General features: G+C 61.7%; 55 protein-coding genes (1 of these 55 only partly in view). 24 read left to right on the plus strand and 31 right to left on the minus strand.

Translation table 11 applies throughout. From position 1 onward, the window contains the following. The 3 genes in view from BS630_RS05560 to moaB are tightly spaced (at most 56 nt apart) and all read left to right on the plus strand, a layout consistent with a single transcriptional unit that may run on beyond the window. Positions 1 to 1,109: the 3' portion of a tetratricopeptide repeat protein gene (locus tag BS630_RS05560; RefSeq protein ID WP_077976592.1), read on the plus strand. The gene continues 724 nt to the left of window position 1, outside the view; 1,109 of the gene's 1,833 nt are visible here — the last part of the coding sequence; the start codon falls outside the window, past its left edge; its stop codon occupies positions 1,107 to 1,109. A 56-nt stretch (positions 1,110 to 1,165) separates the two neighbouring features. Beyond that, complete coding sequence (locus tag BS630_RS05565) at positions 1,166 to 2,077, plus strand: 4-(cytidine 5'-diphospho)-2-C-methyl-D-erythritol kinase (protein ID WP_077976593.1); 912 nt, start codon at positions 1,166 to 1,168, stop codon at positions 2,075 to 2,077. Beyond that, positions 2,077 to 2,628: a molybdenum cofactor biosynthesis protein B gene (gene moaB, locus BS630_RS05570; protein ID WP_077976698.1), complete on the plus strand. Its 552-nt coding sequence runs from the start codon at positions 2,077 to 2,079 to the stop codon at positions 2,626 to 2,628. Before BS630_RS05565 ends, moaB begins: the two co-directional genes overlap by 1 nt. Before the next feature lie 15 nt (positions 2,629 to 2,643). On the opposite strand, the gene BS630_RS05575 is transcribed toward moaB, so the two are convergent. Together BS630_RS05575 and BS630_RS05580 are read right to left on the minus strand one after the other, a co-directional pair. Next, a complete protein-coding gene (locus BS630_RS05575) occupies positions 2,644 to 2,979 on the minus strand; it encodes a hypothetical protein (RefSeq protein ID WP_077976594.1) in 336 nt (111 codons plus the stop codon). Between the two features lie 181 nt (positions 2,980 to 3,160). Continuing rightward, positions 3,161 to 3,679 (minus strand): glycosyltransferase family 2 protein, encoded by a 519-nt coding sequence (locus BS630_RS05580; protein ID WP_017959187.1) that lies wholly within the window; start codon positions 3,677 to 3,679, stop codon positions 3,161 to 3,163. A gap of 139 nt (positions 3,680 to 3,818) precedes the next feature. On the opposite strand from BS630_RS05580, the gene BS630_RS05585 reads away from it, so the two are divergent. Both BS630_RS05585 and BS630_RS05590 read left to right on the plus strand, forming a co-directional pair. Further along, positions 3,819 to 4,976: a PA0069 family radical SAM protein gene (locus tag BS630_RS05585; RefSeq protein ID WP_077976595.1), complete on the plus strand. Its 1,158-nt coding sequence runs from the start codon at positions 3,819 to 3,821 to the stop codon at positions 4,974 to 4,976. 304 nt (positions 4,977 to 5,280) lie between these two features. After that, positions 5,281 to 5,970, plus strand: coding sequence for a ribonuclease HII (locus BS630_RS05590; protein WP_077976596.1), 690 nt, complete (start codon positions 5,281 to 5,283; stop codon positions 5,968 to 5,970). A 92-nt stretch (positions 5,971 to 6,062) separates the two neighbouring features. Here the strand turns inward: BS630_RS05590 and BS630_RS05595 are convergent, their stop codons facing one another. The 11 genes from BS630_RS05595 to BS630_RS05650 all read right to left on the minus strand — a co-directional run bounded on the left by BS630_RS05595 (position 6,063) and on the right by BS630_RS05650 (position 17,496). Beyond that, entirely contained in the window at positions 6,063 to 6,554 is a 492-nt protein-coding gene (locus tag BS630_RS05595; RefSeq protein ID WP_012756242.1) for a F0F1 ATP synthase subunit B, read from the minus strand. Positions 6,555 to 6,557: 3 nt separating this feature from the next. After that, on the minus strand, positions 6,558 to 7,181 hold the full coding sequence (locus BS630_RS05600) for a F0F1 ATP synthase subunit B (RefSeq protein ID WP_077976597.1): 624 nt from the start codon (positions 7,179 to 7,181) through the stop codon (positions 6,558 to 6,560). A 77-nt stretch (positions 7,182 to 7,258) separates the two neighbouring features. Continuing rightward, entirely contained in the window at positions 7,259 to 7,486 is a 228-nt protein-coding gene (locus tag BS630_RS05605) for a F0F1 ATP synthase subunit C (RefSeq protein ID WP_003545854.1), read from the minus strand. Positions 7,487 to 7,553: 67 nt separating this feature from the next. Continuing rightward, positions 7,554 to 8,306 (minus strand): F0F1 ATP synthase subunit A, encoded by a 753-nt coding sequence (locus BS630_RS05610; protein WP_077976598.1) that lies wholly within the window; start codon positions 8,304 to 8,306, stop codon positions 7,554 to 7,556. 62 nt (positions 8,307 to 8,368) lie between these two features. Beyond that, a complete protein-coding gene (locus BS630_RS05615) occupies positions 8,369 to 8,707 on the minus strand; it encodes an AtpZ/AtpI family protein (RefSeq protein WP_077976599.1) in 339 nt (112 codons plus the stop codon). 271 nt (positions 8,708 to 8,978) lie between these two features. Then, entirely contained in the window at positions 8,979 to 10,172 is a 1,194-nt protein-coding gene (locus BS630_RS05620; RefSeq protein ID WP_077976600.1) for a cell wall hydrolase, read from the minus strand. A gap of 432 nt (positions 10,173 to 10,604) precedes the next feature. Further along, complete coding sequence (locus tag BS630_RS05625) at positions 10,605 to 12,503, minus strand: potassium transporter Kup (protein WP_077976601.1); 1,899 nt, start codon at positions 12,501 to 12,503, stop codon at positions 10,605 to 10,607. A gap of 18 nt (positions 12,504 to 12,521) precedes the next feature. Next, positions 12,522 to 13,499, minus strand: coding sequence for a magnesium transporter CorA family protein (locus BS630_RS05630; protein WP_077976602.1), 978 nt, complete (start codon positions 13,497 to 13,499; stop codon positions 12,522 to 12,524). Between the two features lie 387 nt (positions 13,500 to 13,886). Beyond that, a complete protein-coding gene (locus BS630_RS05640; RefSeq protein ID WP_077976603.1) occupies positions 13,887 to 15,065 on the minus strand; it encodes an Mrp/NBP35 family ATP-binding protein in 1,179 nt (392 codons plus the stop codon). 643 nt (positions 15,066 to 15,708) lie between these two features. Further along, positions 15,709 to 16,443: a LuxR family transcriptional regulator gene (locus tag BS630_RS05645; protein ID WP_077976604.1), complete on the minus strand. Its 735-nt coding sequence runs from the start codon at positions 16,441 to 16,443 to the stop codon at positions 15,709 to 15,711. A gap of 255 nt (positions 16,444 to 16,698) precedes the next feature. Beyond that, entirely contained in the window at positions 16,699 to 17,496 is a 798-nt protein-coding gene (locus BS630_RS05650; protein WP_077976699.1) for an IclR family transcriptional regulator, read from the minus strand. Between the two features lie 103 nt (positions 17,497 to 17,599). Here BS630_RS05650 and BS630_RS05655 point away from each other — a divergent pair, with 103 nt between their 5' ends. From BS630_RS05655 to BS630_RS05675, 5 genes are all read left to right on the plus strand, one after another. After that, a complete protein-coding gene (locus BS630_RS05655; RefSeq protein WP_376774619.1) occupies positions 17,600 to 18,364 on the plus strand; it encodes an SDR family NAD(P)-dependent oxidoreductase in 765 nt (254 codons plus the stop codon). Next, positions 18,364 to 19,281, plus strand: a complete 918-nt coding sequence (locus BS630_RS05660) for a 2-dehydro-3-deoxygalactonokinase (RefSeq protein ID WP_077976605.1) — start codon at positions 18,364 to 18,366, stop codon at positions 19,279 to 19,281. The genes BS630_RS05655 and BS630_RS05660 overlap by 1 nt, the downstream gene beginning before the upstream one ends. 13 nt (positions 19,282 to 19,294) lie before the next feature. Next, positions 19,295 to 19,936: a 2-dehydro-3-deoxy-6-phosphogalactonate aldolase gene (locus tag BS630_RS05665; RefSeq protein ID WP_077976606.1), complete on the plus strand. Its 642-nt coding sequence runs from the start codon at positions 19,295 to 19,297 to the stop codon at positions 19,934 to 19,936. Beyond that, positions 19,933 to 20,820 (plus strand): SMP-30/gluconolactonase/LRE family protein, encoded by an 888-nt coding sequence (locus BS630_RS05670; protein ID WP_077976607.1) that lies wholly within the window; start codon positions 19,933 to 19,935, stop codon positions 20,818 to 20,820. The genes BS630_RS05665 and BS630_RS05670 overlap by 4 nt, the downstream gene beginning before the upstream one ends. A 220-nt stretch (positions 20,821 to 21,040) precedes the next feature. Beyond that, positions 21,041 to 21,652, plus strand: a complete 612-nt coding sequence (locus BS630_RS05675) for a PRC-barrel domain-containing protein (RefSeq protein ID WP_077976608.1) — start codon at positions 21,041 to 21,043, stop codon at positions 21,650 to 21,652. A 53-nt stretch (positions 21,653 to 21,705) separates the two neighbouring features. Here BS630_RS05675 and BS630_RS05680 read toward each other — a convergent pair whose 3' ends face one another. Then, positions 21,706 to 23,070, minus strand: a complete 1,365-nt coding sequence (locus tag BS630_RS05680) for a putative bifunctional diguanylate cyclase/phosphodiesterase (RefSeq protein WP_072639516.1) — start codon at positions 23,068 to 23,070, stop codon at positions 21,706 to 21,708. Between the two features lie 153 nt (positions 23,071 to 23,223). Continuing rightward, positions 23,224 to 24,942 carry a response regulator gene (locus BS630_RS05685; protein ID WP_077976609.1) on the minus strand — a complete coding sequence of 573 codons (1,719 nt, stop codon included), beginning with the start codon at positions 24,940 to 24,942 and terminating at the stop codon, positions 23,224 to 23,226. A 183-nt stretch (positions 24,943 to 25,125) separates the two neighbouring features. Here BS630_RS05685 and mutL point away from each other — a divergent pair, with 183 nt between their 5' ends. Both mutL and BS630_RS05695 read left to right on the plus strand, forming a co-directional pair. Further along, positions 25,126 to 26,928 carry a DNA mismatch repair endonuclease MutL gene (gene mutL / locus BS630_RS05690; protein ID WP_077976610.1) on the plus strand — a complete coding sequence of 601 codons (1,803 nt, stop codon included), beginning with the start codon at positions 25,126 to 25,128 and terminating at the stop codon, positions 26,926 to 26,928. Positions 26,929 to 27,100: 172 nt separating this feature from the next. Continuing rightward, a complete protein-coding gene (locus tag BS630_RS05695) occupies positions 27,101 to 27,331 on the plus strand; it encodes a DUF2093 domain-containing protein (protein ID WP_003545832.1) in 231 nt (76 codons plus the stop codon). A gap of 134 nt (positions 27,332 to 27,465) precedes the next feature. On the opposite strand, the gene BS630_RS05700 is transcribed toward BS630_RS05695, so the two are convergent. The 3 genes from BS630_RS05700 to BS630_RS05710 all read right to left on the minus strand — a co-directional run bounded on the left by BS630_RS05700 (position 27,466) and on the right by BS630_RS05710 (position 30,282). Next, positions 27,466 to 28,383, minus strand: coding sequence for a sugar ABC transporter substrate-binding protein (locus tag BS630_RS05700; RefSeq protein WP_077976611.1), 918 nt, complete (start codon positions 28,381 to 28,383; stop codon positions 27,466 to 27,468). 79 nt (positions 28,384 to 28,462) lie between these two features. Then, a complete protein-coding gene (locus BS630_RS05705) occupies positions 28,463 to 29,227 on the minus strand; it encodes an ATP-binding cassette domain-containing protein (protein WP_077976612.1) in 765 nt (254 codons plus the stop codon). After that, entirely contained in the window at positions 29,224 to 30,282 is a 1,059-nt protein-coding gene (locus BS630_RS05710) for an ABC transporter permease (protein ID WP_170268251.1), read from the minus strand. The genes BS630_RS05705 and BS630_RS05710 overlap by 4 nt, the downstream gene beginning before the upstream one ends. A 99-nt stretch (positions 30,283 to 30,381) precedes the next feature. Here BS630_RS05710 and BS630_RS05715 point away from each other — a divergent pair, with 99 nt between their 5' ends. Next, positions 30,382 to 31,266 (plus strand): GntR family transcriptional regulator, encoded by an 885-nt coding sequence (locus BS630_RS05715; protein ID WP_077976614.1) that lies wholly within the window; start codon positions 30,382 to 30,384, stop codon positions 31,264 to 31,266. Positions 31,267 to 31,321: 55 nt separating this feature from the next. On the opposite strand, the gene lpxK is transcribed toward BS630_RS05715, so the two are convergent. From lpxK to BS630_RS05745, 6 genes are all read right to left on the minus strand, one after another. Then, the gene (gene lpxK / locus BS630_RS05720; protein ID WP_077976615.1) at positions 31,322 to 32,395 is read right to left on the minus strand and encodes a tetraacyldisaccharide 4'-kinase; all 1,074 of its coding nucleotides are present in this window, start codon (positions 32,393 to 32,395) and stop codon (positions 31,322 to 31,324) included. A gap of 90 nt (positions 32,396 to 32,485) precedes the next feature. Then, positions 32,486 to 33,208 (minus strand): HAD family hydrolase, encoded by a 723-nt coding sequence (locus tag BS630_RS05725; protein WP_077976616.1) that lies wholly within the window; start codon positions 33,206 to 33,208, stop codon positions 32,486 to 32,488. Positions 33,209 to 33,217: 9 nt separating this feature from the next. Beyond that, positions 33,218 to 34,537, minus strand: coding sequence for a lipid IV(A) 3-deoxy-D-manno-octulosonic acid transferase (gene waaA, locus BS630_RS05730; protein ID WP_020048653.1), 1,320 nt, complete (start codon positions 34,535 to 34,537; stop codon positions 33,218 to 33,220). Between the two features lie 172 nt (positions 34,538 to 34,709). Further along, the gene (locus tag BS630_RS05735) at positions 34,710 to 34,955 is read right to left on the minus strand and encodes a DUF4170 domain-containing protein (RefSeq protein WP_017993077.1); all 246 of its coding nucleotides are present in this window, start codon (positions 34,953 to 34,955) and stop codon (positions 34,710 to 34,712) included. Positions 34,956 to 35,016: 61 nt separating this feature from the next. Next, positions 35,017 to 35,826, minus strand: a complete 810-nt coding sequence (locus BS630_RS05740; protein ID WP_077976617.1) for a 3'(2'),5'-bisphosphate nucleotidase CysQ — start codon at positions 35,824 to 35,826, stop codon at positions 35,017 to 35,019. A gap of 77 nt (positions 35,827 to 35,903) precedes the next feature. Then, positions 35,904 to 37,250: a TldD/PmbA family protein gene (locus BS630_RS05745; RefSeq protein ID WP_077976618.1), complete on the minus strand. Its 1,347-nt coding sequence runs from the start codon at positions 37,248 to 37,250 to the stop codon at positions 35,904 to 35,906. Positions 37,251 to 37,369: 119 nt separating this feature from the next. Between BS630_RS05745 and BS630_RS05750 the strand changes: the two genes are divergently transcribed. The 4 genes from BS630_RS05750 to BS630_RS05765 all read left to right on the plus strand — a co-directional run bounded on the left by BS630_RS05750 (position 37,370) and on the right by BS630_RS05765 (position 41,626). After that, positions 37,370 to 39,184 (plus strand): monovalent cation:proton antiporter-2 (CPA2) family protein, encoded by a 1,815-nt coding sequence (locus BS630_RS05750; protein WP_077976619.1) that lies wholly within the window; start codon positions 37,370 to 37,372, stop codon positions 39,182 to 39,184. Positions 39,185 to 39,275: 91 nt separating this feature from the next. Continuing rightward, positions 39,276 to 39,680 (plus strand): hypothetical protein, encoded by a 405-nt coding sequence (locus tag BS630_RS05755; RefSeq protein ID WP_077976701.1) that lies wholly within the window; start codon positions 39,276 to 39,278, stop codon positions 39,678 to 39,680. Between the two features lie 89 nt (positions 39,681 to 39,769). Then, on the plus strand, positions 39,770 to 41,143 hold the full coding sequence (locus BS630_RS05760) for a PepSY-associated TM helix domain-containing protein (protein WP_077976620.1): 1,374 nt from the start codon (positions 39,770 to 39,772) through the stop codon (positions 41,141 to 41,143). 30 nt (positions 41,144 to 41,173) lie between these two features. Then, the gene (locus BS630_RS05765) at positions 41,174 to 41,626 is read left to right on the plus strand and encodes a copper uptake system-associated protein (protein WP_077976621.1); all 453 of its coding nucleotides are present in this window, start codon (positions 41,174 to 41,176) and stop codon (positions 41,624 to 41,626) included. A gap of 117 nt (positions 41,627 to 41,743) precedes the next feature. Here the strand turns inward: BS630_RS05765 and BS630_RS05770 are convergent, their stop codons facing one another. The 3 genes from BS630_RS05770 to BS630_RS05780 are packed head-to-tail and all read right to left on the minus strand — an operon-like array spanning position 41,744 to position 45,287. Continuing rightward, a complete protein-coding gene (locus BS630_RS05770; protein ID WP_003556842.1) occupies positions 41,744 to 42,625 on the minus strand; it encodes a patatin-like phospholipase family protein in 882 nt (293 codons plus the stop codon). 12 nt (positions 42,626 to 42,637) lie between these two features. Beyond that, a complete protein-coding gene (gene rsmD / locus BS630_RS05775) occupies positions 42,638 to 43,198 on the minus strand; it encodes a 16S rRNA (guanine(966)-N(2))-methyltransferase RsmD (protein WP_011650636.1) in 561 nt (186 codons plus the stop codon). After that, positions 43,179 to 45,287, minus strand: coding sequence for a pseudouridine synthase (locus BS630_RS05780; RefSeq protein ID WP_077976622.1), 2,109 nt, complete (start codon positions 45,285 to 45,287; stop codon positions 43,179 to 43,181). The genes rsmD and BS630_RS05780 overlap by 20 nt, the downstream gene beginning before the upstream one ends. A gap of 90 nt (positions 45,288 to 45,377) precedes the next feature. Between BS630_RS05780 and BS630_RS05785 the strand changes: the two genes are divergently transcribed. After that, positions 45,378 to 45,815, plus strand: coding sequence for a nucleoside deaminase (locus tag BS630_RS05785; protein ID WP_032995618.1), 438 nt, complete (start codon positions 45,378 to 45,380; stop codon positions 45,813 to 45,815). A 52-nt stretch (positions 45,816 to 45,867) separates the two neighbouring features. Here BS630_RS05785 and BS630_RS05790 read toward each other — a convergent pair whose 3' ends face one another. Next, positions 45,868 to 46,497 (minus strand): hypothetical protein, encoded by a 630-nt coding sequence (locus tag BS630_RS05790; protein WP_020048640.1) that lies wholly within the window; start codon positions 46,495 to 46,497, stop codon positions 45,868 to 45,870. Between the two features lie 133 nt (positions 46,498 to 46,630). Next, entirely contained in the window at positions 46,631 to 49,522 is a 2,892-nt protein-coding gene (ileS, locus tag BS630_RS05795; RefSeq protein ID WP_077976702.1) for an isoleucine--tRNA ligase, read from the minus strand. Between the two features lie 352 nt (positions 49,523 to 49,874). Here ileS and BS630_RS05805 point away from each other — a divergent pair, with 352 nt between their 5' ends. The 4 genes from BS630_RS05805 to BS630_RS05820 all read left to right on the plus strand — a co-directional run bounded on the left by BS630_RS05805 (position 49,875) and on the right by BS630_RS05820 (position 51,776). After that, positions 49,875 to 50,138, plus strand: a complete 264-nt coding sequence (locus BS630_RS05805; RefSeq protein WP_077976623.1) for a type II toxin-antitoxin system Phd/YefM family antitoxin — start codon at positions 49,875 to 49,877, stop codon at positions 50,136 to 50,138. After that, on the plus strand, positions 50,135 to 50,593 hold the full coding sequence (locus BS630_RS05810; protein ID WP_077976624.1) for a type II toxin-antitoxin system VapC family toxin: 459 nt from the start codon (positions 50,135 to 50,137) through the stop codon (positions 50,591 to 50,593). The genes BS630_RS05805 and BS630_RS05810 overlap by 4 nt, the downstream gene beginning before the upstream one ends. A gap of 211 nt (positions 50,594 to 50,804) precedes the next feature. Continuing rightward, a complete protein-coding gene (locus BS630_RS05815; protein ID WP_077976703.1) occupies positions 50,805 to 51,215 on the plus strand; it encodes an antitoxin Xre/MbcA/ParS toxin-binding domain-containing protein in 411 nt (136 codons plus the stop codon). 126 nt (positions 51,216 to 51,341) lie between these two features. Next, complete coding sequence (locus BS630_RS05820) at positions 51,342 to 51,776, plus strand: RES family NAD+ phosphorylase (protein WP_077976625.1); 435 nt, start codon at positions 51,342 to 51,344, stop codon at positions 51,774 to 51,776. Here BS630_RS05820 and BS630_RS05825 read toward each other — a convergent pair. Then, entirely contained in the window at positions 51,765 to 52,757 is a 993-nt protein-coding gene (locus BS630_RS05825) for a bifunctional riboflavin kinase/FAD synthetase (protein ID WP_077976704.1), read from the minus strand. The two genes, BS630_RS05820 and BS630_RS05825, sit on opposite strands and share 12 nt — an antisense overlap. Positions 52,758 to 52,788: 31 nt before the next feature. Continuing rightward, positions 52,789 to 53,637, minus strand: a complete 849-nt coding sequence (locus tag BS630_RS05830; protein ID WP_077976626.1) for a TIGR01459 family HAD-type hydrolase — start codon at positions 53,635 to 53,637, stop codon at positions 52,789 to 52,791. Positions 53,638 to 54,024: 387 nt separating this feature from the next. Here BS630_RS05830 and groES point away from each other — a divergent pair, with 387 nt between their 5' ends. Both groES and groL read left to right on the plus strand, forming a co-directional pair. Next, positions 54,025 to 54,321, plus strand: coding sequence for a co-chaperone GroES (gene groES, locus BS630_RS05835; protein ID WP_003545797.1), 297 nt, complete (start codon positions 54,025 to 54,027; stop codon positions 54,319 to 54,321). Positions 54,322 to 54,393: 72 nt separating this feature from the next. Next, complete coding sequence (groL, locus tag BS630_RS05840) at positions 54,394 to 56,037, plus strand: chaperonin GroEL (protein WP_003545786.1); 1,644 nt, start codon at positions 54,394 to 54,396, stop codon at positions 56,035 to 56,037. Positions 56,038 to 56,478: the final 441 nt, after the last annotated feature.

A 56,478-nucleotide genomic window follows, 5' to 3' on the forward strand; every position in this document is an offset into this window, starting at 1 on the left:
AAGGCAATAAACAGAAGGCGCTCGACGCCGTTTCCGTCGGCGACAACCTATTGCCGAACTATGCGCCGCTGAACGCGCTGCGCGACAGTATCGAAAAGAACGAGAAGCAGGAGCAGCAGGTCAAGACGGCCGAAGAAGGTGCCGCCGGCGTGCTCTTCTCGGTCGGCGGCGCGCTAAACCGCGACGGCGCCGAGGACATCGTCTCGCTTTACCTGCAGACGGCCAAGGCCCTCGACCCGAACAGCGCCGATACGCTGGTGCTGCTCGGCGGCATTGCCGAGAAGCAGAACCAGATGGACCGCGCCATCACGCTCTACAAGAAAGTGCCGGAGAATTCGCCGATGCGGCGTATCTCCGAGCTGCAGCTCGGCCTGGCCCTTGCCCAAGGCGGTAAGGTCGACGAGGCCCGCAAGCACCTGCAGGCGCTGATCGCCTCCGATCCGAAGGACATCCGCAGTTACCTGGCCTATGGCAGCGTGCTCTCCGACGCCAAGGACTACCAGGCGATGGCCGCCAATTATGACAAGGCCGTCGAAGTCATCGGCCCCATCCCCGGCCGGGCCAACTGGAGCGTCTTCTTCCAGCGCGGCATTGCCTATGAGCGTCTGAAGAAGTGGGACCAGGCGGAACCGAACTTCCGCAAGGCGCTGGAGCTCAATCCCGACCAGCCGCAGGTGTTGAACTATCTCGGCTATTCCTGGATCGACATGAACCGGAACCTCGACGAAGGTCTCGGCATGATCAAGAAGGCCGTCGATCTTCGCCCTGACGACGGCTACATCATCGATTCGCTTGGCTGGGCCTATTTCCGCCTCAACCGCTTCGAAGATGCCGTCGACGAGTTGGAGCGGGCGGCACAGATCAAGGCCGGCGACGCAACGATCAACGACCATCTCGGCGATGCCTACTGGCGCGTCGGGCGTAAGCTCGAGGCCGTCTACCAGTGGAACCGGGCGCTCGCCTCCGAGCCCGAAGCTGCCGAGATCCCGAAGATCAAGGACAAGGTCGCCAACGGCCTGCCTCCCGTCAGCGACGATGCCAAGGCAGCCGACAAGAAGCAGCCGGATCCGGCGCCCGTCATCCCGCCGCCGGTCGACAAAAAATCCTGACGGGCAGGAGGCATGCCTGAAAGGACTTGGCCGGATACAGGTCAAAGAAATAGAGCATGATGTCGTCCGAAAACCGCTCACACTTTTCGGCATCATGCACTAGCGTTTCCGAGGAGGCGCGCGCGAAAATCAACCTGGCCCTGCATGTGACGGGCCAGCGGCCGGACGGCTATCATCTGCTCGATATGCTGGTGACCTTCGCAGATCATGGCGACCGGCTGGACTTCATGCGGTCGCCGGCCGATGCATTCACCCTGTCGGGCCGTTTCGGCGAGATACTTGCCGGCGACAGCGGCACCAACCTGGTGCTGAAGGCCCGCGACCTCCTGCGCGAGGCGATCGGTCCCCTCGCCTTTCCCGTCCGCATTCATCTCGAAAAGAACCTGCCGGTTGCCTCCGGCATCGGCGGCGGCTCGGCCGATGCAGCCGCGACGCTGCGCGGGCTGATGCGGCTCTGGGGCACGACATTATCGGCGGAGACGCTTGCCGCGCTGGCGCTGAAGCTCGGCGCCGACGTGCCGATGTGCCTGGAGAGCCGGCCGCTGATTGCCCGCGGCATCGGCGAAAAGATCGAAGCTGTGCCTGATCTGCCGGCCTTTGCCATGGTGCTCGCCAATCCGCTGAAGGGCGTCTCGACGCCTGAGGTTTTCCGCCGGCTGGCGACAAAGAACAATCCGGCCCTGAGCCTGGCACCGAGCCCGCCTCAGACTGCCGACTGGCTCGCGGCAATTGCTGCTGCCCGCAACGACCTGGAGCCGCCGGCGCGCGAACTCGTGCCCGAGATTTCGGAGATCTCGGCGATGCTGCAAGCTCACGGCGCCCTTTTGACCCGCATGTCCGGTTCCGGCGCCACCTGTTTCGGCATCTTTGCGAGCATGACTGTTGCCGAAGATGCGGCGGCAGCTCTTCACGACGAGTGCCCTGGCTGGTATTTCCAGGCGACGGAAACGGGTTCGGGAGGCGCATGATGGCAGGTCTGGACGAAAAGCGGCCCTTCATCGCGGTCGGCATTGCGGTTCTCACGATCTCGGATACCCGCACGCCGGAGACGGACAAGTCAGGCGACACGCTGGCGGCGCGGATCACCAAGGCAGGTCACAGGCTGGTCGACCGGGGGATCGTGCCCGATGATCGCCAAAAGATTGCCGCACGGGTGAAGGCCTGGACTGAGAGAGAAGACATAGACGTCGTCATCACCACGGGCGGCACCGGCTTTACCGGTCGCGATGTGACGCCCGAAGCGCTGGAACCTTTGTTCGAAAAGCGGATGGACGGCTTTTCCGCCATCTTCCACCGGATCTCCTACGAGAAGATCGGCACGGCGACGATCCAGTCGCGCGCCACGGCAGGTGTTGCCAACGCCACCTTCATCTTCGTGCTGCCGGGTTCGCCCGGCGCCTGCCGGGATGCCTGGGACGGCATTTTGAAAGGACAGCTCGACTATCGCAGCGTGCCGTGCAATTTCGTCGAGATCATGCCGCGTCTGGACGAGCACCTGAAACGCGGCGCGACCAAATAGACCGATGTGCCTGCGCTATGTCGCAAGGCCTGGCAGGACGGGCATCGTGTCCCAGCTGTCACCCGACAGCAGGACGCAGCTTATGCCGTGAACATCCGTGACGATGAGTGTCCAGGTGCCGCTTTCGGCGGCATAGACCTCAAGAACGGCGTTCTGGTTGATCAGTCCGACTGCCGTGAGCTTTTCGGCGAAATTCTTGTCCAGGAAATTGACGATTTCGGGTCGGCCTGCGCAACTGCGCATCATCTGCGATGCTGCCGAATGCGGATGCGCGATCACCAATGTCGGCAATATGACGGCCATGAGGCCGTAGATCATACCGCGTACGCCGTAGATCCTACCGCGCGCCATGACGCACCTCCTTTCGCCGGGAACCCGGCAGAAGAGGAGATTGTCGCTGACCTGTTCTGCCGTTCACCGGCATTCCATGGCCATTCCGTTGCGAAGCGAGGCGCTTCGACGGCGCCATGTTTAAATTATAGCGCGAAATCCTATTGGGCGCCATCTTTTGCTCATCGAGAGCGTTGCGGCCCTATCGCGCAGCGCGGGCGACCCAGGACGGAATCAGTTCGCTCGCGAGCTTGCGCGGCTTCTGCCCCTTGACGAATTCGGTCAGCCGCATGCCGCTTTTGGCAATGGCGAGTGCCTGCTTCTTCGGCAGGAGAAAGCCCAGTTCCAGCGGCGGCACGGCTCGGCCGACACGCTGGAAAAACGGGCGCCGGTAGCCGCGCGACGCGGTGAAGCGCGCCGGCAGCTTGTTCAGCGCGACATATTCGGCGATCTCATCGATCCAGCCGGCCTGGGGTCTGGCGCCCGGCTCGACGAAGAGCAGCCATTCGCCGCGCGCTGCGCGGACGATGTCCTTGATATCCCATTGCGAATGGAAGCGGCAGCCGGCGGCGTCGGCCACCCGCGAGGTGCCGTCGCGCGAGCCGTGATCGAGCACGACCACATCGCTCACCAGCCCCTCCACCGCGCCTGCCACCAGTACCGATAAAGTCTGTGCCAGCTCAGATTCCTGATCCTGACATTCGAGAACAACCGTCAACATTGACTATTTATAATGCGCCGCACAAATTTTTGCCAGCGCCGTTTTCCTCATTTTGTTCTTGCATTGTTCTCATTTTGCGGATAGGAATTTAATCAGCAAAACGGGCGAAGGCGATGGCTTTCCGCCGCGGGAGAATCCGATGAGAGAGCAGTCCCTGGCAGGGCAGGCCGCATTCGCGCCTGCCAATACGGCAGATATTGCCGATGCGATGATCGTGTCCTCCGGCCTGAGAGTCGAGGTCGACCGGCGGCGTGGACGTGGGGCGGGACTGAACCCGACGGGTCGGTTCGAGCCATTGCAGCGGGAGACCGTCGACGATGGCTGGCAGACCTGGGAAGAGCTGCCGCCATTCAAGACGGAAGTGCAGGTCGAGAAGCCGCGCACGGCCATCACCCGCAACGAATCGCCGGACCTTTCCTTCGACCGCTCGATCAATCCCTATCGCGGCTGCGAGCACGGATGCATCTATTGTTTCGCCCGGCCGACACACGCCTATATGGGGCTTTCCGCAGGGCTCGATTTCGAGACGAAGCTCTTTGCCAAGCCCGATGCGGTAAAACTGCTGGAGCGGGAGCTCGCCAAGCCGGGCTACAAGGTGCGGGTGATCGCAATCGGCACCAATACCGATCCCTATCAGCCGATCGAGAAGGAATGGCGCATCATGCGCGGCATTCTGGAGGTGTTGAACAAGGCGAACCATCCGGTATCGATCGTCACCAAGTCGGCGATGATCCTGCGTGATCTCGACATTCTGCAGGAGATGGCAGCTAAGAACCTGGTGCGCGTCGGCATCTCGGTGACCACGCTGGATCGCAAGCTTGCCCGGACGATGGAGCCGCGTGCCGCCACACCGCCGCGGCGGCTGGAGACGATCCGCACCCTTGCCGAAGCAGGCATCCAGACGGCAGTCATGGCCGCCCCGCTCATCCCGGCGCTGAACGACCACGAGCTGGAGCGCATCCTCGAATCGGCAAAGGCTGCGGGCGCTGCCGAGGCGAGTTATGTCATCCTCAGACTGCCGCTCGAGGTCAGCCCGCTGTTTCGAGACTGGCTGCTGCAGCATTATCCCGATCGCTACCGGCATGTGATGTCGCTGGTACGCTCGATGCGCGGCGGCAAGGATTACGATGCCGAATTCGGCAAGCGCATGAAGGGCGCCGGTCCCTATGCCTGGCAGATCGCCCGGCGCTTTGAAATGGCCGCCAGACGTTTCGAGCTGACGCGCCGCAGCGTGCCGTTGCGCGACGATCTGTTCGTACCGCCCGATGGCAGCGGCGTGCAGCTATCGCTGCTCTAACAATTTATTTTTTACGCAATTCGGGCAAAATCGCTTCGCGCTTTGCCTGGGGAAAACCGCTTCACACTTTTTCTGGAATTTCCTCTAACCCTTACGCAATTCCGGACGGAAAACCGCTTCGCACTTTTCCTGGAATTGCTTCTAGCTTGCGCATCGGCATCTCGATAAAACCGCCCTGTTTTCGAGCCCCGAGCGCAATTCCCGCGGATGGCCCTGACCGCCACCATCCGCCGGACCGGTCCCCGGCCGCCGCCCTGATCCGGGGACTTGCGGGCAATCGGGTTGGCGTGCGAGGTTCAGCCGCATGAAACCTCGCACGCCACCCGATTCTCCCCTGCTTTTCGACACGGTTCCGCTCGTGCCGGATTTCCGACTGGAACTCAAAGCCCGCAAGGCCGGCCACTGGCCGGTCGCCGGCGCCGATGAGGCAGGCCGCGGGCCGCTGGCGGGACCCGTCGTGGCGGCCGCCGTCATTCTCGATCCGAAGCGCATCCCTGAGGGGCTGAACGATTCCAAGCAGCTTTCGGCGCAACGGCGCGAGGAACTGTTCGTGCAGATTCTGGCGACTGCGACCGTCTCCATCGCCTCCTCCAGTTCGACGCGCATCGACGAGACGGATATCCGCAAGGCAAGCCTCGACGCCATGCGCCGGGCCATCTGCAGCCTCGCCATTCCGGCCAGCTACGTGCTGACCGACGGGCTCGACGTGCCGCCCGGCCTCGACTGCCCCGGACAGGCTGTGGTCAAGGGCGATGCCCGCTCGGTCTCGATCGCCGCCGCCTCGATCGTCGCCAAGGTGACGCGCGACCGGATGATGGCGCGGGCACATCATGTGTTTCCGGATTACGGTTTTGCCGCGCATGTGGGCTACGGCACGGCGCAACACCGCGCCGGCATCGAAAGGCACGGCCCCTGTTCGCTGCACCGGATGAGCTTCAGGCCGCTGCGCAAGACCGAGGACGGACCCGAGACGGACGAGCTGCTTTCGGAATAAGTCATTCAACAGAAAAGCCGGGCAAAAAAAGACTGCCAAAAGAAAAGGCCGGGACATGCCCGGCCTTCCCTCTCAATCCTTTTCGAAGCTGCTCAGTTCAGCCGCGTCTTGACCTGGCCGACGGCATTGCCGAAGAGCTCGGACTGGATTTTGGTGTCGGCCCGCTTGGCAAGCACGGTTTCAGCGGCCGCGATTGCGAGATCGACAGCAGCGGAACGCACCGCCTTCATCGCCTCAACCTCGGCCTGCTTGATCTTCTGCTCGGATAGCGCCGTGCGGTTGGCGACGAATTCTTCCGTCTTCTTCTTCGCTTCGGCGGTCAGCATTTCGGCTTCGCGCTCAGCGGCGGCAACGATGTGGGCCGCTTCGGCTTCTGCTTCCTTGCGCTTGCGCTGGTATTCGGCGAGCAGGTGTTGGGCCTCCTCGCGCAGACGCTTGGCTTCAGCCAACTCGTTGCGGATCTGGTCGGCGCGGTCGTCGAGCGACCGTGCCATCATGCCCGGAACCTTCAGGTAAACGACCAGCGCCAGGAACAGGACGAGGCCGACAAAGGCGAAGAAAGTCGCGTCAAAGGCAAATTCCATCGATCAAGCCTCCTTCTTGGCAGCCGCGACGGCGGCAGCGACATCGGCCTTGGCGACGGTACCGCCGATCAGCTGATCGACCACGGCAGCCGCCGTTTCCTCGGCAATGGTGCCGACGTCGGCGAAGGCCTTGGCCTTGATCTCGCCGATACGGAGCTCGGCAGCCTTGATCTTTTCCGAAAGGCTCGCCTCGACAGCGCGGCGTTCCTCTTCGGCCTTGGCCTTGGCGGCGTCGCGTGCGGCGGAGCCGATCGCGTTGGATTTGGCGCGGGCGGCGGCCAGTTCACCTTCATAGGTCTGGACGGCGGCGTCGGCTTCGGCCTTCAGGCGGCCGGCCTCTTCCAGATCCTGGGAAATGCGCGTGTGACGCTGATCGAGGATGGCGCCGATGCGCGGCGCGATGACCTTTTGCATGAGCAAATAGAAGACGCCGAACGTGATCACCAGCCAAAGCAGCTGGGACGCGTAGGTCGTCGAATCGAAAGGCGGGAAAGGGCCGCGGGCGTGTTCGCCTTCGGCAACACCAGTCTCGGTATGGACCTCGCCTGCGGCCGGAGCGGCATGCGCATCCGTACCCGTCGCTGCCGCCGGTGCTTCCTCAGCGTAAGCCGGGGTCACAAAAAACATGCTCACCTCCAGGTGGACTGCAAATGCAAAGGATCACGGCTTGCGGTCGCAGGCCGTGATCCATCTATTCGCCGATATCAGACGGCGAAGAGGAGGAGGAGAGCGACGAGCAGCGAGAAGATGCCCAGAGCTTCCGTAACGGCGAAGCCGAATACCAGACGGCCGAACTGGCTGTCAGCGGCAGACGGATTGCGCAGTGCGCCGGAGAGGTAGCTGCCGAAAATATTGCCGAGGCCGAGAGCCGTACCGGCCATACCAAAGCAAGCCAGGCCTGCACCGATGTACTTTGCTGCTTCCGCTTCCATGTTGAACTCCTTTGAAATGGTTGTTGCGGCGAATGACTGACGCCCTTTGACGTCGATGTCGTTATCCTTAGTGCCCGCCCGGATGGATTGCATCGTTGAGGTACATGCAAGTCAGCACCGCAAAGACGTAAGCCTGAAGGAAGGCGACGAGGAACTCGAGACCGGTCAGGGCGACGGTCATGATGAGGGGAAGAACGGCGCCGCCGATACCCAGAGCACCCATGGTTCCGAGCGAGGCGACGAAGCCTGCGAACACTTTGAGCGTGATGTGACCGGCGAGCATGTTGGCGAAAAGACGAACCGAGAGCGAAATCGGTCGCGACAGGAAGGAGATGATTTCGATCGTGACGACCAGCGGCAGCAGAATGCCCGGCACGCCCGAAGGCACGAAGACATTCAGGAAGTGGAAGCCGTGCTTATAGAAACCGTAGACGAGAACCGTACCGATAACCAGAATCGCGAGCGCGAAGGTGACGATGATCTGGCTCGTCACCGTGAAGAAATACGGGAACATGCCAAGCAGGTTGGCCGTCAGGACGAACATGAAGAGCGAAAAGACTAGCGGGAAGAACTTCATTCCCTGCTTGCCGGCGCCTTCCTTCAGCATGTTGGCGATGAACTCATAGGACATTTCGGCGACCGACTGCGAACGGCCCGGCACGATGGCGCGGTTCGAGGTCGAGAAATAGAGGAAGCCTGCGGCAGCGGCAGCCGAAACGGCCATGAAGAGCGATGCATTGGTAAACGAAAAATCAACTCCGCCGATTTCGATCGGCACAATCTTCTGGATCAGGAACTGATGAGTCGGATCGTTAGACACCGCTTGTTCTCTCTCTTTAGCCCGCAGGACGCGGGGTCATTGCACTGGACCGGAACCGGTCCTTATTTCTTGTCGTCCTTGTCGTCCAGGGGATGGGCCACCACCCCCGCAGAACGCAGCACGTTCAGAACGCCGGCACAAAATCCGAGAAGCAGAAGAACAATCAAACCCCAAGGCGCCGTGCCAACAAAACGGTCGAGGAGATAGCCAAGGAGAGCACCGACGACGATTGCGGAAATGAACTCGCTGGAAAGCTTCATCGCCTGGGCATAACCTTTGCGGCTTACCTCGGCGCGGGCTTCCCTAGCCTCGTCCTGTCCCGTCTCGACACGCTTGGTCGCGAGTTTCGCTCCCAATTGCGCACGGCGCTTTTCAAGACTTTCCTCGCGGTCATCCGCCATGGATCTCTCCTCACCTGTCCGTCGCCCGCACTCCCGCTACCCCGGTCATTCGGACCCCGGACGCGAAGGTTGAGACCCTTCCGGCCCGTTCTGAAGTCGCGCGCAACATAGTTTTAGGGATTAGCATAGTCAAGGCGTAGACAGCTTCTGTCCAGCGAGAAAATAATTCCATCAAATCAAAGAGATAAATCGACTCCGGGTCGATCGCGCAAATTCGACGGAAAGAATCCGCTTTTGCGGGCCGGAAATCGGCTTGCCCCAGCGATTTATCTCAGCTCCAGCCGCCGCCATAGGTGCGATAGAAGACGTGAAGACCGATGCGGCCGACCTTTTCCATGGTCCTTGCCCATTTTGGTCTGACATAGACGGCATGGTAATGCGTCGCCGAACCCACCTGCGGCAGCCAGATCTTGCCTGATGTCACAGCCATCGCTACGTCGCGGGCGACTCGCCAGTGATATTCCGAGTTCACCCTGTCCTTGATGCTGTCGCAGGCGAAGGAAAACTGGCAGCGGTTGCGCCAATCCTCGTTCTGATAGACGACGCCGCAGATGGTCTTCGGATAGGAAGGGTTGCGGACGCGGTTGAGGATGACCTGGGCGACGGCCGCCTGTCCCTTCACCGATTCTCCACGCGCCTCGAAATAGATGCCGGAGGCAAGGCACTGCTGTTCTCGGGCGGAAAAGACGCTCGGCGCCAGCACGCTTGCGGCCCAGGCGTGATCGCGCGGGCCGATCTCCGGAACGAAGCGGCCGCTGTCCTGTTCGGTCAGGATGGAATCGAAGGGCGATTGGCGGGCATAGTCGGGTGTGGCCGGTGCATAGGCGGTGGCCAGAACATCGGCCTTGTTGCTGGTGACGAGGCCTGCGAGCATTGCCGGCACGCCATTATCGGTCACCGCAGGCTGCGTCTTATAGAAAGATGTGGCGATCTCGATTTCCTTGCCCTGGATCTTCGGCTTGACGAAAGCCGACCGGTCCTTGAGATCGAAGCTCGGGGTGAAGAGCATCTTGGTGCGCTCGAGGATCGAGCCGGCGGAAAAATCCTTCGGCGGCTGCATCTTCTCCACGGCGACGACGCGGCCTTTCTTGCTGCCACGGTTGACGCGATCCTCGTCCGGCGTGTCCTCGTGGCCCCTATCCTTGGCAGTGCCCTTGTCCTTGGTATTGAAGGCGACCTTGCGGCCATCGGGCAGCACCATGCCGGCACCGGCGGAGATCGCACCGGTCACCATCGGCTCGGCGAAGGCGAGTTCGGCCTGGTGGATGGAGCCGGCTGGCGAATTGGTCAGCACCATGCGCCAGTTCTCCCCCTCATGATCGAGGCCGGCGAGCATGGCGGCGAGATCGGCATGAGATGCGGCGCTCGGGAAAATCAGCCAGCCGGCGAGACCGAAGATTACGGGCGACACCCAATTCTCGGGAATGAGACGCAGCTTGCTACGGGAAGGGCTCTTTCGACGCAACACGGACTCCGGGCATGGAACGCGGGAACATTCCGTTGAAAGTCTCGCATTAACCTTGATGTCCGGTTAACAGGCCGTGCCGAAATGTGACCGTGAGAAGTTTAGGATGTTCTAATGTGAGGGGTAATCTCGTGTGTTTGGGAACAGCAGTGCAGCACCTCCGGCCTCGATCTCAAGGGATGTCAATGATGAAGCAACAGCAACTTGGTCCAATCTCTCTTGCTCCGGCTACGGAGAAAAGGGACCAAGGCGCCACGACCGTCCTCTTCTCCCCAGCGGGGAGAAGTGCCGGAGCGATAGCGAGGCGATGAGGGGGTGAGCGGCAAAGCCGCGAATGCGCTGAGCGCAAGCGAAGGGCAATGAATGATGTACCGTGTGGCCCCTCATCCGACCCTGCGGGCCACCTTCTCCCCGCTGGGGAGAAGAGGGAGCTCAAATAATAACGTGCGAGCCCAGTTCAACCACACGGTTTGCCGGCAAGCGGAAGTAATCCGAGGGGTTGGCGGCGGCGTTGGCGAGAGCGATGTAAAGCCGGTCCTGCCAGTAGGGCATGCCCGACTTGGCGTCCGGCACCAGCTTGCGTCGACCGAGATAGAAGGAGGTCGACATGATGTCGAACTTCAGTCCGGTCTTGCGCAGTGTCGCCAAGGCCTGCGAGACGTTTTGCGATTCCATGAAGCCGAACAGCAGTTCGACGCGGGAGAAACGCTCGGAAATCTGCTCGACCCTGTAACGGTCATGGCTTGGAACGCGCGGTTTGTTGACCGTGCGGATCGTCAGGATGACGTTGCGGTCGTGAAGCACGTGGTTATGCTTGAGATTGTGCAGCAAGGCGGCGGGGGCGGATTCCGGATCGCTGGTCAGGAAGATCGCGGTGCCCGGAACCTGGGCCGGCGAATGTTCGCTCTTGCGCTCGATCGAGCTGACGAAGGAGGCGAGCGGAATATCGGTATGGCGGGTCTTTTCCATCAGGATCGCGGTGCCGCGACGCCAGGTCCACATAACGACGGTAAAGGCCGTAGCGATCAGAATCGGGATATAGCCGCCGTCGTGGATCTTCAAAAGGTTGGCGCCGAGGAAGATCAATTCGAGCACGACCAGCGGCACGAGCGCGATCACCGCAACCGGCAGCGACCAGTTCCAGCGGGCGCGGACGAATTCGAAGGCCATGATCGAGGTGACGACCATGGCGCCGGTGACGGAGATGCCGTAGGCGGTCGCCAGTGCGTCCGATGTCTTGAAACTCAGAACCAGGAAGATGACGCCGATGAACAGCACGGCATTGACCGAAGGCACGAAGATCTGCCCGGTATTGGTTTCCGAGGTGAAAAGGATTTCCATGCGCGGCAGGAAGCCGAGGTTGATGCCCTGGCGCACCATCGAGAAGGCGCCGGTGATGACCGCCTGGCTGGCGATGATCGTCGCTGCGGTCGCCAGGATGACGACCGGCAGCAGCGCCCATTTCGGATACATCAGATAGAAGGGATCGGACATCGTCGCCGGATTGCCGAGAACGAGAGCGCCCTGCCCGAGATAGTTCAGCGTCAGCGCCGGGAAAACCAACAGGAACCAGGCCCACTGGATCGGGCGGCGGCCGAAATGGCCGAGATCGGCATAGAGCGCCTCAGCGCCCGTCACCGTCAGGAAGACGGCGCCGAGCACGACGACGCCGTAAAAGCCCTCATGCAGCAGGAAACTGACGGCGTAATAGGGATTGAATGCGGCTAGGATGCCGTAATCGTCGGAGATATGGGAAATGCCGGCGGCCGCCATGACGAGGAACCAGACGGCGGTGATCGGGCCGAAAAACCTCGCGACGGCGCCGGTGCCGCGCGACTGCACCACAAAGAGCAGCGCCAAGATCATCACCGAGATCGGCACTATGTAATCCGCGAGGCGGGGTGTGACGAGCTTCAGGCCCTCGACGGCCGACAACACGGATAGAGCCGGCGTGATCATCGCATCGCCGAGGAAGAGGGCCGCACCCATCAGGCCAAGCAACATCAGCATGGCGGTATGGCCGTTAGCGGTCTTCATCAGAAGGGCAAGCAGCGACAGCGTGCCGCCCTCGCCGTCGTTGTCGGCGCGCAGCAGGAAGAGCACATATTTAATGGTGACGATAATCGTCAGCGCCCAGATCATCAGCGAGATCAGGCTGATGACTTCGAAACGTGTGAGGCCGTCATGGGCCACCGGTTTCAGCGCTTCGCGAAAGGCGTAGAGCGGGCTGGTACCGATATCGCCGTAGACGACACCGACGGAACCCAGCCCGAGATAGAACAGCTTTTTCGGCGTCATATGGCGTTCGTTCGGATGGCTATCTTCGGACATGAAGGTTTAACAGGCTCCTCAGAGCCAGCCTTTCCAGCGGAAAAAGAAAAAGGGGATGACGGCGGAGATCACCATCAGGGCCAGCGAATAGGGATAACCCGCGGCCCAGGTCAGCTCCGGCATGACCTGAAAGTTCATACCATAGACGGAAGCGACCAATGTCGGCGGCAAGAACACCACCGAGGCAATCGAGAAAATCTTGATGATCGAGTTCTGCTCGATGTTGATCAGCCCGAGCGAAGCATCGAGCAGGAAAGTGATGTTGGCGGCGACGAAGGAAGCATGCTCCGACAGCGACTGGATATCGCGCGAAACGGTGCGGCAGAGCTCCTTCGCCTCGCGGTCCTGCTGGATCGCCGGGATCGTGTGAAAGAACGTCAGCAGGCGGGCAAGCGAACCGAGACTGTCACGCACCTTGCTGATCATCCGGTGGTGGCCGGCAATATCGCGCAGCTTCTCCTCAAGATAGTTCGAGGGCTTGCGCACCTTCTTTGCCCGGTCGCCGAAGACATGCGTCGACAAGATGTCGATGCGCGAGACGGAGATCTCGAGGATCTCGGCGGTGCGGTCGACGATCGTCTCCAAGAGCTTGGCGAGAAGGGCAGCGCCGCTGCGCCAGTTTTCCGGCAAACGGTGGAGGGCGGCGATAAACAGTGCAAAGGACTTGGGATGGGCGTAGCGAATGGTGACCAGGCGGTTTCCAGCCAGGATGAAGGCGACATCGGTCAGCGTCGGCACGTCGGTGTCAGCCTTCCAGAGCAGCGAGGCGGTCATGAAAACGGCGTCGTTTTCGACATAGAGACGGGCGGAAGGCTCTATATCTTTGAGGTCGTCGCGGGTCGGGACCTCTATGCCGAGAATCTTCTCGACATAGAGTTCCTCATCGCGGGTCGGCTCGACCATGTCGATCCAGACGACATCCTCGGGAAAGGACGCGGCATGCGACAGATCGCGAATCTCGACCGACCTGCAATTGGAACAGTAAGCGGTAATCACCGGTCGTCTCTCCGCCTGCATCCAACCTTAAAGGCCGGCATGCGCGTTGTGCTCAACCGCATCGCAGTTCCCAATCCTTCGATCGACAAGATAACTCCGAACTTGCAGGCGGGCCGGCCTCTTCGAAACGAAGACCGCCGTCACTGAGCATCTGCAGCAAAACGCCATCATGGCGCCGCGGCATATGAAGCAAAGCCGTGAAATAATCAAGACATCTTCCGTGAAGCGCGGCTTTTCACCACGTTTCCCCCATAATTTGGGGTATCCGCTGCGGTGATTCGGGCCTGTTAGCGCCTGGCAGCGTACGTGATTCATACGGCGGGCTTAGCCCTTTGTTCCAATCATGCCGTTATCCCGGAACCGCTTCACACTTCCGGGCGGCATGCATTATTCGAAGACGATCGCCGGCGCCGGGCGCTGGGACTGACCGGCGACCTGCTCCCAGACCTTGGCGGCGATGCCGCGATAGATGCCGGCGACGACGCCGTTCGGCTCGGAGGCGACGAGCGGCGTGCCGGCGTCGGAGGTTTCGCGGATGTTCATCGTCAGCGGCACTTCGCCGAGGAAGGGCACGCCGAGGCGCTCGGCCTCCTTGCGGGCGCCGCCATGGCCGAAGATGTCGTAGCGGGTGCCGGTATCCGGGGCGATGAAATAGCTCATATTCTCGACAATGCCGAGCACCGGCACCTCGACCTTGCGGAACATGTTGAGGCCCTTGCGGGCATCGATCAGAGCGAGATCCTGCGGCGTCGAGACGATGACGGCGCCGGCAAGCGGCACCTGCTGGGCCATGGTCAATTGGGCGTCGCCGGTGCCGGGCGGCATGTCGACAACGAGGACGTCAAGTTCGCCCCAGGCGACTTCGCGCAGCATCTGCAGCAGCGCCGACTGGACCATCGGCCCGCGCCAGATCATCGCCGTCTCCTCGTCGACGAGGAAGCCCATCGACATGACCTTGAGGCCATAATTCTCCATCGGATTGATGATGCGGCCGTCGATCTGCGTCGGGCGGCCGGATATCTTCAGCAGTCGCGGCATCGAGGGGCCATAAATATCGGCGTCGAGAATGCCGACCCGAAGACCGTTGGCGAGCAGGCCGAGTGCGAGATTGACGGCGGTGGTCGACTTGCCGACCCCACCCTTGCCCGAGGCGACGGCGATGATGGCGCCGATGCCGGGCACACCGATCTTGCCGGCGCGCGGCGGCTGTTGAGGAGCGTGGGCGCGGCCCGCATGATCATGTTGGTGATCGTGGCCGGCATGGCCGTGAGGCGGGTTCGGCGCAGGGCGGGCAGCCGGAGCGGCGGCGGCCGCCTTCTTGTCGGCGGTCAATGTGACGAGGGCACCTTTGACGCCTGGCATTTCCTTGATGACGCGCTCGGCGGCAAGCCGCATCGGCTCCAGCTCCCTGGCGCGATCGGCCGGGACGGTGATGGAGAAATAAACCTTGCCGTCGGAGATGAAGACGTCGGAGACCATGCCGAGCTCGACGATATCGTGCTCGAGATCGGGCCCACGCACGGTCTTCAGCGTTTCGAGAACCTGTTCCTTGGTGACGTCGGCCATTCCACCCTCACTGCTTCTTCTTGCAGACTGCAGCGCCGCGCGTCTCTCAAGACGCGCAAAGGACGCTGTAGCACTTTGAATTGCTGCATGATTTTAGCCTGATCGACTCCGATCAGGCTAAAATCATGCAGTAGAAATAGTGGAGACGGAAGCCTTCGCCAAACAAAATCATCGGGAGGAAATCGATTGCCGGCGCTCAAAAAGGCGCCGGGGAGAATTGGCGATCCGTTGCGGCCATCAAGTCCGCCAGGCTTTCGCCCTGATGGCCGCAACGGTCTCCCCGAGAACCGGCGCAATCCGGGGCGAACTAGAGCAAGCCGAAGAAAAGACCAGCGAAAAGTGAACAGGGAAGATGAAATCGCAGACAGCCGGGTAAGAAGCGGTGCCAAAACGCAACAACCGCCGCCAACACCGAAGAGCCGGGAGAAAAGCGGCATCGGCGTCGGACAGCGGTGTGTCGGCCGCGCCATTTCCTGGCGCTGGTCTCAAAGCCCCTCTGGACCTCTCGCATCAAGAGATGCAGAAAGCGTGCCAGATAGAAAATCAGGGAAAAGACCGCAAAAGCGCTTGCGGCAGTACCTCAACGGGAAAGACTTGCCTACGCGCTGGGCGGCTTCAAAAGCAGTCGGTTGTTTTCTGCAACTTATTTGATCAGGCCGATGCGCAGCGCCTTGGCGACCGCCTGGGTGCGGTTGACCGTATCGAGCTTCTTGGTGGCGCGGTTGAGGTAGTGATTGACCGTGTGCTCGGACAGGGTGAGGATTTCGGCGATTTCAGCACTGGTCTTGCCGGCCGCCGTCCAGTTGAGGCAATCGATCTCGCGGTCGGTCAGCGTGTCCGTCATGCGCGTATCGAGGTTGCGGATCTCGGCAAGCCTGTCGAAGACGTGGATGGCGATGTAGGAGAGTTCGCGCATCTCTGCCGGGCTGAAGGGTTCGCGGTCGCCGGCAAAAGAGACGGCGCCGCGCAGGCCGGAGGGGTCATGTGTCGGGAAGTAGGCGCAGCGCATCATCTTAAAACGTTCGAACAGGGAGGCAACGAGAATGGACTTGCCGTCGTCCCGCGACCAATTCTGCCGCGACATATCGTAGAAGAAGGGCCGCGCGGATGTTCTGAGCCGCCTGAGGACCGGGCTGTTCACCATCAGGCCCTCCTGGTCGTAGAGGGCCAGAAGCTCGGCCGGCCAGCTGGTGATGACAGTGCTGCCCTGAAGATCGAAGGAAGTGATCGGCGGCAGGTTGAGAACCATGAAGGCACGGCTGCGATAGGCTTCCGTCACCCGTTTCATGAAACGGAAAATATCGAACTGGGTCTTCAGGCCCGTTATTTCCTGAACATAATCGTCTTCGTCCGTGGATGTTTGCGACAAGGGTGCCATCACATTTTCTTCATCTTCGGCACAGCGGCCGGCAAACCGTTTGCGAAACCTGCCCGCCGCGGCCGGCTCGATTGCATCGGGAAACGACGATCGCTGGTTGGAATCGGCTTCAGCGTTGAGCGTTCTGCCGGTGAATGGTTGTAGATTTCGCGGACCGTTCTAGTTGTGGTGATTCGTCGGCAAATCTCAATATCGCACTCATCATAAGCATGCTCTGCGATTGCGTCCAGCAGGGGGCCGATTGCAATTTTTCCGTCAGCGGCGCGGACCGAGACGGACGCGCATGCCTTCCATGATGCTCGCAGCCGCCAGTTGCACCGGAACGGACCATTGGTGCAGAAGTTCCATCGACAAGCGATAGGCCGGGCCGGTAATCGAAATGCCACCCATAAAGGTCCGATCCTCCGACCAGACCGGTGCGGCAACGCAGCGGATGCCGGCCTCATGCTCTTCGCGGTCGAAGGCATAGCCCTGATCGGCAATCTCGCGGATTTCGGCAAGCAGCGTTTCGGCAGAGACATGGGTCGAGGCGGTAAAGCTGGTGAAGCTCAGGCCGGCAAGCAGATCGACGAGGCTTTCGGCCGGCAGCAGCGAAAGGGCGGCCTTGCCGACGCCGGTGCAATAACAGGGCGAGGCATTGCCGATCTGCGAATACATGCGCACCGGCTGGCGGCCTTCGACCTTATCGAGATAGATGATCGACAGCCCTCTCAGAACGCCGAGATGCACCGTCTCGCCGGTCGCCTGCTGCAGATCTCTAAGGTGCGGTTCGGCAATCAGGCGGAACTCGTTGCGCGCCCAGCTGCGCGCGGCGAAATCGAGCAGGCGCAGGCCAGGCGCATAACGGCCGTCGCCATCGAGCTCGAGCAGCCCCTCCTCGACCAGATGGGTGAGCTGGCGATGCAGCGTGCCGCGCGGCTGGCCGGCAAGGGCCAGGATATCGGTGAAACGCAGCGGCGCATCGGCATGGGTGACGAGATCGAGCAGAACCATCAGTTTACCGAGCGTGCCGGTCTCGCGTGCCTGTGCCGTGCTTCCGCCGTTTGAATTCATCACCTTGTCCGCCCTTGACAGAAAGGGCAGTGTAATTCGATAATTCCATATAGTCAAATTAAGTTCCAAATAATGGAACAGCAGAAGTGGGAGGACGGTGACCATGATGGCAGCACAATTTCCCGAATTCAAAGACCGAGCCGTGCTGGTGACCGGCGGCGGATCGGGCATCGGTGCTGCGATCGTCGAAGGTTTCGCGCGCCAGGGCGCCAAGGTCTCGTTCATCGATATCGCCGAGATCGCGGGCCGCGAGCTTGCCGAAAGGCTGTCGCGGGAGACTGCGCATCCGGTCTCCTTTCACCATGCCGACCTGCGCGACATCGAGGCGATCCGGCGCACGGTCGATACCGTCATTGCCGATTCAGGGCCGATCCGCGTGCTGGTCAACAATGCCGCCTGGGACGACCGCCATGAATTCGACGCGGTGACCGAGGCCTATTGGGACAACAACCAGGCGGTCAACCTCAAGCATGTGTTCTTCACGTCGCAGGCAGCCGTGCCGTCGATGCGGGTGGCTGGCGGCGGGGCGATCATCAATATGTCGTCGATCGCCTTCAAGCTGAACATGGGCGGTTTTCCCGCCTACGCGGCGGCCAAGGCGGCGGTCGTCGGGCTGACGAAGAGCCTGGCGGGCAGGCTCGGGCCGGAGAACATCCGGGTCAACTGCATCCTGCCCGGCATGGTGGTCACCGAGCGGCAGATGCAGCACTGGCTCACCGAGGAAAGCATTGCGCGCTCGGTCGAGGATCAGTGCCTGAAGGTTGCGCTCAAACCCGATGCGATCGTCGGTCCCTGCCTGTTTCTTGCATCCGACTGTGCGGCGGCGATGACCGCCCAGTCCCTGATTGTCGATGGAGGCGTTCTGTAATGACAAATCCCGCTTATGTCGCGGTGGACTGGGGCACCAGCAGTTTCCGGCTCTGGCTGATCGGCAGGGACGGCACCGTGCTTGCCGAACGCCGCAGCGGCGAAGGCATGACGAGCGCGGCAAAGACCGGCTTTTCCGCGGTGCTTGCCGGCCATCTCGCCGCCATCGAGGCGCCGGAAAACCTGCCGGTGATCGTCTGCGGCATGGCCGGCGCCAGGCAGGGCTGGGTCGAGGCCGGTTATATCGATGTGCCGGCGCCGCTCGCCTCGATCCTGACCGGGGCGGTCTCCGTGCCCGGCGAAAGCCGCGACATCCGCATCCTGCCGGGCCTTGCCCAGCGGGACATGGCGAGGCCCGACGTCATGCGTGGCGAGGAAACCCAGCTTCTCGGTGCGCTCGGCCGCGCAAGCTCAGGCGCGCAGGCGGTCTGCATGCCCGGCACGCATTCGAAATGGGTGCATGTGACGGAGAGCAAGGTGACCGGCTTTTCGACCTTCATGACCGGCGAGCTTTTCGACGTCATCAGCAAACACACGATCCTTTCGCATGCCGTGGCCGGTGCGGAAGAGCAGCCGGCGGATGCGGCGGCTTTCGCGGCCGCGGTCTCGGCCGCTTTCGCACGCCCGGCCCTTGCCTCCAACCTGCTCTTTGCCGCCCGTTCCGGCCAGCTCCTGCACGGGATTTCTGCCGCTGCCGCACAAGCCCGGCTTTCCGGTACGCTGATCGGCCTCGAAATCGCCGGGGCGCTGCAGGATACGGCAAACGGCACCACCATCACCCTCGTCGCCTCCGGGCGCCTGCAGGCGCTTTACGAACAGGCCTTCAGAACCCTCTCCCTTGCCTTCACCGCCATCGACGCCGACGCTGCCGTGCGCCGCGGGCTTTCGGCTGCCGCCGAAGCCATCTGGCCGAACTGAGAAAGCTGACACGATGAACCGCATCCCCTTCCCCGACATGAAGCGCCCGCTGATCGCCATCCTTCGCGGCATCCGGCCCGACGAGACCGAAAGCGTCGTCGGCGCTCTGATCGACAATGGCCTGACGGCGATCGAGATCCCGCTCAACTCGCCGGAACCGTTCAAATCCATCGAGCTCGCCGCGAAGATGGCGCCGGCCGAAGTGCTGATCGGCGCCGGCACGGTGCTGACCGTCGAGGCGGTCGACAGCCTGCATGCGGCCGGCGGCAAGCTGCTGGTCACCCCGAATGTCGAACCCGAGGTGATCATCCGGGCGCGCGAATACGGCATGGTGACGATGCCGGGCGTCTTTACGCCGACCGAGGCGCTGGCAGCTGCGCGCGCCGGCGCCACCGGTCTCAAATTCTTTCCGGCCAGCGTGCTTGGCCCTTCCGGCATCACGGCGATCCGGGCAATCCTGCCGCCGGAGCTGACGATTGCCGCCGTCGGCGGTGTGTCGGACAAGAATTTCGGCGATTACACCAAGGCCGGCATCTTCGCCTTCGGCCTCGGCACCAGCATTTACAAGCCGGGAATGACCGCATCAGAGGTTGCCGAGCGCGCCAAGGCGACCATTTACGCCTATGATGCAGCCATTGGGAGCGTGAACGTATGACCGATATTTATGAGTTCGAGGGCAAAACACTTTGCAATACCAATTCCGTCCTCGGCGAAGGTCCGACCTATGATCCGGACAGCAACACCGTCTGGTGGTTCAACATTCTCGGCAAGGAACTGCACGAGCTCAATCTTTCGACGAGCGAGAAAAAGGTGCACCCGCTGCCTGTGATGGCGAGCGTGCTGGCCCGCATCGACGCCGGACGTCAGCTGATCGCGACGGAGGAGGGACTCTTCGTGCGCGATGTGGCAAACGGCAACCTCACCTTCTACGCCGCGCTTGAAAACGACAGGCCCGAAAACCGTTCGAACGACGGCCGCACCCATCCTTCCGGTGCGCTCTGGATCGGCACGATGAGCAAACGGGCGGAAAACCAGGCCGGCGCTATCTATCATGTCGCCAGCGGCAAGGTGACGAAGATCTTCAATGGCATCAGCATTCCGAATTCGATCTGCTTTTCGCCTGACGGCACGGTCGGCTATTATACGGATTCCCGCATCAACCGGCTGATGCGCGTCATGGTCGATCCGTTGACCGGCCTCCCCTCGGGCGAGCCGATCGTGCTGGTCGACAGCATGGACGAGCCCGGCAGCATCGACGGCTCTGTGGTCGATGCCGACGGCTATCTGTGGAATGCGCGCTGGGGCGCCGGCGTCGTCGACCGCTATAGTCCGGACGGTCTGCGCATCTCGCGCTATATGGTTCCTGCCGTCCAGCCCTCCTGCCCCGCCTTCATCGGCGTCAATGCCGACCGCCTGGCGGTAACGACCGCCTGGGAAGGGCTCGACGAGGATGCCCGTTCGGCGCAGCCGAGCGCCGGCGCGCTGCTGGAACTCGGTATCGACGTCAAGGGCGTGTTCGATCCGGTCTATGTGATCTGAACACCGGATGTCCGAGGCCATCTGAGGCGCTCCCCGACCGGGCGCCTTTTCTGGTTTTGGTGGCAGCTCTTCGATAAATGTTCCGTGAGAATCGAGAAATTTTCCGTGTTTTCAACCGGAACCAATCGGCCCACCACTCATTTTCCTTTCGAACCGGCGCGGCAATCAAACAGGCGTTGCCGGGTCAGCGATTACTCCAGGAAATGAAAGTAGGTTCGAAATGACACGCAAACTCTTGACGACCGTTGCCGCTGGCGCACTGTTTGCCACGGCTTTCGCACCGGCGGCATTTTCGCAGACGGCGCCGCAGCCGGCGGATCCCGCCGCTCCGGCCCAGACGGCTCCCGCCGATCCGGCAGCACCGAAGCCGATGACGCCTGATGTCACCAAACCCGCAGGCGATGCCGCACAGGCTCCGGCCCCGGCACCGACGGCAGATACGGCTCAGGCCGCCTATCTGACGGAGCAGGCTCCGGACCAGATCAGCGCCAACACCTATATCGGCCAGTCGGTCTATAACGGCAACAATGAAAGCATCGGCAGCGTCAACGACCTGATCCTCAAGAAGGATGGCGGCATGGTTGCCGCAATCGTTGGCGTCGGCGGATTCCTCGGGATCGGCGAAAAGAACGTCGCCGTGCCGATGGAAAAGATCACCGTCGCGCAGAATACCCAGGACGGCAGCGTCAAGCTGACGACCAGCGAAACGGCTGAATCGCTGAAGGCCGCACCTGAGTTCAAGACGCTGGCAATGCTGGCGGCCGAAAAGGCTCCGGCTCCGGCTGCGACCGGTACCGATACCACGGCGACTGGCTCGACCACGCCTAAATAATCCGTGCGCGGTAGTATAGCGTAGGCGATGGCGCTCCCAGGGGCGCCATCGTTTTATGCGCTGACACGCTCCGCCATGGTTGGATCGTAATAGTTTTCGTGCAGGAAGCGCAGCGTGGCGATACCGTCGGCCGGACGGCCGAAGTGATAGCCCTGGCCCATGCCGCAGCCGAGTGCGCGCAATTTCACCGCCTCGGCATAATCCTCGATGCCTTCCGCTACGACTTCCAGCTCCAGGCCCTCGCACATGGTCAGGATCGCCTTGATGATGTGTTCGGAGGCGCGATCGGAATTGATCCGCGAGACGAAGGCGCGGTCGATCTTGATCTTGTCGAAGATGAAGTCGCGCAGGCGCCCGAGGCTCGATTGGCCGGTGCCGAAATCGTCGAGCGAGATGCGTACACCGGCGGCGCGCAGATCGGCGATGATGCGGTGAGCGGTATCGGCCGAACTCATCACCGCCGTCTCGGTGATCTCCAGCTCCAGGCGATGCGGATCGAAGCCGACGCGCCCGAGGATCGACAGGACGCTGCTGCTCGTGCCCGGATCCATCAGCTGAGCCGAGGAAAGATTGAACGACAGGAAGAGTTCGCGGGGCCAAGAGAGCGCTGCCTCGGCGGCTTTGCGCAGCAGCGCCTCCGACAGCGCGTCGATGAAGCCGCGCTCCTCGGCGAGCGGCACGAAGACGCCGGGCGAGACGAAGCCGAGATCGGGATCGTTCCAGCGGGCGAGCGCCTCGAAGCCGACGACCTGATTGTTGGACAGCGAGACGATCGGCTGGAAATGCACGTCGATCGCGTCGGAGATGATGGCGTTTCTGAGCGCCTGCTCCAGCTGTGTCGCGCGCTTCATCTCCTGGGCGATCTCGCGCGAATAGACGGTGATCTGGCCGCGGCCGCGGCGCTTGGAACGGTAGAGGGCGGTTTCGGCGCTCTTCAGCAGCTCCTCGCAATCCTCTCCGGCAAAGGGATAGATGGAAAAGCCGAGGGAGGCGGAAAGACGGACGTTGCGGTCGCCGAGGTCATAAGGCGCCGACAACACCTCGCGGATCATCTGGCCGAATTTCTCGGCACTCGCCCGCTCGAAGATCAACGGCAGCACGAAGGCGAATTCATCGCCATCGTGGCGGGTGACCAGCGCGCCATCAGGAATGCAGGCTCTGAGACGATGGGCGACCTGGCAGAGGATTTCATCGCCGGCTGTCGAGCCGAACAGATCGTTGATCGGCTTGAAACTGTCGAGGTTGACGATGCCGATGGTGAAGGGGGCCGGATCGCTGGCGCGCTCAGCGGAGATCTGCAAGACCTTGTCTCGCATGCGATTGCGGTTGCCCAATCCGGTCAGCGGATCGGTATAGGCCATCGCCTGAAGCTCATTCTGACCGACGGTCAAGAAAGCTATGTCCGCCGATTTCATCATCCAAACCCGAGCTTTCCTCCGGAGCCATGCAGAAGAATGACCGGCAGGTCTTAACAATTCGATAGTAAATCAGCGGGATAACCACTTGAACCCGCCCAAAATCTAGGGCGTTGACGGGTATTTTGGCGCCTGCACACTTTTGCGCGACATGCTTCAGTTTTGGGCCCGCATGGCCTCATTCATTAGATATTTCTGAAATACAGTCTCCAGCATGTCAGGGCTGACGGGTTTCATGATGACGTCGTCCATGCCTGATTTGACGCATTCGGCGCGATCACGCTCGAATGCCTGGGTGAGCACGCCGATGATCGGGGTACGGGTGCCGCCGGTTTCCTCCATCTGCCGGATGAGCCGCGCGGCCTCGAAGCCGTTGAAGCCCGGCAGGGAAATATCCATCAGCACGATCTGCGGCCGGTGCTCGGCCCAGAGGCGCACGGCCTCGTCGCCGGTCGCCGCAAGCATGTGGCGATAGCCGAGACCTTCGAGGATCTGTGAAAAGACGATCTGGTTGATATCATTGTCTTCGGCGACGAGAACCTGCAGGCCGACCGGATCGTCGGAAATGGTGATTTCCCAATCCGCATCCGAACCGGCGGCGCTGCGGCTGCTGCGATTGAAATGGCGGGCAATCTGGAAGGTGAGTTCGTTGGCGATCTGGAAACCGTCCATGACGAGCGCCGGGATGCCGTATTGCTCGGCAAGCTCGAGGCAGCGCATGCCCATCTGGTTGTCGATGATCAGAAGATCGAGCGAGATGCCGGAGGAGGTGGCGATTTCCAGGAACCGCTCCTCTTCGTCCTCGCCGCGGACCGAGCAGGATTCGAAGCCGTATTTCGTCAGCGTCCGCAGCGCGGCGGTCTCGGCGGCGAGGTCGGCCGTGACGACGAGGACCTTGCGGCCGGAGAAATTCTCCGGAACGATCGCTTCCATCGCCGCCGGTTCGCGCCGTGCGATGCCGGTTGGTACCGGCACATAGGCCCGTCGATAGCTTTGATTGCTGGAGGCGGTAATCACGGACGCTTGGCCGAACTCGTCGAGATCGGCGCCGTCGCGCGGCAGGTCCTGCATGGTCGACACCAGGAAATAGCGGCCAGGCTTGCCGATGCGGTGCTTGCGGCTGACGATATCGCGCTCGATGCCGTCGCGGGAGATCTGCCGCTGGCGGGAGACGGACATCTCGCCGGTCTCCAGCACATGGCGGTCGCTTTCTTCGAAGCGCTTGGCGATCTCTTCTGAAAAAAGATCGCCGCTCTTGCGCCCAAGCACCTCGTCGGCGCTTGTCTGATATTTCTCGCAGAAGGCGAGATTCACTGCGACATAGGTGAGGTTGCGATCCTTGACGAAGAGCGGGAACGGCAGATTGTCGAGAATGTCCTCGGTGAGCTGCACCCGCTCCAGATCGGAGCGCCATTGCTCTTCACGCTTCTTGTTCTCGGAAATGTCGGAGATGATGGTGACGCCGTAACCGCCGGGCAGCCTGCGCTTGACGAAGCGGACCCAGCTATCGGCACCGTGGCGCTCGACGGCGTCGAAGCGCTCGCGCCAATGCGAGGCGATTTTCTGCGACAGCCAGTCTTCGCGGCTCAGCGAGCCACCCTGCCTGACATCATACTGCTGGCGAATGCCGGTGTCGTACATCGCGCCGAGGAAATCGCGAAGCCGCGTGCCCGGCTTCAGCATCTCGGCGGGCAGCGGAAAGAACTCGAGAGTCTGGCGGCTTGCAAAGATCAGATGATCGTTCTTGTCGTAGATGATGAAAGCTGCGGAAAGGCTGTCGCACACCACATCGAAAAGCGCCGTCTGCAGATCGGTCTCAGCGGGAGCCCCATCGATTTCTGATGATGTGTCCGCCTTTTCGAAGCCGGCACTCATTCTGTTGCGTCCCACATCTGTTCGATTTCGCAGCTTCCGGAGGTATGTGATTAGAAATGCCATTTTTATGTTAAAACCGGCTTAACATTACCTATTCCCAAATTTGGGGGAGCCCCGGATCACGTTTCGGGAAAGCCTGTCGAAACCTCTTCCCTCCGGCCCGCGAATCCCCGAAAATAGCCCATGGCCATCAGACAGCTTTCCGAAACGCTCATCAACCAGATCGCCGCCGGCGAAGTCATCGAACGGCCGGCGAGCGCTGCCAAGGAACTGATCGAAAACGCGCTCGACGCGGGCGCGACGCGCATCGAAATCGCCACGTCAGGCGGCGGCAAGGCGCTACTGCGCGTCAGCGACAACGGCTCCGGAATGGACGCGGCCGATCTGGAACTGGCGGTCAGGCGCCACTGCACCTCGAAGATCTCAGAGACGCTCGAGGATATCCGCACGCTCGGCTTCCGCGGCGAGGCGCTGCCCTCGATCGGCTCGGTCGCGAGGCTCAGCATCGCAAGCCGCAGACGCGACAGCGCCGGCGGCCACGAGATCGCCGTTGCCGGAGGCAAGATCGCGCATCTGCGCCCAGCCGCCGCCAATCCCGGGACGATCGTCGAAGTGCGCGACCTGTTCTTCGCCACACCCGCCCGGCTCAAATTCCTGAAGACGGAGAAGGCCGAGGCCGGTGCCATTACCGAGATCGTCAAGCGCATGGCGATCGCCTTTCCTGCGGTACGCTTCGTGCTGTCGGGCTCAGACCGCACCACACTCGAATTTCCGGCGACCGGCGACGACCATCTGGCGCGCATGGCGCAGGTGCTCGGCAAGGAGTTCCGCGACAACGCCATTTCGCTCGACGCGGTGCGCGAAGAGATCGCGCTGACCGGCTTTGCCGGCGTGCCGACCTTCAATCGCGGCAACTCTGCCCATCAATACGCCTTCGTCAACGGCCGGCCGGTGCAGGACAAGCTGATCCTCTCGGCGATCCGCGGCGCCTATGCCGAGACGATCCCATCCGGACGCCATCCGGTGGCGGTGCTGTCGATCACGCTCGATCCCGCTCTCGTCGACGTCAACGTGCATCCGGCAAAATCCGACGTGCGGTTCCGCGACCCGGGCCTGGTGCGCGGCCTGATCGTCGGCGCCATCCGCGAGGCCTTGGCGCGCGACGGCAGCCGGGCGGCAACGACCGGCGCGAGCGACATGCTACGTTCCTTCCGCCCGGGCTTCCAGCCGAATAGCCAGCGACCGCAAACGGCATGGTCGGCCGAAACCTCGCCCTCCCGGCCCTATCAGCCAATAACGGGTTTCGGCGAGCGGCCCCAGGCATCCTTCGACGGACTTTCGATGCCGACGGCGCGAGCCGAGCCGCAGTTTTCGCCGCAGCCGGCAGCGCCCGAACCAATTGCGCGCTATCCGCTCGGCGCGGCACGGGCGCAGATCCACGCAAACTACATCGTCGCCCAGACCGAGGACGGGCTCGTCATCGTCGACCAGCATGCCGCACATGAGCGGCTGGTCTTCGAAGCGATGCGCAAGGCGCTACATTCGAAGCGGCTGGCCTCGCAGGTGCTGCTCATCCCTGAGATCATCGATATTCCGGAAGAGGACTGCGACCGGCTGATGCAGCACGCCACCGAGCTTTCCGAACTCGGCCTGGCGATCGAGCGTTTCGGCCCCGGGGCGATTGCCGTGCGCGAGACGCCGGCGATGCTCGGCGAGGTCGATGCGCATGGGCTGATCCGCCAGCTTGCCGACGAGATTGCCGAATGGGACACGGCGTCAGGCCTTTCGGCTAAGCTCGAATATGTGGCGGCGACCATGGCCTGCCACGGGTCAGTGCGCTCCGGACGACGGCTACGGCCGGAGGAAATGAACGCGCTGCTCCGGGCGATGGAAGTGACGCCCGGCTCCGGCCAATGCAATCACGGCCGGCCGACCTATATCGAATTGAAGCTCAGCGATATCGAACGGCTTTTCGGCAGAAGCTAAAAAAGCTGGAAAAGCAGCCCTTGCGGGAGTATGGCAGACTAAAGCGTGTCGCGATCTTTCAGATTCGCTTGGCCCACGCTTTAGGGCTTTGGCGTCCGCATGTCGTGATCGCAAAACCGCGGCACAGTTTTGCGCGACACGCTCTAATGACAGACTGCAGGGAACGGAGCGCATGAATTTGTTCGAAGGGCACGGAAACCGCGAGGCGAAGATCCGGTATCTCGATGGCGATTTCCAGATTCTCTCGCCCGGCTCCTATGTCGTCTGCGCGATGACGGGGAAACAGATCCCGCTCGACGAATTGCGCTATTGGAGCGTCGCCCGGCAGGAGCCCTATGCCGACGTGATCTCGGCCATCGATGCCGACAAACGCGCCGGCGTGCTGCCTAACCAGCGGCGCTAGAACAGGATGATTTTAGGCCGGGTCGGCCGTCCTGACAGAAGATTCAAATCTGGGCGCAACGAGAGGTGACACGTCCGACCCGCCCCACGAAGGACGGGCCGTTTGCGTGATCCGATCCCCACAGGGGCAACGGTTCACTTGAATTTCGCCATATTCTCTGGCGTCACGAGCGCAGCGCCGGAGTCAATCAAAGACTCAACCTTCTCTCCGCGAATCGATTTTACCAGCGCATCCACACCGAGTTCGGCCATCTTGGTGGGGAACTGCGCCACCGACGCATCCTCGACTCCACTCTTCAGCGCCTCCTCTTCGCCGCAACAGAAGTCGAAACCGACCAGCACAATCTTGTCATTGGCAGTGCCAGCGTTCTTGATTGCGCGCGCCGCGCCAGCAGCGGGCGGGCCGCAAGCGGCATAAATGGCCTTGAGGTCTGGGTTCTTCGTCAGCAGATCCTCGGCGACACTGATCCCGAGCTCCTCGGTGCAGTTTGTCGCGCCTTTCCCGACGATCTTGACGTCAAGTCCCTTCAGCCCTTCAAGCATTCCCGTCACACGGTCATCGAGCGCTGGCACCCCGGGCACGCCCTCAAGAATCCCAAGCGTATCGCCGGCTTTAAGAACAGTTTTGAGATATTCGCCGGCGATTTTTCCCGCGGCGAAGTTATCGGTTGTGGCAAGCGCCGTCCTGCCTTTCCAATCCGGAATATTGTTATCCATCAGCACGACCTTGATACCGGCCGCCACCGCCTTGTCCAGGGCAGTGGACACGGTGGGATCGACGGGTGTGATGGCAATACCCTGCACGCCTCGTGTCACCATGGACTCGATCTGTGCAATCTGGCCTTCTATGTCGGTTGCGGACGTACCCTGCCCGTAGATGATCTCGACGCCGGGATTTCTCTTTGCATAATCTTTGGCTGCGTTCTCCATTGTTGCGAAGAAAGGTACTGGGAATTTGGTTATAAAGCCGAGCTTCACCGGCTCCTGCGCCAAGGACGGGACTACAGCGACGGCGAGGAGCGCAAGGGCTCCCAGCAGGGATTGCGGTTTCATGATTACATCTCCCATGTTTCGACCGCCCTCCTCTAGAGCGATCTCGTTGTCCGCTGCCCCAAAGAAGCAGCGATCTCCCTTAAGCCTCGGCGCCGACAATCATCGCAACAAGGTCCTGCTTGTTGGCTTGCGTTGGCTTCAGTTCACCCACCTTGCGCCCCTGGCGCAGCACAACCGCCCGATCGGCGATTTCGACGACATGTTCCATATTGTGCGTGATGATGATCACGGCATTGCCGTCGGCTTTGAGCTGATGGATAAGGTCAAGAACCTGGCGAGACTCGCGAAGACCGAGGGCGGCCGTTGGTTCGTCAAGAATCACCAGCTTGCGCGCAAAAACAATGGCGCGCGCGACCGCGATCGCCTGTCGCTGTCCCCCGGACATCAGGGCGACCGGCGCATCGAATCTCGGCAGCTTAACCTTCAGGCGATCGATGACACTTGCTGCCTCCCGCTTCATCACGCCCGTGTTGAGGAAGCGGAGCGGACGCGGCAGCCAAGAGGGGAAAGAGATTTCTCGTCCGCAATAGAAATTCTGTACCGGGGTCAGGTTGTCGAAAAGCGCCAGATCCTGGTAGACGGTTTCAATACCGGCGCGGCGGGCGGCCGCCGTTGAATGGAGGGATACGGGCGCACCATCCACGAGGATCTCTCCTTCGTCGAGACTATGAAGCCCGCTGATGCATTTGACGAGCGTCGACTTGCCGGCGCCGTTGTCACCCAAGAGAGCGGTTACCTCACCCGAGTACGCATCAAAGCTTACTTTTTTCAGGGCATGTATGGCGCCAAAGCGCTTCTGGGCATTTCGAACCGAAAGTGCCGGTGTGGTAGATGCTGGGTTCATTGCACTCTCGCCGATTGAAGCACGCGTGCGCGCGCCTCGAGATGGTTACGAAGCACGTCGGCCTCTACGGCGATGACGATGACGAGCCCAATCGCGATCATTTGAAAGAACACGTCGACCCCGAGAAGGTTAAGGGCGTTGCGGATGACGCCGATCAGCACGGCGCCGATCAGGGCGTGTCCGAGATGGCCGCGTCCGCCAAGGAAGCTGGCGCCACCGATAATCACCGCAGCAATCGTGTCGAGTTCCAAAAGATTGCCGTAGATTGGCGAGGCGGCGGCGGTCCGTCCTGCGAGCAGCACCGCGCCGACACCTGCACAAAAGCCGCAAATAATGTAGGTTGCGAGCAGAACGCCCTTTACTGGGATACCCATGCTTCTGGCGGCATTCGGCGCCCCACCGACGGCATAGATCCATCGGCCAAAGACCATCGACTTCGTGAGGATCAGAAAAAGAAGCCCGAACATCGCAACGGCAAAGAAGGAATTGGGCACACCAAGCGTCGCACCGCCGCCGATCGCGGTCACTGCATCGGGCATCCCGCGCATGGTGGTGTGGCCGGGCGCCAATGCAAGTGCCAGGCCGCGGCAGATACTCAAGGTCGCAAGTGTAATGATAAAGGGGTGTGGCAGCCGACCGTAGACAAAGACCAAGCCGTTGACCGCACCGATAGCAGCACCGGCAAGCAGCATGGCCATTATGACGACGACTGAGGAATCAATCTGCTGATAGACAAGTCCGCCGATGACTGTTGCTAGCGCAAGATTCGAGCCTACAGACAGGTCGATGCCGCGCGTCAGGATAACGAGTTGCTGCCCCATTGCCACAACAGCAATCACTGCTGTCTGTGCCAGGATGTTCCCCAGGTTAACGGGCTTTAGAAAAGCCGGCGTGATCAAACTGACGACGGCGATGAGCATAATCAGGATCAATAGAGGGCCGAGGCTCAATAGCTTCAGCCCGAATGTGATGCCAGATTGTCTCGGCTGGAAGGTTGCATCTTGCGAACCACCAGGCCGGGACGAGTTCTGAGGCAGAATCCCGGAGTCTTCCAAATTCCCCTAGCCTCCCCCGTTTTTTATACATAAGAAACATATGATACACGTGCGTCAAACTGTTTTTTATGGATATCTAATCATACCTGGAGTTGCGCCATGAGAACGGATACGACTTTCAAGCGGGCATTCAATGATATGATCGATATCATTCGGACTTTCGATCTTGGGGCGGAATTGCCGTCCGAAAATGCACTGCGCACCCAGCTTGGCGTGAGCAGAACAACGGTGCGGAAGGTGCTGGCGGGGATGTCCGCACGTGGGATCATCATATCTGAAGCGCACAAGCGGATCATAGGTGAGCGGCCGCGGCAGCAAGAGCGCTATCCGAAGGAACAGACCCTAGCAATTTCGGAACAGGTCGAGACGAGTTTCATGGAATGGATGATGCGCGGTGATGCCTGTGCGGGCACAGAAATCAATGAGACGGAATTAGCTCGGAAATTCGGCGTCGCGACAACGATTATCCGTGAGTTTCTCAATCGATTTCAGAAATATGGGCTGATCGAGAAGCGTCAGAATGCAGGCTGGGTTTTTAAAGGGTTCACAGCCAGTTTCGCACTCGAACTGTTTGAGATCAGAGAGATGTTCGAAATGCGCTCCGCGCGGCTTTTCGCTGCCCTGCCCGACAGGTCGCCCGTCTGGAAACAGATCCAATCTATGCGGGCGGCACATTTGGAACTGCTCGCGGATATCGACGCTCGGTTTCAGGATTTCTCGGAGCTGGACAGCCGTTTCCACCGGCTGATTACCACAGTCGCGCCAAACCGCTTTATCGAAAGCTTCCAAGACGTGATAACCATGGTCTTCCACTATCACTATCAGTGGAACAAGCGTGATGAACGCGCGCGGAATGAGGTCGCCATCAGGGAACATCTCGCCCTGATCGAAGCCCTCGAAAGCCGCAATATCGTCTTGATCGATCGCGCATGCCGGTTGCATCTGACTTCCGCCCGCGAAACTTTGCTTCACTCGATCGCGTGATAGCGTTGCATGTGGAGATGTACGCAGGACGAGACGTTTTGCAGCAGCCTGCTAGCTAGAGCGGTTCAGCCTTTGCTGGAATCGCTTTAACCCCGGCCTTCATCTCCCGCAGCCGCCGCTCGCGGCAAGCGACGATCGCCCGGTCGATGATGAGGCTGGGGGCGAGGTGATCCTCGAAGACCATGTCGACCTCGATCACCCGGCTCTTTTCGACGAGCCGCGCCGCCTTGCCGTGATGGCCGGAAAGGCGGACGAAATCCTTGGAGGTGGTGACGATCAGGAGACCTTGACGCTCGGCGGTCGTCAGGATGTCGTCGATCTCCTCCTCCGTCAGGTGCTCGTGATCGCCGAAAGATTTGGCGACAACGATCTCGGCGCCGCGGGATTCAACCGTGCGAAAGAATTTGGCGGGATCGGCAATGCCGGCAAAGGCTAGCACCTTGGTGCCGGCCAGCGTATTGTCGCCGCGGACTTTCAGCGATGCGGTGAAATAGGGCTTTGCCGCGCGCGCCGCCATGCGGACGATCCTGTCGGCGGCATTGCCGCCACCGACCTTCAGCAAAGCGGTTGCGGACCGCAGCTGCTGGCGGATCGGCGCGCGGACCGGGCCACCCGGCACGATATGGCCGTTGCCGAGGCCGCGCGTCGCGTCGATGACGAGCAAGGCATAGTCGATCGCCAGCCGGGCACTTTGGAAACCGTCATCCATGATGATGAGATCGGCGCCCTCCGCCACCAGGCGCTGAGCCCCTTCGACGCGCCGGCGCGAAATCACCGTCAGCGCTTCCTGGGCAAGCAGCAACGGCTCGTCACCGACGGCAATCGCCCGGTGATGATCGGGGTCGACCACGGTCGTCACATCGAGCGAGCCGCCGTAACCCCTGCTGAGAAAGCCGGGCTTCAGCCCCTTCGCCTTGGCGGCGCGGGCAATCGTCAGCGCCGTCGGCGTCTTGCCGGCGCCGCCGACGGTGAAATTGCCGACACAGATAACCGGAACCGGAACCGAGGCGCGGCGCGCATGGGCCATGCGGTGGCCAGCGATACGGCCATAGAGAAAAGAAAGCGGCAGCAGCAGCCAGGCCCGCCAATCGGCTTTCCTCCACCAGAACGGTGGCGCTTCGGATATCATCTTGCCGTCCCGCTCCCTGCCCGGCCACAGAATTTTCGTTTCCCGGCCGGATTGAGAAGCCAAACCTGAAAAAATGCAAGCCCTTACCCGTCAGGCCGGCTGCAGATCCGGCAGCAGGGTCTCGATGGCAGTGATATCGTCGAGCACATGATCGGCCGCGGCGGCAAGCGTCTCCCGCGAACCGGTGCCGGTCAGCACCGCGATCCTCAGGCCTGTGCCGGCATTCAAACCCATGTGCAGATCGTGATTGTTGTCGCCGACCATGGCGACCTCTTCAGGCGAGAGACCGGTCGCAGCGCAGAAGCCGAGCAACATGCCCGGCTCTGGCTTGACGCCGAAACCGCTGTCATAGCCGGCGATGTAATCGATATAGCGGGCGAAACCGAAACGTTCCGCCGTCTGGCGGATCGACCGCTCATTGTCGCTGGAGGCGACACCGAGCTTGAAGCCGCGTCGATGCAGCCGAGCGAAGAAGCCGGCGAGGTCGGTCACCGGCACGGAAAATTCGGCGGCGTTGGAAAAAAGGGCGTCGAGGCGGATCGTCAGTTCGCCGACATCGACCATCGAGCCCGCCGCGACCAGACCCTCGGCGATCTGGCGGGTATTGCCGGCGGCAAGCAGGCTGTCGGGAACGATGTGGCCGGTCAGCGGATCCATGCCGCAGGCCGAAAGCAGCCGGTTGGCGAGAAGCTCATCCCCTCTGGCGGCGATGCGGGCAAGCTCGCGGTTTACCGGCAGCCAGCTCTCGTCATAATCGAGCAGCGTGCCGTCCTTGTCGAAGAGGATGCCTTTGATAGGGGACGCTGCCGACATCTTCGCTCCTCAGACCTGGGCCACGGCCTTGGGCAGCAGCCGCGCCTTGACCGTCAGCGGATTGATATAGGGTTCCAGCCCCTTTACCGTCGCCGTCAGCGCGCCGCGCATCTCGTGCACGGCGGTGATGCCGGCCTCGATCATGTTGCGGCGGGCGTCGTCGTTGATCAGCAGATAATGCACGCCCTTGGCCAGCATTTCAGTATCGCGCACCATGCGGGCGCTGCCGCTGCGGGCAAGCTTCTGATAGGCATCGCGGAAATTCTGCACATGGCCGCCGGAGAGAATGGCGCAGCCGAGCATGGCGGGCTCCAGCGGGTTCTGGCCGCCTTCGGCAAAGAGCGAACGGCCGACGAAGGCGATTTCCGTCAGGCGGAGATAGAGGCCCATTTCGCCGATCGTATCACCGAGGAAGATATCGACATCGGCGGACAGGACATCGTCGCGGGTGCGGCGGGCGACCTTCAGCCCCTGCTTGACGAGCGCTGCCTCGATCTCGTCGCTGCGCTCGGGATGGCGCGGCACGATGATGGTCAATTGATGGTCGCGCTCCCTGAGCGCCCGGTGAACGATGGCGGCGGCATTCTCCTCGCCGTCGAAGGTCGAAATCGCCGCCCAGGTCTTGCGCTCGCCGATCTGCTTCTTGTAGCGGGCGAAGACAGCGCTGTCATAAGGCGGCGCGTCAGTATCGACCTTCAGATTGCCCGAAGTGATGACGGGGACGGCGCCGAGATCGCGGAATCGTTCGGCATCGACATCCGACTGGGCGATGACGAGGGCAAGATTCTCGAACAAGGCTTCGGCGATCGCCGGGCGGCGGCGCCAGCGGGCAAAGGAGCGGTCCGACATGCGGGCATTGATTAGGATCTGCGGAATGCGGCGGCGGCCGAGCTCCAGCACCGTTGCCGGCCAGATCTCGGATTCGGCGATGATGGCGCAATCGGGCTGCCAATAATCGAGGAAGCGGCTGACGGAGGGCTTCAGGTCGAGCGGCACATATTGATGGATCGCTTCCTGGCCGAGGCGCTCGGCGGCGAGCTTGGCCGACGTGATGGTGCCGGTCGTCAGGATGACATGGATGTCACGGCGGCGGATTTCGCGGATCAGCGGGATGACGGCGTTGGTTTCACCGACGCTTGCGGCATGGAACCAGATAAGCGGGCCCTGCGGCCGGTTGGCGCTCGGATAACCGAAGCGCTCCAGGCGGCGGGCCCGGTCTTCCTTGCCCTTGGCCGTGCGGTAGGTGATATAGAGGCCGACGACAGGAGAGGCCACGGTTCCCGCCAGACGGTATGCGCTCAGACCGAACCGCGCCATCCGGGAACTCATCGCGCCAGCCTCCGATCAAAACCGATCGACATCAAACCCATTCCCTAATTATCGTTGCGGCCGCAATGGCCGATTAATTTGTTCAGAATGCGTCAAACAATCCGGATCGATGGGCGCGCCCGATGCAGCAAAGGCCGACCGAGGAGCGGCCGGCCGGCGGCACTTGCTAAGTTCAGCCCTTGGGCTTTTCCTGCGGATCGAGCAAACGATGCATGTGGACGATGAAGTAGCGCATATGCGCATTGTCGACCGTCTGCTGCGCCTTCGCCTTCCAGGCCGTCAGCGCCGCAGCATAATCCGGGAAAATGCCGACGATATCGAGACCCTGCAGGTCACGGAACTGGACGTCATCGAGGCTTTCCAGTTCGCCGCCAAAAACGAGATGCAGAAGCTGCTTCTTGTCACCGGAGTCAGTCATTTTTTCTTCTCTTTCTGCCTATTCTCCTCCGCCACCCATCTGCGGGATTTTGACGGAAACGTCAACTGTCTCGTCGCCCCGCAAAGGCCGCGAGGAATTCACTGATGCGGGGTGTTGGGGCCGCACAGAGGACCTTGTGGGTGACCTCAGTGCGGTTGTAGACGATCGGTTCGCCTTCGATGTCGACGAGGCCGCCGCCGGCGCAGACAAGGATCAGATCGGCAGCGGCAAGGTCCCAATCATGTGAATTGCCCTTGACGAAGGTGCCTTCGAGACGACCGTCCGCCACCATCGCGATGCGATAGGCGAGCGAGGGAATGTATTTCTCGCGCGTCACCCGGTCACGGAACGCCGGCGGAAAGGTCTTCAGCAGGTCTTCGCCGATCGCAAGGCGGCTCATCTCTTCCGGTCCGGCGGCCGAGACGGTGAAGGGGACGCCGTTCTTCAGCGCCACGCCGCCCTCGACCGCCTCATAGAGCTCTTCGAGCGCCGGGGCATAGAGCACGCCGGCGACCGGCCGGCCGCGATGAACCACCGCGACGCTGACGCACCAGACCTTCTGCCCGCCGAGGAAGGCGCGCGTGCCGTCGATCGGATCGATGATGAACAGCGTCTCGCGTGAGAGACGGTCGGCATCGTCGTCGGTCTCTTCCGACAGCCAGCCATAATCCGGCCGGGCCTTGCGCAGGATGGTCTCGAGCGTCTTGTTTGCGGCGAAATCGGCGGCGCTGACGGGAGACCGGTCCTCGTTCTTCCACCAGACCTCGGGAGACTGGTTGAAGAAGCCGAAAGCGACGGCGCCCGCCTCTCTCGCAGCATCGGCGATCAGCGTGAGATCGCTCTGCCAGCGGGCCTTTTCCTTATCGTTCATCCCGTCATCCGTTTCTCGATTCAACAGTGTGAGCATGATGTCGTCCGAAAACCGCTCACACTTTTCAGCATCATGCTCTAGCGCCCTGCGAGCGTCATGCCTTCGATGGCGAAGGTCGGGGCCGCGACGCCGAACTTGCGGTCGATGTCGTTTGCCGGCGTCAGGCGCATGAACATCTCCTTGAGGTTCGAGGCGATCGTCACCTCGGAGACCGGGAAGGTGAGTTCACCATTCTCGATCCAGAAGCCGGTGGCGCCGCGGCTGTATTCGCCGGTGATCATGTTGACGCCGTGGCCGATCAATTCGGTGACATAAAAACCGTTGCCGACGCTGCGGATCAAATCCTCCGGCGAGATATCGCCGGGTTCCAGGGCAAGGTTGGTGGAGGAAGGCGAGACGGCGGTGCCGCCGCGCACGCCGCGGCCGTTGGTTTCGAGGCCGAGCTCGCGCGCCGTCGAGGTCGAGAGGAACCAGTGCTTCAAAATACCATCCTCGATCATCACCAGCCGCTCGCCGGAGACGCCTTCGCCATCGAAGGGCCGCGAGGAAGGGCCGCGTACGATCAGCGGATCATCGGTGATCGACAGGCCTGACTTCAGGATCTGCTGGCCCATCTTGTCACGCAGGAAGCTGGACTTGCGAGCGACGGCAGCACCATTGATCGCACCGGCGATATGGCCGACGAAGCCACGGGCGACACGCGGGTCGAAAATGACCGTGACGTCCTTGCCGGTCGGTACCTGGCGCGGATTGACGCGCTTGATCACCCGTTCGCCTGCGCGACGGCCGATTTCAGCGGGATCGTCGAGCTCGGCATAATAGAGGCGGCTGTCGAAATCATAGTCGCGCTCCATGCCTGTGCCTTCGCCTGATATGACGCTGACGGAATGGCCGAAACGCGAGGCCATGTAACTGCCTTCGAAACCGTGCGAGGTGGCAAGAACGAGGCCGCCCATGCCGGCGGAGGCGCCGGCGCCGGAGGAATTGGTGACACCCTTGACCGCAAGCGCGGCAGCTTCTGCGGCAAGAGCGGCCTCGCGCAGCATCTCGGAGGAGACCTCGGTGGTATCGAGCAATTGCAGGTCGGGATAGGCTCTCGAAAGGCTCGCCTCATCCGCCAGGCAGGCGAAGGGGTCTTCCGGGGAAACCTTGGCCATCGCGACGGCGCGTTCGGCCAGCGCCTGAAGATCGAAGCCCGGATTGGCTGAAACGCTGGCGACACGCTGGCCGATGAAGACGCGCAGGGAAAAATCGTCGTTTTCGGAGGATTCCGTTCCCTCGACCTTGCCGAGGCGGACGCTGACCGATTGCGAGCGCGACCGGACGACGACGGCATCGGCGGCATCGGCCCCTGCCTTCCTTGCCAGATCGATCAATTGACTTGCGCGGGAAAGAAGTGTCGAGGAATCAATTTCAGAGGACATGATTTGGCCTTTCCTTCGGCTTCCATTTATTGTGCACTCTCCCAAGCATCAAGGCCGCCGTCACCGATTCTTTATCGGGGCTGCCTGCTTGCTCCCCGCCGTCGAAAGAAATTGTCAGCATGTCAGCGTCCAATGCCTTTTTTTCCGAAACGATCCTGCTGCTTGGCGGGGCGGTGGTCGCCGCTCCGATCTTCAAGAAACTCGGGCTCGGCACGGTGCTCGGCTATCTTGCTGCCGGCATCGTCATCGGCCCGGTCTTCCACGGCATCACCGATGGCGAACAGATCCTCGCCGTCGCCGAACTCGGCGTCGTCTTCCTGCTGTTCATCATCGGACTGGAGTTGAAACCCACCCGCCTCTGGCAGATGCGGCGCGACATCTTCGGCCTCGGCACGGCGCAGGTGGTGCTGACGGGCCTGGCGCTGACCGCGCTTGCCTGGTTTTCCGAGGCTCTCGACTGGCGCGGCAGCATCGTTGCCGGATTTGGCCTGGCGCTATCTTCGACCGCCTTCGCCATGCAGATCCTCGAGGGCGACGGAGACGTCAATACGCGATACGGGCAGCGCTCCTTTTCGATGCTGCTGTTCCAGGACCTGGCGATCGTGCCGCTGCTGGCGCTGATCACCATCCTCGACGGCGGCGACAAGGGCAGCAACGCGCCGCTGTTGGATTTCGCCATCGCCATCGGCGCGGTTGCGGCGATGATCGTCATGGGACGCTACCTGCTGACGCCACTCTTCCAGATTATCGCCCGGACCGGCGCGCGCGAAGCAATGATCGCGGCTGCCCTCTTCGTCGTCATGGGGTCGGCGATCCTGATGCAGTTGGCCGGGCTTTCGATGGCGATGGGCGCCTTCCTATCCGGCGTGATGCTTGCCGAATCCTCCTACCGGCACGAGCTGGAGGCTGATATCGAGCCCTTCCGCGGCGTGCTGCTCGCTATCTTCTTCATCGCCGTCGGCCTGTCGCTGGAGCTCGACGTTCTTGCCGACAATGCGCTCTTCGTCATCGTCGCCGTGCCGATCGTCATGGCCGTCAAGGCGATCGTCATCTATGGGCTCTGCCGGATCTCCGGCTCTCCGCACAACGATGCGATCCGCATCGCCTTCCTGCTGCCGCAGGGCGGTGAATTCGGCTTCGTGCTGTTCACCACCGCGGGGGCGGCCGGGCTGATGTCGACGAGCACAGCCTCGCTGCTGGTCGCGATCGTCACGCTGTCCATGGCGCTGACGCCGATCGGGTCGGCCCTTTCGAAGCGGCTGCTCAACGGCGATAAGCAGGAGGAGCTGGACGAGGATTTCGAAGGAGCCGGCGCCGACGTGCTGATGGTCGGCTTTTCGCGTTTCGGCCAGATCGCCGCCCAGATCCTGCTTGCCGGCGGGCGCAGCGTCACCGTCATCGATTTTTCGGCCGACCGCATCCGCCAGGCTTCCTCCTTCGGCTTCCGTATCTATTTCGGCGACGGCGCCCGCAAGGATGTGCTGCGCTCGGCCGGCATCGACAGGGCGAAGATCGTGCTGGTCTGCACGCAGAAGAAGGAAATCACCGACAAGGTGGTGGAACTGGTGCAGGCCGACTATCCGCACACAAGGCTCTACGTGCGTTCCTACGACCGCGTCCATTCGATCGAGCTGCGCAACAAGGGCGTCGACTACGAGCTGCGCGAAACGCTGGAATCGGGCCTGCTCTTCGGACGGCGAACGCTGGAGGCGCTCGGCGTTTCCGAGGTCGACGCTTACGAAATCGGCGAGGATATCCGCAAGCGCGACGAGGCGCGCCTGGTGCTGCAGGTGTCCGAAGGGCTGCAGGCCGGGCGCGACATGCTGTTTTCCCACCCTGTCCGCCCCGAACCGCTGGTCAAGCCGAAGCGCGCTGCCGATCCCTTCGAGGACGATCCGCTGGCCGGAACCGCGGATGCGACGGCGGATGCCTGATCGCCCCTGACCGGCTTGCGAAATTGACGCATTGAATATCAAGGGGGCGGCGTTTATCAAACGCGCGATCGGAGCGATCCAAGAGGGAAACTTGATCAAACGGGCGACACAGATCGAACAATGGGCGCTGCGCATCCTCTGCGCGGTCGCATTGGTGTTCGTCGGCTTCGCCCATCAGCTGCCTGCCGCAGCGGCTGGCGAATTCGATCCGGCCGAACTCGCTCAATATGTGCTTCCGGACGGGACGCTGCCGACGCTTTGCGTCACCACAACGGACAAATCCGGTCAGGACCAACACGACAAGGCGCATTCGCATGGTTGCGAAGCCTGCCGGATCAGCGCCGCCATCCTCCTGCCGGCGGCGGACATCGCCGGTGCTGTCATACCCTTTGCGCCTGCGGTTGAACTGCCGATCCGGACCGAGGCCTTCCATCGCCAGCTTTTCCCGCCCAATACCGGTCCCCGGGCTCCTCCTTCCGATCCGATCCCTGCCTGAACTTCGCGTTGCGGCAGGCGCCGTGACGCGCCTTTCAACGCCGGCCGACCTGCATGCGTGCTGTCGGTCGTGGATACGGATCCATTCTCATGTCGACCATTACTGCTGCCGAACCGGCAGAGGACGTCGCAAACGGCGTTTCGCTCTACCGTGCCATCTGGCGCTGGCATTTCTTTGCCGGGCTTCTCGTCATACCCTTCCTGCTCAATCTGGCCGTTACCGGATCGCTCTATCTTTTCAAGGACGAGATCAACAGCACCTTCTTCGGCTACCGCTACAGTGTCCAGCCTATCGGCAAAGCGCTGTCGCCGGAGCGGATCGCAGAGATCGCCGCCTCCGCCGTGCCGGGCTCAACCGCAACATCCTACAAAGACCCGGTCCTGCCCGAGCGATCGGCCATCGTCACCCTCTCCAGCGATGCCGGCTCGATGCTGGTCTTCGTCAACCCCTATGACGGCAAGGTGCTCGATGTGGTCGGATCGACCGACGAGTTCAATTATGTCGTCAAGCGCATCCACAGCCTCGCCTATTTCGGCAGCATAACGAACCGGCTGATCGAAATTACCGGCGGCTTTGCCATGGTGCTCGTCGTCACCGGCATCTATCTCTGGTGGCCGCGACGCCAGACGGGCGGCGTTGTCAGCGTGCGGGGAACGCCCGGCCGCCGCGTTTTCTGGCGCGACCTGCATGCTGTGACCGGTGCCTTCGCCGGTGTCCTGATCTTCTTCCTTGCGATGTCAGGCATGCCATGGTCGGCCTATTGGGGGGCGAACGCCAATGCCTGGCTGACCGAACACGGCCTCGGCTATCCGGTCCAGCTCTGGGACGATGTGCCGAAGTCGCGAAAAGTCACCGAGGATATCCTTCCGAACAGCGGCTGGATCGTCGAGAGGGCGCCCGTTCCGCTTTCCGATATCGCCGCCGCGCAATCAGCCAGGCCAATCGGCCTCGATAACGCCGTGGAGATCGCCAAACGGCTGGGCATGGCGCCGGGCTTCGACGTGGCGATCCCCTCCGACGAGACAGGCGTCTATACCGCCTCGCTCTTTCCCGACGATCTTACCGACGAACGCACGCTCCATATCGACCAATACTCCGGCAAACCACTGATCGATATCGGCTTCGATCAATATCCATTCCTCGGCAAAGCGATCGAGTGGGGCATCAATGTCCACCAAGGACAGGAATGGGGGCGTTTCAACCAGCTGCTGATGCTCGCAACATGCCTCGCAATTGTGCTCAGCTGCGTGACCGCCGTCGTCATGTGGTGGAAACGGCGCCCGATCGGCCGCCTCGGCGTGCCACCCATGCCGCCAAAGCCTTCGATCTATTACGGCCTGTGGGTGATTGTCGGGATCTTCGCGGTCACCTTCCCGATGAGCGGGCTCGCGATTCTCGCCATGATCGCCTTCGACCAGATCGTCGTGCGGTTCGTACCGTTGCTGAAACGCGTTCTCGCCTGAGGGAGGCCATCACCTGAGGGAGGCCATCAGATGAAGAAGATCATCGCTATTCTTGCCGGCGTGCTGCTTGCGTCCATGGCATCTGCGGCCGACGATCCGCAACAGGCGATCCCGGCAAGGCTGAAGGTGATGTTCGAAAGGCCAGACAAGCCGCTCGATATCGCGCCGATCGTCGTTCAGGCCGATTGGGCGATCGTCGGTTGGCGGCAGGACGGACACGGCGGACGCGCCCTGATGAAGAAGACGCATCACGGCTGGAGCATCTATCTCTGCAGCGGCGACAGCCTGAAGGATGCCGCGACACTGGAGACAATCGGGCTCTCCGCAGATGACGCCGCCGTGCTGGCTGCGAAACTGAAGGATGCCGAGACCGGCCTCGATTCTTCCGCGCTTGCGCTCTTCTCGAGCTTCGAGGGCACGGTGATGATGAATGAGGCTTCAAACGGCGCGGGTCATGCCGGCCATGAGGGCCATGCTCAGTGAAGCGAAGAAGCAGCTAGAGCATGTCGCGCAAAAGTGTGCAGCGGGTTTGCGATAACGACATGCGCAAAAACAAAGACCTAAAGCGCGAAGAGCTAACCTGAAAGATCGCGACGCGCTTTAGCGCTTCAGCCGAGCCTCAATTTCCCGGTCAAGGGCGAATTTCAGGTCGTCCTTGACGCCGACGGACATAGCGAGGACTTCGCGGGCCTTGAGGAAATCCATGACGCCGGTGCGGCCGACCGTCGGGCGCAGGAAGATATGCGGCGGGCGAAGCTTCAGCTTCAGCGAGATCGCTGTCTGCATCATCAGCTGACCGGAACCGAAAATGCTCTCCATACGGTTCGGAATATGGGTGCCGTCACCTTCCGGCGCTCCGACGACATCGATACCGACGACGATGTCGGCAAGATCCATCAGGCATTCATAAGGCACCGGATTGCTGATGCCGCCGTCGATCATCACGCGATCGCGCAGGCGCACCGGCATGAAGACGGCGGGGATGGCGGAAGAGGCGGCGAGTGCGGGAAATAGTTCGCCCTGCTCGATGATGACTTCGCACTGCCCGTAATAGTCCGTGGTGATCACCTTCATCGGGACCAGCAGATCCTCGAAGCGGGCCGGCAGCTCGGACGGCAGGAAGGCTTTCAGGATCCGCTCCAGATTGAACTGGCCGATGCGGATACCCTTGGCCACCGCATCGCGCACCGTCGCCGGCCTCAGGCCCCAGATGCGGGCAACGACCGCCGTCTTGTTGCCGACGGTCGTCAGCGCATGTTCGCGGATTTCGGCGCCGGACATGCCAGCCGCCATGCCGGCTGCCATGATCGCACCGATCGACGAGCCTGATACCGCCACCGGGCGGATGCCGAGTTCATCGAGCGTCTCGATGACATGGATATGGGCAAGTCCGCGCGCACCGCCGCCGCCAAAAGCGACGGCGACCGTCGGCACATCGCTGATCGCAGGCAATTTCGGGCTGATGATCTCTGCCTGCTGCACGCCCGCCCCCGCTTATTGCGGCTGATATCGGAAGAAATGCACCCTCGTATCGCCAAAGATGCGGCTTTCGAGGAAAACATAGGAAGGGTGCACGGAAACGACAATATCGGCGCGTTCTTCGAGCACCGCGATTGCGCCTGGCCGCAGCCAGCCGCCCTCGGCCGCCGCCGCCATCGCCTTCTCACCGAGACCCTTGCCATAGGGCGGGTCGGCAAAGAGCACGTCGAAGGGGTCGAGATTGCCGACGCTGCCGAGATCGGTCGCATCCCGGCGCAGGATACGCGTGCGGCCATGCAGGCCGAGCGCATCGATATTCTCCCAGAGCAGCGCCCTGCCCTCGACACTGTTTTCGACGAAGAGCGCATGCCGACAGCCGCGTGAGACTGCTTCGAGGCCGACGGCGCCGGTACCGGCAAAGAGGTCGAGAATCCGGGTGCCATCGACGCATTCCGGATAGGCATGGCTCAATATATTGAACAGGCTCTCGCGCGTCCGGTCGGCAGTCGGCCGGATCTCGTTGGATTTTGGCACGGCGAGAGGCCGTCCGCGAAACTCACCGCCGACGATCCGCACCGCGCGTCATTCCTTTTCCTTTAGCACCACCTCTGGACGGCCCGCCCGCAGGCCTGTCGCCGCCCGGCCTGTCACCGCCCGGCTTGGCGCCTTTCGGCTTGCCGGTAAAACTCTTGGCCCCACCAGGTTTCGCCCCACCGGGCTTGGCCGCAAAGCCCTTGCCGCGCGGCCTGTCTCCAGAAGGCCTGTCACCCGAAGGCTTGTCGCCGAACGATCTTTCGCCGCGCGGACGCTCGGAGCGGCCCTCGCCGGCAAAGCTTCTGGCTGCCCGTGGACGTTCGTCACCGTCCTCGCGCGGCCTGCGATCGCCACGCGGCTTGTCGCCGAAGGGCCGGTCTCCACGCGGGGGACGATCACCGAATGGACGGTCGCCGCGCGGACGCTCCGAACGGCCCTCGCCGGCAGAGCTTCTCGCAGCCCGAGGACGCTCGTCACCGTCCGTACGCGGCTTGCGATCACCACGCGGCTTGTCACCGAAGGGACGATCCCCGCGCGGGGGGCGATCACCGAACGGCCGGTCGCCGCGCGGACGCTCCGAACGGCCCTCGCCGGCAGAGCTTCTCGCAGCCCGAGGACGCTCGTCACCGTCCGTACGCGGCTTGCGATCACCGCGCGGCTTGTCGCCGAAGGGCCGATCCCCACGCGAGGGACGATCACTGAACGGTCGGTCGCCGCGCGCCGGGCGGTCGCCAGAACCGCGGTCTTCGCGGGCGGGGCGATCACCAAAGCCGCGCTTGCGGCCGAAGCCCTCGCCCTCATCCTTGCGGCGGGGCTCTTCGCTCGAGCGGATCCACTCGCCATCCTCTTCGCGCACGCGGTTCACCTGGGTGCGCGGGCGATCTTCGATGCGATCGAAACCAGGGCCTTTTGCCGGCGACTGCTCGCCGCGCTTGCGTGCGGTCTGCGCATTCTTGGCAGCTTTCGCCGCAGCCTTTTCGCCGAGCGGCCGGGCGCCCGGCGCCATCCAGACATTGGCGCTGCGGCGCTGGCCGAGCGGCTGGGGACGCTTCGGCTTCTCGTCGTCCCTGCGGCCGCCGTCACGGCGATCATCATCTCTGCGCGCCCCACCGTGGCGATCGTCGCGCTTGGTGTCGAGGCGGCTCAACGCCCGTTCGCGCTTGTCCTCGTCACGGCGCGGACGCTCGCGCTTTTCAGGTGCTGCGGGTTCTGCCTCTTCCTCGGCAGCGACCGCCGCCGCATTGTAGATCGGCGCGTCGAAATTCGCCTTGGCTTCCTCGATGAGGCGCGGGCCGAGCTGGTCGCGCAGCGTGCGGCCGCGCACTTCGACGACATGGCCTTCCGGCAGGTCGCCGAGCTGGAACGGGCCATAGGAAATGCGGATCAGGCGATTGACGTCGAGGCCGAGCGCGCCGAGCACGTTCTTGATTTCGCGGTTCTTGCCTTCGCGAAGACCCATGGTGATCCAGACGTTCGAGCCTTGCGTGCGGTCGAGCGTCGCCTCGATCGAGCCATAGAGCACGCCGTCGACGGCGATGCCGTCCTTCAGCTTGTCGAGCGCGTCCTGATCGATTTCGCCATGGGCGCGGACGCGGTAGCGCCGCAGCCAGCCGGTCGCCGGCAGCTCGAGTGCGCGGGCGAGACCGCCGTCATTGGTCAAGAGCAGCAGGCCTTCGGTGTTGATGTCGAGGCGGCCGATCGACATGACGCGCGGCAGTTCTTCCGGCAGGTTGTCGAAGACAGTCGGCCGGCCTTCCGGATCGGCATTGGTGGTCACCAGACCGGTCGGCTTATGATAAAGCCACAGCCTGGTGCGTTCGATGCCGCGGATCGGCACGCCGTCGACCTCGATGCGGTCGGCGAGCGTGACGTTGACGACGGGGGTTTCGAGAACCCTGCCGTTCAGCGTCACACGGCCTTCCATGATCATGCGTTCGATGTCGCGGCGGGAGGCGACGCCGGCGCGCGCCATCACCTTGGAAATGCGTTCGGCCTTGGCCTCGCCTTCGGTTTCGGCGGCGATCGGACGCGCGGCTGCAGCCTTTGCCGGCTTCGCATCGCCCGGCTTCTGCCCGGTGCCCCGTGAAAAGGGCTTTGCGCCCGGGCGTTTTGGCTTGTCTTTGGGTGTCATTTGTTGTTTGCCTGCCTTTTGGGCCTGTCTATCAGGTCACGCATCTGCGGTTAAGTGGAAATTCTTGCGATCGTGAAGACAAATCGTTTCATGGAGATGGCGCTCGAAGAAGCGCGTGCCGCCGGAGAACGCGGCGAGGTGCCGATCGGCGCCGTCGTCGTCGTCGACGATATTGCCGTTTCACGCTCGGGAAACCGCACGCGCGAGCTCAAAGACGTGACCGCGCATGCCGAAATCGCCGCGATCCGGCTCGCCTGCGAAGCGCTCGGACAGGAACGTCTTGCCGGTGCCGATCTCTACGTGACGCTCGAGCCTTGCACCATGTGCGCGGCAGCCATCTCGTTTGCGCGTATCCGCAGGCTCTATTATGGCGCCGAGGACCCAAAGGGCGGCGCCGTCGACAATGGCGTGAGATTCTATGCGCAACCGACCTGCCACCACGCCCCGGAGGTCTATTCCGGTTTCAACGAGGTCCAATCGGCCGATATGCTGCGAAGGTTCTTTTCGCAAAGGAGAGAGGCGCCGTAATCCCGGCGCCTGGGCGCGGCGCCATCATTTTGCCGGCGCGCGGAAAGCGCTACTATTGCAGGAAGTTCCACCACTGCTTGCCGGTGTTGGCGACAGCTGCATCCTTCTTGCGCTTTTTCTGCTTCTTGAGTTCGGGCTCGCCGACATCATCGAGCTTTGCCGGATCGTCGACAGTGCGGTAGCCGGGCGGCGGATCGGAGATATAGCGGCGCTGATCGATATAGGAGCCCTTCTGCAGGGCACGGGCTTCACGGTAGGCCTTGGTCTGGGCTTCCGTCGTGCGCCGGCCGCCTTCGATCGCAGAGCTTGCGAGCGGCGAGCGGTAATTCGGATTGTCCGAATTCGCATCGGCTTCCGAAACGAGACGAGCACGCGTCTCCTCCGGCGATTCAAGCCATTGCGGATTGTCCTTGTTGGCGACGGTCGGCTGCGGCGCAACCAGGGTCTCCTTCTGCGCCTGGGCCGGCAGCACCAGCGTCGGGCGCGGCGTGTACTTGACGCCCTTGTTCTTCGGGTCCGGACCGGTCAACGACACGGACTGGCCGAGATCGTCGGTCAACTGTTCCATGGCGGTCTTGTCGGTGCCGTAGGTCGGGCTGCTGGCGCAACCGGACACCAGGGAACATCCCGCCACTACAACAGACAGGCAGGCGCCCATACGGAACCAATGCGTTGCTAACATGAAAACCCTTCCAGCCCTGCCGGTGCAATCGTCGCCCAACCGGACAACCGTCCCCCTGACGCAAAAATCCGGCCATTTTCAGGCAGCTTTTACCGGATGAACCGCGAAAACGCAATTCATCCGGCAATATTCTTCACTTAAGCGCCGCAAGCTCGCGAAGGGCGGCGGCATCGCGGGCCGAAACATCAGGATATTGCGGATCGGAGCCGACATCCCTGGTGATGCGCCAGGAGCGGGCGCATTTCTCGCCCTCTGCAAGCTTCGGCACGACGCTGACCTCCGGGACCTCCGCCAGGCGGAAGGCATCCATCGGTCCTTCACCGGCCTTGATCTCGATTGCCGACGTGATGCAGACCTCGGTGAAGTCCTGGCCCTCCAGTGCCTTCAGCAGCTCCGGATCGGCGATATAAACGACAGGAGCCGCTTCCAGCGAGGAGCCGATGCGCTTGTCCTTACGCTCGATTTCCAGGGCGCCGGTCACAACCGAACGCACTGTACGGATCTTCTTCCACTTCTCGGCCAGCGCATCGTTGCGCCATTCTTTTGCGACCGGGGCAAACTGCTCCAGATGCACGGAAACGGCGGACGGATTGCGCGACAGCCAGGCCTCCTCGGTGGTGAAGGGCAGCATCGGGGCAAGCCACGTCACCATGCAATCGAAGATCTGGCGGATGACGTGCAGGCTGGCGCGCCGGCGCAGACTCGACGGCGCGTCGCAATAGAGCGCATCCTTGCGGACATCGAAATAGAAGGCCGACAGCTCGACATTGGCGAAATCGATCAGCGCGCGGGCGATCTTCTTGAAGTCGAAGGCGTCGTAGTTCTCGCGCACCAGCTCGTCGAGTTCGGCCATCCGGTGCAGCATCAACTGCTCCAACTCCGGCAGGTCGGCAAAAGCGATCTCCTCGCCTTTGTCGTGGGCAAGCGTGCCGAGCATCCAGCGGATGGTGTTGCGCAGCTTGCGATAGGCATCGACATTAGTCTGGATGATCGTCTTGCCGACGCGCAGGTCGTCGGCATAATCCGAGGTCATCACCCAGAGGCGCAGGATATCGGCGCCGGCATCCTTCATCACTTCCTGAGGTGCTGTGACGTTGCCCTTCGACTTCGACATCTTCTCGCCCTTCTCGTCCATGGTGAAACCATGGGTGAGGACGGCGTTGTAGGGCGCGCGGCCGCGGGTGGCCGCCGATTCCAGCAGCGACGAATGGAACCAGCCGCGATGCTGGTCGGAACCTTCGAGATAAAGGTCGGCCGGCCACTTCAGGTCCGGGCGGTCTTCGAGCGTGAAGGTGTGCGTCGAGCCAGAGTCGAACCAGACGTCGAGGATATCCATGACCTGGGTCCAGCGGGAATGGTCGTGGTCATTGCCGAGGAAGCGCTCCTTGGCGCCTTCGGCAAACCAGGCGTCGGCGCCCTCATGTTCGAAGGCTTCGAGGATGCGGCCGTTGACGGCTTCGTCGACCAGGACCTCGCCCTCATCGTTGGCAAAGACGGCGATCGGCACGCCCCAGGCGCGCTGACGCGAGAGCACCCAGTCCGGACGGCCCTCGATCATGGCGCGCAGGCGGTTCTGGCCGGCGGCGGGCACGAAGCGCGTATCGTCGATCGCACCCAGCGCGCGCGAACGCAGCGTCGTACCGTCGGCAAGGGTCTTGTCCATATAGACGAACCATTGCGGCGTGTTGCGGAAAATGACCGGCTTCTTCGAGCGCCAGGAATGCGGATACTGGTGCTTGAGACGGCCGCGGGCAAAGAGCGCGCCGCGGGCGATCAGTTCCCTGATGACACGGTCGTTAGCATCGCCCTTCTTGCCGTTGTCGTCGATGACGCGGGCGCCCTCGAAGCCGGGAGCGTCGGCGGTATAGAAGCCGCCGTCGTCGACCGGGAACGGGATTTTGGTGTCGATGCCGCGGGCCTCAAGCGTGCGGACAGCCGACATCCAGGCATCGAAGTCTTCGCGACCGTGGCTCGGCGCGGTGTGGACGAAGCCGGTACCCGCATCATCGGTGACGTGGTCGCCATCGAGCAGCGGCACGTGGAATTCATAACCGCCGTCAAGACCCTTGAAGGGATGCGCGCAGGTCATCGCTGCGAAGTCGGCCGCAGAGACATCGCTCAAGCGCTTGTACTGCAGCTTGGCCTTGGCGAAGGATTCCTCGGCCAGCTTATCGGCAAAGATCAACTTTTCGCCGGGACGCGGACCAAAATCGTTCTCGGCGGCCGTCACTTCATAAAGGCCGTAGGAGATGCGTGGTGAAAAGGAGACCGCGCGGTTGCCGGGGATCGTCCAGGGCGTGGTCGTCCAGATGACCACGAACGCATCCTTGAACGCGACCGGACCTTCGACCACCGGGAATTTCACCCAGATCGTGTCGCTCTCATAATCCTGGTATTCGACCTCAGCCTCGGCCAGCGCCGTGCGCTCGACCACCGACCACATGATCGGCTTGGAGCCGCGATAAAGCTGACCGCTCGCGGCGATCTTCAAGAGTTCGCCGGCGATGCGCGACTCCGCGTGGAAGTTCATCGTCGTATAGGGATTGTCGAAGTCGCCCTCGATGCCGAGGCGCTTGAATTCTTCCGCCTGGACCTTGATCCAGCCGGCGGCGAATTCACGGCATTCCCGGCGGAATTCATTGACCGGGACCTCGTCCTTGTTCTTGCCCTTCTCGCGGTACTTCTCTTCGATCTTCCATTCGATCGGCAGGCCGTGGCAATCCCAGCCGGGCACGTAATTGGCGTCATAGCCGCGCATCTGGAACGAACGGTTGATGACGTCCTTGAGGATCTTGTTCAGTGCGTGGCCGATATGGATGTTGCCGTTGGCATAGGGCGGACCGTCGTGGAGGACGAATTTCTCGCGGCCGGCGGCGGAAGCGCGCAGTTTCTTGTAGAGACCCATCTCCTGCCAGCGCTTGACGAGTTCCGGTTCCTTCTGCGGCAGGCCGGCGCGCATGGGGAAATCGGTCTCAGGCAAATAGAGGGTCTTCGAATAGTCGATCTTTTCGGCTGTGTCGGTCATGTCTGACAATCGTTTTCTGGCGGCCCAGGAAGGGGCGCAACGGGCGTGAAATAGCTGGTGACGGAAGCGCTCGTATCCAAGCGCCAAAAACCCGGACCTTCCGGCCGCTTAGCGCGCGCGGAAGGCCGGGCCGATAATTCGCGTCATCATTGCCAGCCGATATTTCTTCATCGCGCCGGTTCATAGGCGTTTTTGCCGGGAAAAGGAAGAGAAGAATTCGCGGTCGGCAATCGGCTTCAACGGCTGGAATCGCCGGTAGCCGCATCGTTCCGGAAAGCCTAAGGCTGGAAACTCTGTGCGGCTTGCAGTATATATCTGACTATCTGACCAGATTAGATCGAGAGCCAGAGGCATGAAAAAGATCACGAAGCAAAGCTGGAAGCTCGAGGACGCGAAAGCGCGCTTCAGCGAGGTGGTCCGCCGCGCACACAGCGAAGGACCGCAGCGCGTTACCGTTCGCGGCCGGGACAGCGTCGTCGTCATCAGCGCCGAAGAGTTCGACCAACTGACCAAAGTCGAACCGAAAAAGCCTTTCGTCGCCTTCATGGAAAGCCTCGATCTCAAAGGGCTAGACTTCGAGCGAGAGGCAGATTACGGGCGGGATGCCGAGCTGTGATCGGCTGGCTGCTCGATACCAACGTCATTGCCGCGCTGATCAATCCGAATGGTGCACCCTCCGTCAAATCCTGGGCTGCGGCTCAAGACGAGAAGAAGATGTTCATCAGCATCCTCACACTGGCGGAATACGACAAAGGCATCGAAAACCTGCCGGAGGACGATCAAAACCGCTATCGTTATGCCGCCTCCCGCGACGCGCTGGAGGAAAGGTTTTCGCAACGCGTTCTTTCGCTGAGCGACGCAGCCGTCAGACACTGGGGCGTCATTTCGGGGCGGGTGAAACTCAGGACCGGACATGCGCCGTCGGTTGTCGACACGTTGCTCGCTGCCACCGCAATCGAGCACAATCTCTATCTGGTGACGCGAAACGTCAGGGATACACGCTTCTCCGGCGCGGCGATCTTCGATCCATGGACGAACGATCCCGGTCAGTTTCCGCTGAGCCGGAGATGACCCGCCCGCACTCGAAGCTACTCAGGGAAGCACAATCTCCCGTCAAGAGCGCTGATCGCCGCAACACCCGCAAGCAGCGCGCCCTCGCCTCCTCCTCATCGCGCGTGATCTGGGCGACGAGCGCGTCGAGACTGGCTCACCCCAACCGAAGCAATTGAAGGTCGCGCCAAATGCGCATATATATTGGGGCAAATGGCAGAAAGGTCATTCAATGCTCAGTTCTCTGCAGACCTCCGAATCGATGACCATACGCGAGCGCCTCGAGATCGCTTCGCACGGCTCCGTCCAGGTTTATGACGGAGCGATGGCATTGAAATTGACAGAGCTCGGCTTTTCCGTGGAGGAAATATATCGTTTCGTCGCACCGCGCCGAACTCTGGCGAGACGCAATGCGAACGGTGAGCCGCTGACGGTCGAGGAAAACGACGGCGCATTGCGTATCGTGCGGATTGCGGAGATGGCTAAGCGCATTTTCGGCGACGGAGCCGTTGCGTTCGATTGGCTGCGCAAGCCTAATCGCGGAATGGACGGCATCGCGCCCATCGATCTGCTGGAATCGGAAACCGGCGCCCGCCTTGTCGAGCAAGCCCTGCACCAGATCGACCACGGGATTTACGCCTAGAGCGGTTCAACTTTTCATGGAAACGCAGAACTGCTCTAACCTTCTGTTTTTACGCAATTCCCGGCAAGCGTTTCGCGCTTTGCCTGGGAAAACCGCTTCGCACTTTTCCTGGAATTGCTTTAAGCGATGATCTTATGGCGAATCTCGAATTATGCCGATCTTTCCGGACGCGGCGGGCTGCTTGCACCGGGACGATGGCATCATCAGGGAACTCCCGTCGTCTATTGCTGTGATCACCCGTCGACTGCGCTCCTCGAAATTCTGGTACAGGTCGATCTGAATCAAATTCCGAGAGATTTTCAGCTCCTGAAAATCCATTGCCCGGACAACATCGAAGCCTTCGATATCGGGATCAATCCTGCTGCGATCAACCAGACCAACCTGACGCGCGACCGTGGCAGCAAATTGCTGGAAGACAATGATTTCTGTCTCCTGCGCGTCCCATCGGCAATCATGCCAGAGGCGGCGAATATTCTTATCAATCCGCGTCATCCGGACGCGTCGCGCCTGACAATCGAAAAAACGATCCGCTATCCTTTCGACAGCCGGCTATTGCGCTGAGGAAAAGCAGAGTTTCTGATCAAGAGCGCCGAGCGGCTTAACACCCGCAAGCAGCGCCCTCGCCTCTTCCTCATCGCGTTTGATCTGGGCGACGAGCGGATCGAGGCCGTCGAATTTCAGCTCAGGGCGGAGATAGCCGAAGAAGGAGACGGAGCAGAGCTGGCCATAGAGATCGCCGCTGAAATCGAAAAGATAGGTTTCGAGCAGCGGTGCGCCGTTTTCCGTCACCGTCGGGCGGCGGCCATAGCTTGCGACGGCATCGTGGAGCGTGCCGTCCTGTCGGCGGAAGCGGACGGCGTAGATGCCGGCGGCAAGATCGACCTCAGGCGGCAGGCGCATGTTGGCCGTGGGAAAACCCAGCTGCCGGCCGAGCTTTTCGCCATCGATCACCTCAGCTTCCACCGTATAGCGGTAACCGAGCATGCCGGCGACTTCGCTGACATTGCCCTCCTTCAAGAGCGCGCGGATATGGCTCGAGGAGACGACATCGGCGTTTTCGTCGCGAAAGGCATCGATCAGGGTGACGCCGAAGCCATAGGTCTGGCCGGCATTCATCAGGAAGGCGGGACCGCCCTCGCGGCCGCGGCCAAAATGGAAATCGAAGCCGGTGACGACTTCGGAAGCGCCGAGCCAATCCTTCAGGATCGAATGGATGAAGTCATCGGCCGAGCGCTGCGAGAATTCGTAGTCGAAGGGATATTCGATGACGGCGCTGAAGCCCAGCGTTTCCAGGATGCGGGCTTTCAGCGGCGCCGGTGTCAGCCGGAAGACCGGCGCCTGCGGCCGGAAGACCGTGCGCGGATGCGGCTCGAAGGTCAGCACCAAAGCGGGGATACCGCGCGCCTTGGAGATTTCGAGCGCCCGGCTCAGTACCGACTGATGGCCCCGGTGCACGCCATCGAAATTGCCGATGGCAATGACGCCGCCCTTCAGATGGGCGGGTAGGGGTTCCCGGGTTTCATTGCGGTGGAAGACGGTCATCGGCTGGCTTCTCTTCATGCAAGGCGTGTCTTCATGCAAGGCGGGGCATCCACCACTTCGGCGCGGCGTTTTCCCGTTCAAGATAGGCGTTGAGGATCGCCTCGTCGGTCTCGCCGTTGAGAGTATATTCCTTAGCGTGGATGCCACCGCTGATGTAGAGGAGGTCGAGGCCGTAATTCAAGGCGCCCCGCACATCGGTCGGCATGCCGTCGCCGATCGCCAGCACGCGGTCGACCGGGAAATCACCGCGAAGCTCGCGGGCAGCCGCTAGCGTCGCCTCGTAGATCGGCCGATGCGGCTTGCCGGCGATGCGGGTTTTTCCGCCGAGCTGCTCGTAATAGGCGGCCATGGCGCCGGCGCAGGGGATGATGCGATGGCCGCGCTCGACAACGAGGTCGGGATTGGCGCAGATCATCGGCACGTCGCGGGCTTTGAAATCGAGAAGCATATCGGTGTAATCCTCCGGCTTCTCCGTCTCGTCGTCGAAAAAGCCGGTGCAGACCAGCGATTGCGCTTCGCCCGCCGGCCGGCGCTCGACGCCAATGCCTTCGAGAAGCGCCTTGTCGCGCTCCGGGCCGAGCAGAAAGACGGTGTTCGGCCCTTCGGCGATCAAACCGCGCGTGACGTCGCCAGAGGTGACGATCCTGTCATAGGCGCTGTCGGGAACGCCGATCTGGCGCAGCTGCTCGACCACCTGCCAGGAAAGGCGCGGCGAATTGGTGATGAGGACGACGGCAAGGCCGCTTTCACGTGCCGCTTCAAGGGCTGCGGCCGCCTTCGGGAACGGATCGACGCCGTTGTGAACGACGCCCCAGACATCGCAGAGCACCACATCGTAGTGACCTGATATCTCCGAGAAGTTTTCTATCCGCTTGGCCATTCCGATTTCCCGATTTGCTTCAGTCACCGGTGACATTGCAAAGGCGCAAGGCGATGGCAAGGCATTTTCTTCGCTGCCGGGCCAATGCGAAGAGCTCGAACGGCGGTCCGGCAGAGCGGAAGGGCAATGGGTTTTGACGACGATTATCGCGAAGCGGTAGATCGCCGAGTGCGGACGAGTTCGGCTGCGCCCGGGTTTCGGCCGCAATCTCCGACTATTCTCCGGCCTCTTCACAATTCCGGCACAAAAATTCGTGATTGGTCTCATTGACTCCTCTCGGAGCCATCCCTAAATGCTCGTTGCTAGCACTCGCCGCAAGGGAGTGCTAACATCTATCCATGTGGGCCACTCCGGTCCGCGAATGTCATTCGATCGAGGGATTAGACAATGGCAAGCACCAACTTCCGCCCCCTTCACGACCGCGTCGTTGTTCGCCGCGTTGAGTCCGAAGCCAAGACCAAGGGCGGCATCATCATTCCCGATACCGCCAAGGAAAAGCCGCAGGAAGGCGAAATCGTCGCCGTCGGCTCCGGCGCGCGCGATGAGTCCGGCAAGGTCGTCGCACTCGACGTCAAGGCTGGCGACCGCATCCTGTTCGGCAAGTGGTCCGGCACCGAAGTCAAGATCGACGGCGAAGACCTTCTGATCATGAAGGAAGCCGACATCATGGGCATCATCGGCTGATCGGCCGACCTGCTTTCCCGAAATGGCTGACGGGCATTTTGCCCGAACAACTCGAATTCAGGAGTTAAGAATATGGCATCTAAAGAAATCAAGTTTGGCCGCACCGCGCGCGAAAAGATGCTGCGCGGCGTCGACATTCTCGCCGATGCAGTGAAGGTCACGCTCGGCCCGAAGGGCCGTAACGTCATCATCGACAAGTCCTTCGGCGCTCCGCGCATCACCAAGGACGGCGTTTCGGTCGCCAAGGAAATCGAACTCGAAGACAAGTTCGAAAACATGGGCGCACAGATGGTCCGCGAAGTTGCTTCGAAGACCAACGACATCGCCGGCGACGGCACCACGACGGCTACCGTTCTTGCCCAGGCGATCGTTCGCGAAGGCAACAAGGCCGTTGCAGCCGGCATGAACCCGATGGATCTGAAGCGCGGCATCGACCTTGCTGTCGCCGACGTCGTGAAGGATCTCCAGGCCAAGGCCAAGAAGATCTCGACTTCGGAAGAAGTTGCACAGGTCGGCACGATTTCGGCAAATGGCGACAAGCAGGTCGGTCTCGACATTGCTGAAGCCATGCAGAAGGTCGGCAATGAAGGCGTTATCACGGTTGAAGAAGCCAAGACCGCCGAAACCGAACTCGAAGTCGTCGAAGGCATGCAGTTCGACCGTGGCTACCTCAGCCCCTACTTCGTGACCAACCCGGAAAAGATGATCGCCGACCTCGAAGACGTCTTCATTCTCCTTCACGAGAAGAAGCTCTCGAACCTGCAGTCGATGCTCCCGGTTCTCGAAGCCGTCGTTCAGACCGGCAAGCCGCTCCTCATCGTCGCTGAAGACGTCGAAGGCGAAGCCCTCGCAACGCTCGTCGTCAACAAGCTGCGCGGCGGCTTGAAGATTGCTGCCGTCAAGGCTCCCGGCTTCGGCGACCGCCGCAAGGCCATGCTCGAAGACATCGCCATCCTGACGGGCGGCACTGTCATCTCCGAAGATCTCGGCATCAAGCTCGAATCCGTCACGCTCGACATGCTCGGCCGTGCCAAGAAGGTTTCGATCTCCAAGGAAAACACCACGATCGTCGACGGTTCGGGCGCCAAGACCGACATCGAAGGCCGTGTTGCCCAGATCAAGGCGCAGATCGAAGAAACCACCTCCGACTACGACCGCGAGAAGCTGCAGGAACGTCTTGCCAAGCTCGCTGGCGGCGTTGCCGTCATCCGCGTCGGCGGCTCGACGGAAGTCGAAGTGAAGGAAAAGAAGGACCGCATCGACGACGCGCTCAACGCGACGCGCGCTGCAGTTCAGGAAGGCATCGTCCCCGGCGGCGGTATCGCTCTGCTCCGCTCCTCCACGAAGATCACCGTCAAGGGTGCAAACGACGACCAGGAAGCCGGCATCAACATCGTTCGCCGCGCCCTGCAGTCGCTCGTTCGTCAGATCGCTGAAAACGCAGGCGACGAAGCCTCGATCGTTGTCGGCAAGGTCCTCGACAAGAACGAAGACAACTTCGGCTACAACGCCCAGACGTCCGAATATGGCGACATGATCGCCATGGGTATCGTCGACCCGCTCAAGGTCGTCCGCACGGCGCTGCAGAACGCTGCTTCTGTTGCATCGCTGCTGATCACCACCGAAGCCATGATCGCCGAACTGCCGAAGAAAGAATCGGCTGGCGGCGGCATGCCGGGCGGCATGGGCGGAATGGGCGGAATGGACATGATGTGATAGGCGAAAGCCATCACTGACCACCATTCCGGCATCCGGAACAGGAAGGGCGGCCCCTCGGGTCGCCCTTTTCTTTTGCCCAAAGCGATTCGACGCGCGGCACAGTGATTTGCATAGCCGACGAACGCCTGCGCAGTTCTCTCTTGCGGGCCCCGGGCACGAAGCTTGCGCCAAACTTGCGCTGCCTGCGTATTTATCAGCCTGCCGACATGCGAGAGATCGCAGTGCTGCTGCAGTATTTCCGGCCTGACGTGGAGTGAAAACGTTTGCAAAGCTTTCAAAGCTGATCCTCCCATGCCAATTCTCGCGAAATAGGCCGAAGATGCAGACATCCTAAGAAAAGAGGCCGATCCGAAGACCCCTTAAAAAGCCGTTGCCGTTTGTCCAAAAGCTCCTATAAATCCGCGCTGAATTAATGCGCGCCCGGCGATAATTTTTCGC

Origin of the sequence: Rhizobium laguerreae (genome assembly GCF_002008165.1) — a bacterium.
GTDB classification, from domain to species: Bacteria; Pseudomonadota; Alphaproteobacteria; order Rhizobiales; family Rhizobiaceae; genus Rhizobium; species Rhizobium laguerreae.

Coding starts and splice junctions, on each gene's coding strand:
- BS630_RS05565 (WP_077976593.1), top strand. CDS start 1,166: ATGATGTCGTCCGAAAACCGCTCACACTTTTCGGCATCATGCACTAGC.
- moaB (WP_077976698.1), top strand. CDS start 2,077: ATGGCAGGTCTGGACGAAAAGCGGCCCTTCATCGCGGTCGGCATTGCG.
- BS630_RS05575 (WP_077976594.1), bottom strand. CDS start 2,979: ATGGCGCGCGGTAGGATCTACGGCGTACGCGGTATGATCTACGGCCTC.
- BS630_RS05580 (WP_017959187.1), bottom strand. CDS start 3,679: ATGTTGACGGTTGTTCTCGAATGTCAGGATCAGGAATCTGAGCTGGCA.
- BS630_RS05585 (WP_077976595.1), top strand. CDS start 3,819: ATGAGAGAGCAGTCCCTGGCAGGGCAGGCCGCATTCGCGCCTGCCAAT.
- BS630_RS05590 (WP_077976596.1), top strand. CDS start 5,281: ATGAAACCTCGCACGCCACCCGATTCTCCCCTGCTTTTCGACACGGTT.
- BS630_RS05595 (WP_012756242.1), bottom strand. CDS start 6,554: ATGGAATTTGCCTTTGACGCGACTTTCTTCGCCTTTGTCGGCCTCGTC.
- BS630_RS05600 (WP_077976597.1), bottom strand. CDS start 7,181: ATGTTTTTTGTGACCCCGGCTTACGCTGAGGAAGCACCGGCGGCAGCG.
- BS630_RS05605 (WP_003545854.1), bottom strand. CDS start 7,486: ATGGAAGCGGAAGCAGCAAAGTACATCGGTGCAGGCCTGGCTTGCTTT.
- BS630_RS05615 (WP_077976599.1), bottom strand. CDS start 8,707: ATGGCGGATGACCGCGAGGAAAGTCTTGAAAAGCGCCGTGCGCAATTG.
- BS630_RS05625 (WP_077976601.1), bottom strand. CDS start 12,503: ATGTCCGAAGATAGCCATCCGAACGAACGCCATATGACGCCGAAAAAG.
- BS630_RS05640 (WP_077976603.1), bottom strand. CDS start 15,065: ATGGCCGACGTCACCAAGGAACAGGTTCTCGAAACGCTGAAGACCGTG.
- BS630_RS05645 (WP_077976604.1), bottom strand. CDS start 16,443: ATGGCACCCTTGTCGCAAACATCCACGGACGAAGACGATTATGTTCAG.
- BS630_RS05650 (WP_077976699.1), bottom strand. CDS start 17,496: ATGAATTCAAACGGCGGAAGCACGGCACAGGCACGCGAGACCGGCACG.
- BS630_RS05655 (WP_376774619.1), top strand. CDS start 17,600: ATGATGGCAGCACAATTTCCCGAATTCAAAGACCGAGCCGTGCTGGTG.
- BS630_RS05660 (WP_077976605.1), top strand. CDS start 18,364: ATGACAAATCCCGCTTATGTCGCGGTGGACTGGGGCACCAGCAGTTTC.
- BS630_RS05665 (WP_077976606.1), top strand. CDS start 19,295: ATGAACCGCATCCCCTTCCCCGACATGAAGCGCCCGCTGATCGCCATC.
- BS630_RS05670 (WP_077976607.1), top strand. CDS start 19,933: ATGACCGATATTTATGAGTTCGAGGGCAAAACACTTTGCAATACCAAT.
- BS630_RS05675 (WP_077976608.1), top strand. CDS start 21,041: ATGACACGCAAACTCTTGACGACCGTTGCCGCTGGCGCACTGTTTGCC.
- BS630_RS05680 (WP_072639516.1), bottom strand. CDS start 23,070: ATGATGAAATCGGCGGACATAGCTTTCTTGACCGTCGGTCAGAATGAG.
- BS630_RS05685 (WP_077976609.1), bottom strand. CDS start 24,942: ATGAGTGCCGGCTTCGAAAAGGCGGACACATCATCAGAAATCGATGGG.
- mutL (WP_077976610.1), top strand. CDS start 25,126: ATGGCCATCAGACAGCTTTCCGAAACGCTCATCAACCAGATCGCCGCC.
- BS630_RS05695 (WP_003545832.1), top strand. CDS start 27,101: ATGAATTTGTTCGAAGGGCACGGAAACCGCGAGGCGAAGATCCGGTAT.
- BS630_RS05700 (WP_077976611.1), bottom strand. CDS start 28,383: ATGAAACCGCAATCCCTGCTGGGAGCCCTTGCGCTCCTCGCCGTCGCT.
- BS630_RS05705 (WP_077976612.1), bottom strand. CDS start 29,227: ATGAACCCAGCATCTACCACACCGGCACTTTCGGTTCGAAATGCCCAG.
- BS630_RS05715 (WP_077976614.1), top strand. CDS start 30,382: ATGAGAACGGATACGACTTTCAAGCGGGCATTCAATGATATGATCGAT.
- lpxK (WP_077976615.1), bottom strand. CDS start 32,395: ATGATATCCGAAGCGCCACCGTTCTGGTGGAGGAAAGCCGATTGGCGG.
- BS630_RS05725 (WP_077976616.1), bottom strand. CDS start 33,208: ATGTCGGCAGCGTCCCCTATCAAAGGCATCCTCTTCGACAAGGACGGC.
- waaA (WP_020048653.1), bottom strand. CDS start 34,537: ATGAGTTCCCGGATGGCGCGGTTCGGTCTGAGCGCATACCGTCTGGCG.
- BS630_RS05735 (WP_017993077.1), bottom strand. CDS start 34,955: ATGACTGACTCCGGTGACAAGAAGCAGCTTCTGCATCTCGTTTTTGGC.
- BS630_RS05740 (WP_077976617.1), bottom strand. CDS start 35,826: ATGAACGATAAGGAAAAGGCCCGCTGGCAGAGCGATCTCACGCTGATC.
- BS630_RS05745 (WP_077976618.1), bottom strand. CDS start 37,250: ATGTCCTCTGAAATTGATTCCTCGACACTTCTTTCCCGCGCAAGTCAA.
- BS630_RS05750 (WP_077976619.1), top strand. CDS start 37,370: ATGTCAGCGTCCAATGCCTTTTTTTCCGAAACGATCCTGCTGCTTGGC.
- BS630_RS05760 (WP_077976620.1), top strand. CDS start 39,770: ATGTCGACCATTACTGCTGCCGAACCGGCAGAGGACGTCGCAAACGGC.
- BS630_RS05765 (WP_077976621.1), top strand. CDS start 41,174: ATGAAGAAGATCATCGCTATTCTTGCCGGCGTGCTGCTTGCGTCCATG.
- BS630_RS05780 (WP_077976622.1), bottom strand. CDS start 45,287: ATGACACCCAAAGACAAGCCAAAACGCCCGGGCGCAAAGCCCTTTTCA.
- BS630_RS05785 (WP_032995618.1), top strand. CDS start 45,378: ATGGAGATGGCGCTCGAAGAAGCGCGTGCCGCCGGAGAACGCGGCGAG.
- BS630_RS05790 (WP_020048640.1), bottom strand. CDS start 46,497: ATGTTAGCAACGCATTGGTTCCGTATGGGCGCCTGCCTGTCTGTTGTA.
- ileS (WP_077976702.1), bottom strand. CDS start 49,522: ATGACCGACACAGCCGAAAAGATCGACTATTCGAAGACCCTCTATTTG.
- BS630_RS05805 (WP_077976623.1), top strand. CDS start 49,875: ATGAAAAAGATCACGAAGCAAAGCTGGAAGCTCGAGGACGCGAAAGCG.
- BS630_RS05815 (WP_077976703.1), top strand. CDS start 50,805: ATGCTCAGTTCTCTGCAGACCTCCGAATCGATGACCATACGCGAGCGC.
- BS630_RS05820 (WP_077976625.1), top strand. CDS start 51,342: ATGATCTTATGGCGAATCTCGAATTATGCCGATCTTTCCGGACGCGGC.
- BS630_RS05825 (WP_077976704.1), bottom strand. CDS start 52,757: ATGACCGTCTTCCACCGCAATGAAACCCGGGAACCCCTACCCGCCCAT.
- BS630_RS05830 (WP_077976626.1), bottom strand. CDS start 53,637: ATGGCCAAGCGGATAGAAAACTTCTCGGAGATATCAGGTCACTACGAT.
- groES (WP_003545797.1), top strand. CDS start 54,025: ATGGCAAGCACCAACTTCCGCCCCCTTCACGACCGCGTCGTTGTTCGC.
- groL (WP_003545786.1), top strand. CDS start 54,394: ATGGCATCTAAAGAAATCAAGTTTGGCCGCACCGCGCGCGAAAAGATG.